69 protein-coding genes and 2 pseudogenes (2 of these 71 cut by a window edge) are annotated in these 57,671 nt (G+C 24.1%); 62 read left to right on the forward strand and 9 right to left on the reverse strand.

Annotation, left to right across the window (positions count from 1 at the left end; translation table 11 throughout):
• The 7 genes from CWO85_RS00630 to CWO85_RS00660 all read right to left on the reverse strand — a co-directional run.
• Positions 1 to 566, reverse strand: partial view of an ABC transporter substrate-binding protein gene (locus tag CWO85_RS00630; RefSeq protein WP_121463777.1) — the 5' portion only. Its footprint begins 1,309 nt before the window's first position; the window shows 566 of its 1,875 coding nt (coding positions 1-566); it begins with the start codon at positions 564 to 566; the stop codon falls past the left edge of the window.
• Positions 567 to 944: 378 nt separating this feature from the next.
• The gene (locus CWO85_RS00635) at positions 945 to 1,760 is read right to left on the reverse strand and encodes an ATP-binding protein (RefSeq protein WP_121463778.1); all 816 of its coding nucleotides are present in this window, start codon (positions 1,758 to 1,760) and stop codon (positions 945 to 947) included.
• Positions 1,761 to 1,775: 15 nt separating this feature from the next.
• Entirely contained in the window at positions 1,776 to 2,966 is a 1,191-nt protein-coding gene (locus tag CWO85_RS00640; protein ID WP_121463779.1) for a DnaD domain protein, read from the reverse strand.
• A 29-nt stretch (positions 2,967 to 2,995) separates the two neighbouring features.
• Positions 2,996 to 3,814, reverse strand: coding sequence for a DNA-formamidopyrimidine glycosylase (gene mutM, locus CWO85_RS00645; RefSeq protein WP_121463780.1), 819 nt, complete (start codon positions 3,812 to 3,814; stop codon positions 2,996 to 2,998).
• Between the two features lie 124 nt (positions 3,815 to 3,938).
• Positions 3,939 to 4,271 carry a hypothetical protein gene (locus CWO85_RS00650; RefSeq protein ID WP_121463781.1) on the reverse strand — a complete coding sequence of 111 codons (333 nt, stop codon included), beginning with the start codon at positions 4,269 to 4,271 and terminating at the stop codon, positions 3,939 to 3,941.
• Between the two features lie 108 nt (positions 4,272 to 4,379).
• Positions 4,380 to 6,074, reverse strand: a complete 1,695-nt coding sequence (locus CWO85_RS00655) for a ribonuclease J (protein ID WP_121463782.1) — start codon at positions 6,072 to 6,074, stop codon at positions 4,380 to 4,382.
• 43 nt (positions 6,075 to 6,117) lie between these two features.
• Positions 6,118 to 7,800 carry a ribonuclease J gene (locus CWO85_RS00660; RefSeq protein WP_121463783.1) on the reverse strand — a complete coding sequence of 561 codons (1,683 nt, stop codon included), beginning with the start codon at positions 7,798 to 7,800 and terminating at the stop codon, positions 6,118 to 6,120.
• A gap of 111 nt (positions 7,801 to 7,911) precedes the next feature.
• Between CWO85_RS00660 and recU the strand changes: the two genes are divergently transcribed.
• Entirely contained in the window at positions 7,912 to 8,457 is a 546-nt protein-coding gene (gene recU / locus CWO85_RS00665; RefSeq protein WP_121463784.1) for a Holliday junction resolvase RecU, read from the forward strand.
• Positions 8,458 to 8,485: 28 nt separating this feature from the next.
• On the opposite strand, the gene CWO85_RS00670 is transcribed toward recU, so the two are convergent.
• Positions 8,486 to 9,121, reverse strand: coding sequence for a hypothetical protein (locus tag CWO85_RS00670; RefSeq protein WP_121463785.1), 636 nt, complete (start codon positions 9,119 to 9,121; stop codon positions 8,486 to 8,488).
• Positions 9,122 to 9,991: 870 nt separating this feature from the next.
• On the opposite strand from CWO85_RS00670, the gene CWO85_RS00675 reads away from it, so the two are divergent.
• From CWO85_RS00675 to CWO85_RS00695, 6 genes are all read left to right on the forward strand, one after another.
• Entirely contained in the window at positions 9,992 to 10,699 is a 708-nt protein-coding gene (locus CWO85_RS00675) for a hypothetical protein (protein WP_121463786.1), read from the forward strand.
• A 211-nt stretch (positions 10,700 to 10,910) separates the two neighbouring features.
• Positions 10,911 to 11,486, forward strand: coding sequence for a hypothetical protein (locus tag CWO85_RS00680; protein WP_121463787.1), 576 nt, complete (start codon positions 10,911 to 10,913; stop codon positions 11,484 to 11,486).
• A gap of 197 nt (positions 11,487 to 11,683) precedes the next feature.
• On the forward strand, positions 11,684 to 12,316 hold the full coding sequence (locus tag CWO85_RS00685; protein ID WP_121463788.1) for a hypothetical protein: 633 nt from the start codon (positions 11,684 to 11,686) through the stop codon (positions 12,314 to 12,316).
• A 102-nt stretch (positions 12,317 to 12,418) separates the two neighbouring features.
• Complete coding sequence (locus tag CWO85_RS00690; protein WP_121463789.1) at positions 12,419 to 13,786, forward strand: AAA family ATPase; 1,368 nt, start codon at positions 12,419 to 12,421, stop codon at positions 13,784 to 13,786.
• 122 nt (positions 13,787 to 13,908) lie between these two features.
• Positions 13,909 to 15,552: a coiled-coil domain-containing protein gene (locus tag CWO85_RS03575; protein ID WP_152031097.1), complete on the forward strand. Its 1,644-nt coding sequence runs from the start codon at positions 13,909 to 13,911 to the stop codon at positions 15,550 to 15,552.
• Positions 15,553 to 15,628: 76 nt separating this feature from the next.
• Positions 15,629 to 16,552 carry a hypothetical protein gene (locus CWO85_RS00695; protein ID WP_121463790.1) on the forward strand — a complete coding sequence of 308 codons (924 nt, stop codon included), beginning with the start codon at positions 15,629 to 15,631 and terminating at the stop codon, positions 16,550 to 16,552.
• A 114-nt stretch (positions 16,553 to 16,666) separates the two neighbouring features.
• Here the strand turns inward: CWO85_RS00695 and CWO85_RS00700 are convergent, their stop codons facing one another.
• Positions 16,667 to 17,635 (reverse strand): IS3 family transposase, encoded by a 969-nt coding sequence (locus tag CWO85_RS00700; protein WP_121463791.1) that lies wholly within the window; start codon positions 17,633 to 17,635, stop codon positions 16,667 to 16,669.
• Positions 17,636 to 18,273: 638 nt separating this feature from the next.
• On the opposite strand from CWO85_RS00700, the gene infC reads away from it, so the two are divergent.
• The 55 genes and pseudogenes from infC to CWO85_RS00960 all read left to right on the forward strand — a co-directional run.
• Entirely contained in the window at positions 18,274 to 18,843 is a 570-nt protein-coding gene (gene infC / locus CWO85_RS00705; protein ID WP_161554966.1) for a translation initiation factor IF-3, read from the forward strand.
• Between the two features lie 55 nt (positions 18,844 to 18,898).
• Positions 18,899 to 19,087, forward strand: coding sequence for a 50S ribosomal protein L35 (gene rpmI, locus CWO85_RS00710; protein ID WP_121463793.1), 189 nt, complete (start codon positions 18,899 to 18,901; stop codon positions 19,085 to 19,087).
• A 35-nt stretch (positions 19,088 to 19,122) separates the two neighbouring features.
• The gene (gene rplT, locus CWO85_RS00715; protein ID WP_121463794.1) at positions 19,123 to 20,136 is read left to right on the forward strand and encodes a 50S ribosomal protein L20; all 1,014 of its coding nucleotides are present in this window, start codon (positions 19,123 to 19,125) and stop codon (positions 20,134 to 20,136) included.
• Positions 20,137 to 20,163: 27 nt separating this feature from the next.
• Positions 20,164 to 20,784: a hypothetical protein gene (locus CWO85_RS00720; RefSeq protein WP_121463795.1), complete on the forward strand. Its 621-nt coding sequence runs from the start codon at positions 20,164 to 20,166 to the stop codon at positions 20,782 to 20,784.
• Between the two features lie 33 nt (positions 20,785 to 20,817).
• Positions 20,818 to 21,879: a M42 family metallopeptidase gene (locus tag CWO85_RS00725; RefSeq protein WP_121463796.1), complete on the forward strand. Its 1,062-nt coding sequence runs from the start codon at positions 20,818 to 20,820 to the stop codon at positions 21,877 to 21,879.
• A 97-nt stretch (positions 21,880 to 21,976) separates the two neighbouring features.
• A complete protein-coding gene (rpmH, locus tag CWO85_RS00730) occupies positions 21,977 to 22,111 on the forward strand; it encodes a 50S ribosomal protein L34 (RefSeq protein WP_121463797.1) in 135 nt (44 codons plus the stop codon).
• Positions 22,112 to 22,389: 278 nt separating this feature from the next.
• Positions 22,390 to 22,725 (forward strand): ribonuclease P protein component, encoded by a 336-nt coding sequence (rnpA, locus tag CWO85_RS00735; protein ID WP_121463798.1) that lies wholly within the window; start codon positions 22,390 to 22,392, stop codon positions 22,723 to 22,725.
• A 21-nt stretch (positions 22,726 to 22,746) separates the two neighbouring features.
• Positions 22,747 to 24,363 (forward strand): YidC/Oxa1 family membrane protein insertase, encoded by a 1,617-nt coding sequence (locus CWO85_RS00740; protein ID WP_121463799.1) that lies wholly within the window; start codon positions 22,747 to 22,749, stop codon positions 24,361 to 24,363.
• Between the two features lie 197 nt (positions 24,364 to 24,560).
• Positions 24,561 to 25,940, forward strand: coding sequence for a 2-hydroxycarboxylate transporter family protein (locus tag CWO85_RS00745; RefSeq protein ID WP_121463800.1), 1,380 nt, complete (start codon positions 24,561 to 24,563; stop codon positions 25,938 to 25,940).
• Positions 25,941 to 26,809: 869 nt separating this feature from the next.
• On the forward strand, positions 26,810 to 27,160 hold the full coding sequence (locus tag CWO85_RS00750; RefSeq protein WP_121463801.1) for a hypothetical protein: 351 nt from the start codon (positions 26,810 to 26,812) through the stop codon (positions 27,158 to 27,160).
• A 167-nt stretch (positions 27,161 to 27,327) separates the two neighbouring features.
• On the forward strand, positions 27,328 to 27,789 hold the full coding sequence (locus CWO85_RS00755; protein WP_121463802.1) for a hypothetical protein: 462 nt from the start codon (positions 27,328 to 27,330) through the stop codon (positions 27,787 to 27,789).
• Between the two features lie 78 nt (positions 27,790 to 27,867).
• Positions 27,868 to 28,026, forward strand: a complete 159-nt coding sequence (locus CWO85_RS03595) for a hypothetical protein (RefSeq protein WP_161554967.1) — start codon at positions 27,868 to 27,870, stop codon at positions 28,024 to 28,026.
• 19 nt (positions 28,027 to 28,045) lie between these two features.
• Positions 28,046 to 28,207, forward strand: a complete 162-nt coding sequence (locus CWO85_RS03600) for a hypothetical protein (RefSeq protein ID WP_161554968.1) — start codon at positions 28,046 to 28,048, stop codon at positions 28,205 to 28,207.
• A 248-nt stretch (positions 28,208 to 28,455) separates the two neighbouring features.
• Positions 28,456 to 29,460 carry an ATP-binding protein gene (locus tag CWO85_RS00760; RefSeq protein ID WP_121463803.1) on the forward strand — a complete coding sequence of 335 codons (1,005 nt, stop codon included), beginning with the start codon at positions 28,456 to 28,458 and terminating at the stop codon, positions 29,458 to 29,460.
• A 75-nt stretch (positions 29,461 to 29,535) separates the two neighbouring features.
• Positions 29,536 to 29,673 (forward strand): hypothetical protein, encoded by a 138-nt coding sequence (locus CWO85_RS03605; protein WP_161554969.1) that lies wholly within the window; start codon positions 29,536 to 29,538, stop codon positions 29,671 to 29,673.
• A 616-nt stretch (positions 29,674 to 30,289) separates the two neighbouring features.
• Entirely contained in the window at positions 30,290 to 30,583 is a 294-nt protein-coding gene (locus CWO85_RS00765; protein ID WP_121463804.1) for a hypothetical protein, read from the forward strand.
• A 68-nt stretch (positions 30,584 to 30,651) separates the two neighbouring features.
• The gene (locus CWO85_RS00770) at positions 30,652 to 31,023 is read left to right on the forward strand and encodes a hypothetical protein (protein WP_121463805.1); all 372 of its coding nucleotides are present in this window, start codon (positions 30,652 to 30,654) and stop codon (positions 31,021 to 31,023) included.
• An 88-nt stretch (positions 31,024 to 31,111) separates the two neighbouring features.
• On the forward strand, positions 31,112 to 31,246 hold the full coding sequence (locus tag CWO85_RS03805; RefSeq protein ID WP_268876788.1) for a hypothetical protein: 135 nt from the start codon (positions 31,112 to 31,114) through the stop codon (positions 31,244 to 31,246).
• Positions 31,230 to 31,427, forward strand: coding sequence for a hypothetical protein (locus tag CWO85_RS00775; protein WP_236628333.1), 198 nt, complete (start codon positions 31,230 to 31,232; stop codon positions 31,425 to 31,427). The genes CWO85_RS03805 and CWO85_RS00775 overlap by 17 nt, the downstream gene beginning before the upstream one ends.
• A gap of 93 nt (positions 31,428 to 31,520) precedes the next feature.
• Positions 31,521 to 32,369: a coiled-coil domain-containing protein gene (locus CWO85_RS00780; RefSeq protein ID WP_121463806.1), complete on the forward strand. Its 849-nt coding sequence runs from the start codon at positions 31,521 to 31,523 to the stop codon at positions 32,367 to 32,369.
• Positions 32,369 to 32,734 (forward strand): SVM family protein, encoded by a 366-nt coding sequence (locus CWO85_RS00785; RefSeq protein WP_121463807.1) that lies wholly within the window; start codon positions 32,369 to 32,371, stop codon positions 32,732 to 32,734. Before CWO85_RS00780 ends, CWO85_RS00785 begins: the two co-directional genes overlap by 1 nt.
• Before the next feature lie 185 nt (positions 32,735 to 32,919).
• Positions 32,920 to 33,306: an SVM family protein gene (locus CWO85_RS00790; protein ID WP_121463808.1), complete on the forward strand. Its 387-nt coding sequence runs from the start codon at positions 32,920 to 32,922 to the stop codon at positions 33,304 to 33,306.
• Between the two features lie 174 nt (positions 33,307 to 33,480).
• The gene (locus tag CWO85_RS00795; protein ID WP_121463809.1) at positions 33,481 to 33,849 is read left to right on the forward strand and encodes an SVM family protein; all 369 of its coding nucleotides are present in this window, start codon (positions 33,481 to 33,483) and stop codon (positions 33,847 to 33,849) included.
• A gap of 231 nt (positions 33,850 to 34,080) precedes the next feature.
• Entirely contained in the window at positions 34,081 to 35,373 is a 1,293-nt protein-coding gene (locus CWO85_RS00800; protein ID WP_121463810.1) for a hypothetical protein, read from the forward strand.
• Between the two features lie 77 nt (positions 35,374 to 35,450).
• Entirely contained in the window at positions 35,451 to 35,657 is a 207-nt protein-coding gene (locus CWO85_RS00805) for a hypothetical protein (protein ID WP_121463811.1), read from the forward strand.
• Positions 35,641 to 35,880, forward strand: a complete 240-nt coding sequence (locus CWO85_RS00810; RefSeq protein WP_121463812.1) for a hypothetical protein — start codon at positions 35,641 to 35,643, stop codon at positions 35,878 to 35,880. Before CWO85_RS00805 ends, CWO85_RS00810 begins: the two co-directional genes overlap by 17 nt.
• 2 nt (positions 35,881 to 35,882) lie before the next feature.
• Entirely contained in the window at positions 35,883 to 36,512 is a 630-nt protein-coding gene (locus tag CWO85_RS00815) for a YqaJ viral recombinase family nuclease (protein ID WP_121463813.1), read from the forward strand.
• Between the two features lie 75 nt (positions 36,513 to 36,587).
• The gene (tmk, locus tag CWO85_RS00820) at positions 36,588 to 37,220 is read left to right on the forward strand and encodes a dTMP kinase (protein ID WP_121463814.1); all 633 of its coding nucleotides are present in this window, start codon (positions 36,588 to 36,590) and stop codon (positions 37,218 to 37,220) included.
• The gene (locus CWO85_RS03695) at positions 37,204 to 37,353 is read left to right on the forward strand and encodes a hypothetical protein (RefSeq protein ID WP_201736601.1); all 150 of its coding nucleotides are present in this window, start codon (positions 37,204 to 37,206) and stop codon (positions 37,351 to 37,353) included. Before tmk (CWO85_RS00820) ends, CWO85_RS03695 begins: the two co-directional genes overlap by 17 nt.
• A gap of 36 nt (positions 37,354 to 37,389) precedes the next feature.
• A complete protein-coding gene (locus CWO85_RS00825; RefSeq protein WP_121463815.1) occupies positions 37,390 to 38,013 on the forward strand; it encodes a hypothetical protein in 624 nt (207 codons plus the stop codon).
• Position 38,014: 1 nt separating this feature from the next.
• Positions 38,015 to 39,007 (forward strand): annotated as a pseudogene (locus CWO85_RS00830) (DnaB-like helicase C-terminal domain-containing protein); the annotation flags it as partial.
• A 42-nt stretch (positions 39,008 to 39,049) separates the two neighbouring features.
• Positions 39,050 to 39,652, forward strand: a complete 603-nt coding sequence (locus CWO85_RS00835; protein ID WP_121463816.1) for a sigma-70 family RNA polymerase sigma factor — start codon at positions 39,050 to 39,052, stop codon at positions 39,650 to 39,652.
• A 232-nt stretch (positions 39,653 to 39,884) separates the two neighbouring features.
• A complete protein-coding gene (locus tag CWO85_RS00840; RefSeq protein ID WP_121463817.1) occupies positions 39,885 to 40,217 on the forward strand; it encodes a single-stranded DNA-binding protein in 333 nt (110 codons plus the stop codon).
• A 273-nt stretch (positions 40,218 to 40,490) separates the two neighbouring features.
• Positions 40,491 to 40,760: a DUF2963 domain-containing protein gene (locus tag CWO85_RS00845; RefSeq protein WP_121463818.1), complete on the forward strand. Its 270-nt coding sequence runs from the start codon at positions 40,491 to 40,493 to the stop codon at positions 40,758 to 40,760.
• Positions 40,744 to 40,992 (forward strand): hypothetical protein, encoded by a 249-nt coding sequence (locus tag CWO85_RS03700; RefSeq protein ID WP_201736622.1) that lies wholly within the window; start codon positions 40,744 to 40,746, stop codon positions 40,990 to 40,992. Before CWO85_RS00845 ends, CWO85_RS03700 begins: the two co-directional genes overlap by 17 nt.
• 198 nt (positions 40,993 to 41,190) lie before the next feature.
• Entirely contained in the window at positions 41,191 to 41,481 is a 291-nt protein-coding gene (locus CWO85_RS00855) for an HU family DNA-binding protein (protein WP_121463819.1), read from the forward strand.
• 32 nt (positions 41,482 to 41,513) lie between these two features.
• Positions 41,514 to 41,792 (forward strand): hypothetical protein, encoded by a 279-nt coding sequence (locus CWO85_RS00860; RefSeq protein WP_121463820.1) that lies wholly within the window; start codon positions 41,514 to 41,516, stop codon positions 41,790 to 41,792.
• 1 nt (position 41,793) lies between these two features.
• The gene (locus CWO85_RS00865) at positions 41,794 to 42,411 is read left to right on the forward strand and encodes a hypothetical protein (protein WP_121463821.1); all 618 of its coding nucleotides are present in this window, start codon (positions 41,794 to 41,796) and stop codon (positions 42,409 to 42,411) included.
• Positions 42,412 to 42,471: 60 nt separating this feature from the next.
• Positions 42,472 to 43,674 (forward strand): AAA family ATPase, encoded by a 1,203-nt coding sequence (locus CWO85_RS00870; protein WP_121463822.1) that lies wholly within the window; start codon positions 42,472 to 42,474, stop codon positions 43,672 to 43,674.
• Positions 43,674 to 45,296 carry a coiled-coil domain-containing protein gene (locus CWO85_RS00875; RefSeq protein WP_121463823.1) on the forward strand — a complete coding sequence of 541 codons (1,623 nt, stop codon included), beginning with the start codon at positions 43,674 to 43,676 and terminating at the stop codon, positions 45,294 to 45,296. The genes CWO85_RS00870 and CWO85_RS00875 overlap by 1 nt, the downstream gene beginning before the upstream one ends.
• Positions 45,297 to 45,418: 122 nt before the next feature.
• Positions 45,419 to 46,252, forward strand: coding sequence for a coiled-coil domain-containing protein (locus tag CWO85_RS00880; RefSeq protein WP_121463824.1), 834 nt, complete (start codon positions 45,419 to 45,421; stop codon positions 46,250 to 46,252).
• 23 nt (positions 46,253 to 46,275) lie between these two features.
• The gene (locus tag CWO85_RS00885) at positions 46,276 to 46,614 is read left to right on the forward strand and encodes an SVM family protein (protein ID WP_121463825.1); all 339 of its coding nucleotides are present in this window, start codon (positions 46,276 to 46,278) and stop codon (positions 46,612 to 46,614) included.
• Positions 46,615 to 47,336: 722 nt separating this feature from the next.
• Positions 47,337 to 48,167: a hypothetical protein gene (locus tag CWO85_RS03835; RefSeq protein ID WP_320410446.1), complete on the forward strand. Its 831-nt coding sequence runs from the start codon at positions 47,337 to 47,339 to the stop codon at positions 48,165 to 48,167.
• Between the two features lie 281 nt (positions 48,168 to 48,448).
• Positions 48,449 to 48,703, forward strand: a complete 255-nt coding sequence (locus CWO85_RS00900) for a hypothetical protein (RefSeq protein WP_121463827.1) — start codon at positions 48,449 to 48,451, stop codon at positions 48,701 to 48,703.
• 2 nt (positions 48,704 to 48,705) lie between these two features.
• Positions 48,706 to 49,347: a YqaJ viral recombinase family nuclease gene (locus tag CWO85_RS00905; RefSeq protein ID WP_121463828.1), complete on the forward strand. Its 642-nt coding sequence runs from the start codon at positions 48,706 to 48,708 to the stop codon at positions 49,345 to 49,347.
• Positions 49,348 to 49,424: 77 nt separating this feature from the next.
• Positions 49,425 to 50,063 carry a dTMP kinase gene (tmk, locus tag CWO85_RS00910; RefSeq protein ID WP_121463829.1) on the forward strand — a complete coding sequence of 213 codons (639 nt, stop codon included), beginning with the start codon at positions 49,425 to 49,427 and terminating at the stop codon, positions 50,061 to 50,063.
• Positions 50,047 to 50,196 (forward strand): hypothetical protein, encoded by a 150-nt coding sequence (locus CWO85_RS03705; RefSeq protein ID WP_201736602.1) that lies wholly within the window; start codon positions 50,047 to 50,049, stop codon positions 50,194 to 50,196. The genes tmk (CWO85_RS00910) and CWO85_RS03705 overlap by 17 nt, the downstream gene beginning before the upstream one ends.
• A 37-nt stretch (positions 50,197 to 50,233) precedes the next feature.
• Positions 50,234 to 50,857 (forward strand): hypothetical protein, encoded by a 624-nt coding sequence (locus tag CWO85_RS00915; protein WP_121463830.1) that lies wholly within the window; start codon positions 50,234 to 50,236, stop codon positions 50,855 to 50,857.
• Position 50,858: 1 nt separating this feature from the next.
• The gene (locus CWO85_RS00920) at positions 50,859 to 52,352 is read left to right on the forward strand and encodes a replicative DNA helicase (protein ID WP_121463831.1); all 1,494 of its coding nucleotides are present in this window, start codon (positions 50,859 to 50,861) and stop codon (positions 52,350 to 52,352) included.
• Positions 52,353 to 52,363: 11 nt separating this feature from the next.
• Complete coding sequence (locus CWO85_RS00925) at positions 52,364 to 53,689, forward strand: toprim domain-containing protein (RefSeq protein WP_121463832.1); 1,326 nt, start codon at positions 52,364 to 52,366, stop codon at positions 53,687 to 53,689.
• Between the two features lie 154 nt (positions 53,690 to 53,843).
• Positions 53,844 to 54,470 carry a phase variable surface lipoprotein gene (locus tag CWO85_RS00930; protein ID WP_121463833.1) on the forward strand — a complete coding sequence of 209 codons (627 nt, stop codon included), beginning with the start codon at positions 53,844 to 53,846 and terminating at the stop codon, positions 54,468 to 54,470.
• Positions 54,471 to 54,886: 416 nt separating this feature from the next.
• Positions 54,887 to 55,825, forward strand: coding sequence for an IS3 family transposase (locus tag CWO85_RS00935; protein WP_121463834.1), 939 nt, complete (start codon positions 54,887 to 54,889; stop codon positions 55,823 to 55,825).
• A 444-nt stretch (positions 55,826 to 56,269) separates the two neighbouring features.
• The gene (locus CWO85_RS00940; protein ID WP_121463835.1) at positions 56,270 to 56,845 is read left to right on the forward strand and encodes a hypothetical protein; all 576 of its coding nucleotides are present in this window, start codon (positions 56,270 to 56,272) and stop codon (positions 56,843 to 56,845) included.
• A gap of 168 nt (positions 56,846 to 57,013) precedes the next feature.
• A pseudogene (locus CWO85_RS00950) lies at positions 57,014 to 57,600 on the forward strand (DNA adenine methylase).
• Positions 57,601 to 57,642: 42 nt separating this feature from the next.
• On the forward strand, positions 57,643 to 57,671 hold the beginning of the coding sequence (locus tag CWO85_RS00960; protein ID WP_121463838.1) for a DNA adenine methylase. The gene runs 151 nt beyond the window's last position; the window shows 29 of its 180 coding nt (coding positions 1-29); it begins with the start codon at positions 57,643 to 57,645; its stop codon lies off the right edge, out of view.

The following is a 57,671-nucleotide window of genomic DNA, read 5'->3' on the forward strand; positions in this document are numbered from 1 at the left end:
TTGGAGTTTATTGGTATTTGGTTTTCAAATTTTGCATTTTCTCGTAATTTAAAAATAAATTTTTTATCTTTTTTGTGAAAAGATTTGTTCCATCCTCCATGGGTACCTATACATTCTGTAAAATCATTAGGTTTTTCGATTTGTTCGACTAAACCAAATTTTAATTTTCTTGGAAGTTCATATGGTTTTTGATGAATAATTTCCTTTTTTTGTTCTTCATTATAATTATTTAATTCGTTTTCATCTACAATTTCTTTAAAAAAAGGACTTCTTAAGCAATTTGATGATAAAAATTCTTGTGTATCAGTATAACATGAATAAGAGCCCATGTCTAAATTAGGGAATAACTGACCTATTTCATTTGGAACAGAATAAATAAAATTAGATGAATTTCTTTCGTTAATTACTTCTTCATTTTTTGTTTTATTTTTATTAGTATCTTTTTGTGTATAATCAAATATTTTTTTTGCAAATAATATCATGATAAACGAAATAATTAATATAAACGAAATAATTAATATTTTTTTATGTTTTTGATAATAATCTCTTAAATCCATTTTTTTCATAAATTAAAATCCTTACTTTTTTTATAGTTTTACATATTATAAATTGTAAATTTTATATATTATATGTAAATTAAACATATTATAAATTAAAAAAAAAACAAGTCATAATATTTCAATAATGTTTTTAATTGAAATTAACTTATTTTTAATTATTTATTAATCATTAAATTGCCTTTTGTAATTTCATTTTGATAATTATTTGACCAAATTTATTTTTTATCTTTGTAAATTTATTGTATATTTTTGATTTTTAGTTATTAAATATTGTTTTATTATAAATTTAAATATAATAATATTTAAATTTATAATAAAACAATATAGAGAAAAAACCCAATCATTAAATGACTGGGTTTTATTATATTAAAAGGATTTTTTCTTTTAATAAGAATCAAAATTATAAAAATCAGTTAATTTTTTAATAATTCTGATTATTTTTAGGGTTTTGATTTCATTATGAAAATCTTTATTATAGTTGAAATAATTTTGTAATTCTTTTTCATCAAAATTACTGCTAAAAAAAATTGGCAAGTTATGTTCATAACGATAATATAAAAGAGGTAAAAAAATATCATCTCTAAAAAAAATATTCATGTTTTCGGAACCAAAATCATCTAAAATTAAACAAGGAATGTTTTTTAAATAATTAAATTTATTTTCTAAAATATCACTATTATTCCAAGTATTTTTAAATTGTCTTGTTAGATCAGGCATAAAAATAAATAATACAGGAATATTTTTTTTAATTAAATTTTTAGCTAAACTTTTAAGAAGAAAAGTTTTTCCTGTACCAAATTTTCCGTGAAAATAACATCCTTTTTTTATATTAGAAAAATTTTTAATTATATTTTTTATTTGCATCAAAGCTTTTTCTTTAGTCGAAGAATTTTGTGTTTCAAAATTTTTTAATTCAATGTTATCTAAATTTAAATTTTGATGAAATAAAATATTTTTTTGGTATAGATTATTTTCTAAATTAATTTGTTTAGATTTGGAAGTTTCTTTGTAAATAATGGAAATATAAGGTTTTGTTTTTAAAATCATTTGATAACCAAAACAATTTTTTTGATCTTTGTTTTTTAAATAGTTATAAACTGCAATAATATCTTCATCATTTATTTTTAGATTTTTAGTTTCGTCATGTTGTTGAACGAATTCTTTAATTTTTTGAAAATCTAATTTTTCGAAAGGACACATGATATTTAAACACCTTTAATCATCCAAACCTAATTCTTTTTCTACTTCATCTAACCATTTAGGACGATTGTGTTTATAGGTTTGTGTATTTTGAAATTTATTATCTTCCATTAAAAAATCATAGGCTGTTTCTGTCGAAATAATTCCTTTTTTAGACCATGAATTTAAAATAGTTTTAAAATAATTAAAAGTAGGAATAAAGTTTTTATTTGTATTTTTTTTTATTTTTAAAACATACATAAGTAAAGCGTTAATAACGCCAATATCTGTATTTGTTTGTTCTATTAATTTGAAAGCTATATCAATTAAATCAGAATAAATATGAGCACTTGTAGCAAAATTTTTTATGATTCTATTTGGCTCTGTGTTTTTTAAGTAAAGAATCATTTCATTTTCTTCATTTATATTAGGGACATTAGTTAATGTTATTTTTTTGAAATATTTTCTAGTTAAAATTATTTTTAAATTATTTAAATCTATATTTTCATTATTTTTATTGATAAAAGTTTCTTTATATAAAGATGCCATTTCTTCAGGTTTTAGTCCATAAACAAAACTTAATTTTGTAATATATTCAATACTTTTCCATTCTAATAAAAAAGGTTTTTTGAAACGTTGTGGTAATTTTTCGATAAAAATTTCATAATTAAAATATTTTTGTAATGAAGAGGAGGATTTGTTATTTTTAAAATGTTGAAAATTATTTATTGTTTTGGGTAGATGTATTTTTTGAAAACGATAAATGTCTGAAAAATTTTTACTTATATTTTCGTAATTTTCTAATATTTTTTGTTCTTCGTTGTTATCAAAAAAATTATGTAATTGTGAATAAAGTTCTTCTCCTATTTCGCTTAATAAATATTGATTTAAAATCGGATCTTGAAAAAAATTAATATAGTTTAAAGGAGATTTTAACAAATAAAGTTTTTCTTTTGTTTTATTTTCGAAAGTTTGTAATAAATTAATTACTTCAAGTTTTTCTTTATATTTGATAAAAGTATCTTCATCAATATTTAATAAATCAAATAAAAATTGGTGATTATAATTAAATTGTGATTTATGATTTTGGTTTAAAAAATAAAAAGTATTGTAAAGACTTAAAGCTCCTAAACCTATCAAAGGTTGATAAAGTAAATGTAAAATTTTTTGTTCTTCATTATTCAAAATATAATTATTTTTGATATTAAATTTTTGTAATGTAAACAAAAAATCACCTCTTTTGATTTATATAGTTGTTAATTATGTTTTTGACATTGAGAACAAAAATAAGAACTTCTTCCTCCTATTTTTATTTTGTGAATTTTATTTTTGCATAGAGAACAATTTTCTTTGTCTTTTTTATAAACTAAGAGTTGGTGTTGATAAGAACCTTTCACTCCCAAAGCCTCAAAACTACTAATAGAAGTGCCGCCATAAGAAATTGCATTTTTTAATATTTTTTTTGCTTTTGAGATAATGATTTCTATTTGTTGTAAAGTTAAAGAATCTGTTTTTGTTTCAGGATGAATTTTAGCCAAAAATAAAATTTCACTAGCATAAATATTACCAATTCCTGATATTACTCTTTGATCTAATAAAATTTTTTTAATTACTGTTTTCTTTTTGTTAATTTTGTTAAAAAGAGTTAAAGCTTTTATTGAAAACGGATCTTGGGCTAATTGATTTAATCCGCTTTCTTCTAAATATGTTTCTTTTTTGTATAAATGAAAACGTCCAAATTTTCTAAAATCATAATATCGGAAAATTTTATGATTATTTAAAAATATTCGAAAATTTTCATATTTGTGGATTGTCTTACATTCTTCTAAAGCGTGAATATATATTTTGCCTTCCATCCGAAAATGTCCTACTAAAACCCAATCAGAGCTTAAAAAAAATAATAAAAATTTACCTTTTCTTTCGATATCTACAAAAGTTTTTTGTTCGAGATTGTTCAAATTATGAATACTTTGTAATGAAGGTTGGTGAAAAACTTCTATTTTGTCTATTCGAGAACCAATTATTTTTTTTCTTAAATTACGAATTGTAATTTCTACTTCTGGTAATTCTGGCATTTTTTTCACTTATCTTCATTAATTTGTTATAATATTAAATTTTTTTAATAAAAAAAGAAAACCATCTATAAATGAGATAGTTTACAATATGAATTAAAAATTAAAGCAGAAAACTAAAGATTTTTTATTTTTCTGCCGCTTGTCGAAATTTATAAACTGTTAAAATATATTTATTTTCAGAATATTCTTCCATTTCTAATTTACTTTTAACAATTTGAATGATTTGTTCTGGTTGTAAAAAAAATTCTGGATTATCTTCGTCAATATGATCAAATTTAATTATTACTTCTAGCAAACAATAATCTTTATTTTCGAAATTAAATTGAAAATTTTCACAAAACCATTCTCTTTTTTTATTTTTATTTTTTTGTGGAATATATCTATTCTTAATTTCGATATTAAAATTATTTAATAAAATAGGTTTTTTTAATTTATTATATATTTCCTTAAAATTCATGATAAAAAATATAAACTCTTTTCATTTTATTTTTCTAAAACATAAATTAATATATTAATATTATATAAAAATATGTAAATTATTGTAAATATAAAATAAAAGTAATTTTTATATTGTTAAAATAATAGGAATTATAATTGGTTTTCTTAAAGTTAAGTCATAAATTTTAGGAGTTATAAAATCCACAATAATCTTTTTTAATTGATTTTTATTGATTTTGTCATTTTTATATAAATAATCTTCTATTATTTTTTTAATTTCGAAAGAGAATTTTTTCATTAATTCTTTGTTGCTTTTCATGTAAATAAAACCACGTGAAAAAATCATTGGGAAATTTAATATTTTTTTATATTTTAAATTAATACTTGTGATAATAGAAAATAACCCTTCTTCGCTTAAAATTTTTCTTTCTTTTAATACGCAATTACTAAGGTCATCTGTTCCTGATTCATCAATGAAAATATTATTTGCTGCTATTTTACTATCTAATTTTTGAACAGATTGTTCATTGATACCAACTACATCTCCGTTATCTAAAATAAAAATATTTTCAGATTTAATACCGCAATCGATAGCTAATTTTTTATGAGCCATTAACATTATATGTGATCCGTGTACAGGAATAAAAAATTTAGGTTTAACTAAATTTAATATTAATTTTAAGTCGTTTTGACTCGCGTGCCCTGAAGCATGAGTATTAACAACGTCTCCGTGAATAACAACATCTACATCCATTTTGAAAAGCAAATCTAAAACTTTATTTATGCTATCTTGATTACCAGGGATTGGAGAAGAAGAGAAAATAACCGTATCTTTTTTAAATAATTTAATTTGTCTATGAATACCATGCGCCATTCTGCTAAGAGCGGCCAGCGGTTCTCCTTGCGATCCAGTACAAATTAAGGTAATATTGTGATATTTTTCTATATTATTTCCATTTACAATTGTGTCTTTTGGAATATTGAGATAACCGTTTTTGATTCCGTTTTCGACAGCTTTTTCCATACTACGTCCGAAAATAGCTATTTTTCTTTTTGTTAAAATACTAGCTTCAATAATTTGTTTGATGCGGTAAAAATTAGAAGCAAAAGTAACGATTATAATTCTTCCTTTAATTTTATAAAATAGTTGATCGATGGTTTTTCTTATTTCGTTTTCTGAAGGAATACTTTCTTTATTTTGTGCATTTGTAGAATCAGACAAAAGACATAAAATATTTTTTTTATTTAATTCCGCGAGTTTATCGTATTCCGCTAAAGGACCAACAGGTGTATTATCGATTTTAAAATCTCCTGTATAAAAAATAATTCTATCTTTATTGTTGAATACTATACCAAAAGTATCAGGGATAGAGTGATTCATTCTTATGAAAGAAATTTCTGTATTTCCGAATTTAAATTTAGAATCATTATTGTATTTTGTCATGATTCTTATATATTTATGTAATTTATGTTCGATTAATTTTGATTCAATTAAATTGAATGCTATACCAGAAACAAATATATTATTAATTTTAATTTTTTTTAATAAAAAAGGAATACCACCAATATGATCTTCGTGGCCATGCGTAACAAAAAGACCAACAATTCTATGTTCGTTTTGTAATAAATATTCATAATTAGGAATAACATAATTAATACCTAAAAAAGAATCTCCAAAAAAAGAAATACCTGAATCAATGATAAATATTTTTTGTTCGATTTCTAGAATATACATATTTTTTCCGACTTCACCTAGACCTCCTAGAGCGTAAAAAAATATATCAAAATTTTTTAATTCAGGATTTTTATTTAATAAATCCATTTGTTTATTTCCTTTATAAATTTTATTAGTTGTGATTTTAAATTTATGAATTAATAGTTATTAAAATAGGTATGATAATTGGTTTTTTTTGTGTTTTTTTAAAAATTAATTTTGATAATTCTTCTTTTAAATAATTTTTAAAATCACTCCATTTGGTTTGTCTATTTTTTGTTAAAAAATCTTCAATTAATTTAGAGAAAACAATTTTTAATTCTGATACTAATGAAGTAATTTTCGTTTTATCTAAAAAACCTTTATTAATTAATTCTATATTATTGCCTACATTTTTTTTAAATTTTAAATCTAAATTACAAGCTATTATAATAACACCATCGTTAGCTAATAATTCACGATCTTTTATAATGCAATCGTTACCTTCTAATACTGGCGTTCCATCAATTAAAAATTCTCCTAATTTGTTAAAGAAATTTTTATTAATATAAGGAGCATTTTTAAAATTATAATTCCAATCATCAGCGTTTTCAAGCATAAAAATTTTATTTTCAGGAAAATCAAAATTTTTAGCAATTTTTTTCATTTGGTATTGGTGACGATATTCTCCTGCAATTGGCAAAAGATATTTAGGTTTCAATAAATGTAAAATTAATTTGAAATTTTCTTCATAATTATAAGAAGCTGTTAATAAATCTTTTACTAATAAGTCAACGACAAAACCATGACGAGCTAAAGCATCTAGAGTTTTAGTTTGAATTTTATCAATTCCAGTTATTTCAATCGATAATAACAAAATTTTATCTTTAGGGTGTAATATCATTAATCGATCTGTTTGTTTACACATTCTTTGTAAGCGATAAAGAGGTTCAAAACGTTTTCCAACTATAATTACTACTAAATTTTTATGTTTTAAATAATCTTGCATGCCTTTTAAATTTACTAAATAACCGTTAGGAATTTTTAAGTATCTTTTTTGAATAGCGATATCTACAATTTTTTCATTTTTTCTACCTAATAAAGCTATTTTTAAATTAAATTCTACTGCGATATCGATAATTAATTGAATTTTTAGTAAATCTGGAATTAAAAAAGAAATAATAATATTATTTTGTATACTTGCAAAATAACTACTTAGAGCATATTCTAAAGCTTCGCTTTTGTGTTTTTTTGCAATATTAAAAGCTCCTTGAGAAGCGATCATTAATGCTAGAACTTTTTTAGAATTTAATTTAGATAAAGCTAAAAAATTAGTTTGAAAATTTTGATTTTTAGATTGTAAAAAGTGCATTTCACTAATATATACTAGATAACCTTCAGATGTTTCAAAAGATAAACCTAAAGTTTCTGGTAAAAAATGAGCCAATCCGAAAAAATTTACTTTTGTATCTATGAAATCAATTTCAGAATTTTCATTTACTGTTTTAAAATCTAATTTAGATATATCTAAATTTTTATGATTTTCTAAATTAGATTTCAGAATATTTATAACAAAATCAGAAGCATAAATAGGAGCTTGTAAATACTCCATTAAATAAGGAAGAGAACCAGAATGAGTTTCGAAAGCAGAAGTTATAAAAATACCTTTAATTTTTTTTTTTATTTTTTCTAAAGCAGTATACTCAGGAATTATAGAATCTATTCCGCGCATAGACATATTAGGATATTTTAATCCTGAGTCTAAAACAAAATAAGAGGAACTGATTCTTAATAAATATAAATTTTTTCCATTTTCGCCTATTCCTCCTAAGACTGATAAACCAATTTCTTGCATATGCGATAAAACTCCTAATAAAAAATTTTTATAATATAAAATATTATTAGTTTGTTATTAATAAAAAACTGACAATATTTTTAAAAATATAGAGAAAGTAAAATAATAAAAATGCTTAAATATCCTTTTCAAAAAAAACACATAAATAAATCTAATTTAGGTATGAATTTAGAACGAGATATTAATTTAACTAATCTATTTTATCAAGATAAAAAAATTGCTTTAATTTATAAAAATGCAATACCGATTCAAGTTGTTAAAGTTGATTATTCTTCTAGGCAAAGAGCTAAAATTATTGAAGCTTATTATCATTCAAAATCTTTACCTGATTATCAAGGTATTTATCGCGGCAGATATTTATGTTTTGATGTTAAAGAAACTAATAATAAAACTAGTTTTTCTTTATCTAATATACCTCCACATCAAATACAAAAATTACAACTTATAGAACAATTTCATGGCATCGCTTTTTTTATTATTAATTTTAAAGCTAAAAATAAATATTTTTATCTTCCGATTAATTTTTTAAATGATTATATGCAAAATTCTAAAATGAAAAGTATTAATTATAAAATTTTTGAAGAAAATTTATATCAAATTCCCGTATCTTATTCGCCTAGGCTTAATTATTTGAAAATAGTAGATAATTTCATATAATAATTTACAAATTAATAAAATTTTTAGATTAAAATAAAAAAATTTCATTTTCTTTAACAAATTTTTTTATAAAAAAGATACAAATACTAATAATTAAATTAGTTATTATAATTGAAAAAAAGAAATATAAAAAAATAACTATATTACCCCCGTCATCATGATCATGGAAAATATGTTTTAAAATATGATTAGAATTTGTCTTGGGGTAAAATATAAAACTAAATATAGCATAAGAAATAATTTGAATAACTGTAATCAATAACAAACTATTTACTATATCTTTATTTTTACATAAATTATTAGAATGACTTGACCGAAACAAACCTGTCAAAGAACAAGCAATATAAGGAATTATAAATAAAAATAATAAAATACTTATTATTAGTGTTTTATCATGATTTATTTCTTTTAATAAATTATGTCCATGAAAAATATGCGAACTTTCTAAAATAATATGTATAAGAACAAATAGCAAATTAGATAAAATACTATATTTAAAACCAAAAAAAAACCCTATTAATAAAAGTGGTAATAATTCTAATTTTATTAAAGAGTTTTGACAATTAGCACCAAAAATTGGTTTAGTTAATATAAACTCCATAATTAAAGACATGGATATAAGAAAGGAAATTATAATTATTTTTCTTAATGAAATTTTATTCATTTTTTGAATTATTTTCTTTCTAAAATGTATAAAGTACGGATTAATATTTTGATTACAGTTTAAAAAATTCAAACTTATACTATTTTTTTATGTTATTTTTTTCTAAAAAATTAAAATAATTTCATAAATTTTTTTAAAAAAATTCTATTTTATAAGATGAATTATATTTTTCAATTTCTTAAATATTATAACAAATATATCGGTAAATATAAAATAAATTCGTTAATTTATTTATTTTTTACGAATAATGAATTAAATTTTAAAAGTTTTTATTTTTGAATTTATTTGTGAATATAATAATTTATTATTCGTTTTATCTCTCATTACCATAGGTAATCAAACAGTTTTTATTTATTAGAGTTCAACTTAAAAGTTAAACTCTATTTTTTTTAGCTAAAGTAAGTAGTTATTTATATATGGTATTAACATATAGTTAATAAACAACAATTTAACTAATCGCCAATTTTAAAACAAAATTAGTAATAACAAGGAACTAAAAAAAGAGCAAGCACGGAATAAAACGTTCTTTTTTAAATTGATATGTTTTATTTTGTTTAATTTCTAAATATTTTTCTAATAAATTGTTTTCTTTTAAAATATAAATATCCTTTAGGACAACTTGTTTTTTCATTTGTATTTAATAACATAAATAAAATGTCTCCTTAATTTAGGTAAAAAAAATAAATTTTAACTTTAAAATCAAAATTCTTAAAAATCCAAATTCTTTAAATTAATTATGGCATTTTTTATTGCATCCTATATTTTAAACATTTTTTCTTTTTATTATTTAAAGAAAAAATTATTTATTATAATTTTTTTTATTATTTTTTATCGTCAAGGATAAATAAAAATAAGATAAGGAAATTATATATGGTGAAATATATTAAAAATTATTTAGAAATAGAAAATGAAATTAATCAATTATTTGAAATTTATTCAAAAGAAAATTATAAAAATAATTTTATTCGTGAAAAAATATTTTTATTATTTTATGAATATGTAATTTTAAATATCATTTATAAAATCAAATATTATCCTAGAATTTTAGAAATAAAAGATTTGGTAAACGAAGGGACTTTGGTTATTGATAGTGCATTAATTAATTATATTCATAAAGAATATAAATGTGATTTTGTCACTTTTGCTAAAGGAAAAATTAGGCAAGAAATTGATAAATTAATTCGTTTGAGTTATTCTCCTTCGATTCCTATAAGAATTTATAATGATAATAAGAAAAATAGAAAATTAAATAAAAATATTGAAATTTTATCATCTCAATATATCGAAAAAGAGATTATTATACAAAATGATTATAATCCCTATTTTCCTAAAATTTTAGATCCTCATCAAATATATATAAAAAAACTTAATCATGAAATATTTTTAAATAAAATAAAAAAAATATTAAATTCGTTTGAATATCAAGTGTTGATATATAGTTATGGAATTTCAAAAGAAAATGATTCTTATCAGTATGTTTTAGATGATAAAGAAATATCATCAAAATTAAATATAACAAAAAAACAAATTTATAAATATAGAGAAAAAGCTATTTCTAAAATTAAATTTCATAAATAAAAATATATCAATTTTAATTTTTAATTTAATAAAATTTTTTTATTAAATTAAATTTGATTTTTATAAGTAAAAAATAAATATTATGACCTGAGCATGTCTTAAAACTACTTATATTTATTTCAATTTATTAAAAAAATAATTTTAATAAATTGAATTTTTTTTCTTTATTTTTTAATTTTTTTAAATAATTAATTAAAAAAGGGGATAAAAAATGGAGCAAAGAGAAAATCAAGAAAAAGAAAGCAGATTTAAAAACTTAAGTGTATTTGGGCAACAGTTAAATTCGATTTTAATGCAAATTGTTGTTGTTTGTTTGGTATTAAATATTTATAAAGAATGGGATTCGGAAAAAATTAAAAAATTTAATATTTCTCTTTTGTTTTTTCTCAAAAATTTTATGGCTTTTCATTTCCAAATAATTTTATTAAATAAATTTTGGAATCGTTTAAATTTTACTAAAAAACACAATGACCTTGTTCCACCAGATATTAGTTTGTTACATGATAGAGCCAAAAATAAAGTATTGACAGATGAAGAATATCAAGATAAATTATTAAATGAGTTAGAACAAGATTATCAAAAAATATTCAAAGAAGACACTAATAAACTTATTTCTGATTTTATTTCGCAAACAATTTTAAATAATTTAAATGAGGTTAATGATAATAAAGATAGAGATATTATATCTAATAATGAAGATTCTGACAACAATAAATCTAATACCAAAGATTTGATCGAAAATCAATCTAATAACGCAAATTCTAATAATAATGAACCCAATGAATAATTTTTTGAAATAAAAAAATATTTTACATTTTTAAAAAAATTTGAAATAAATATTGAAAGAAACTAAATTTATTAGTTTCTTTATTTTTTTATATTTTATTTTTCAAAATTTTATTATTAATTTGAATATGGAAATTCTTATTTAATAAATTTATTTATATATAAGTTTTGTAAATCTAAAGAAAAGGTTTTATATTAATGAAAATAAATCAAAATCAAGTAAATACAAATAAATTAAAAATTTTTATTGTTTTTTTTATTTTAACAATTATATTTTCGGTAATAGCGGTTTCTATTTATTTTAGTCAAAAAAGAAAAGACGAAATTAAATTAGAAAGTAATTTTCCTATTTTCAAGGTAGAACTTTTAGGCGGTAATAATCAAAATAAATATCTTATACCGTTTTCGATTCCTAATTTAAATAAAGATAAATATGAACATTTAATAAATATTGAACATAGTGTTATTTTAAGTTCGCAAAGCATGGAAATTAAAGACCCTTTGTTTTTAAAAATTGAAATATTTTTCGATACTCAAAATACCTTTCAAAATCCAGAAAAATATTTTGATTATCAAATTATTACGACTAAAGATAAAGAAGAAGCTAAAATTTATTCTCCCGAAGCTAAACCTCAGTATTCAGCGATGCATCCAAACGAAACACAAACTATCAAAATTAATACTCAAATTCAACAAAAAGATCTTATTTTGGCTAAAAATCCCAAACTTTTTTTAGTTTATGATTATGAATTAGTAGATAAACAAGGGAAAATAATTACTGGTGGTTCGAATATTGTTTCAAATAAAACATCTAATATTGTGCATAATTAATTTTAAATTTTTGTCTGATAATTAAAATGATATTTTTATTTTTTCAAAACAAACGAAATTTTAAGAATTGTTAAAAATTGAAAAAAAGAAGGTTTTGATTATATGTTCGAAGAACAAGATATTAATAATATTAAAACACAAAAAAAATATTTTTTATTTTTTTGTGTTTTTTTATTTATTGTGCTTTTGATTTCTTTTGTATTAATTATTTATGTTTTAATTCACCATCAGGCGATTACTACGAACGAAAATAAAATTGAAAAAATACATAAAAATATTTTAAATTTAGAAAAATCAAATACTTCTATAAGTAGTAATTTAAAAAAACTCGAACAAGAAATAAAAGAAAAACAAGATAATAAAGATAAATTAATTACTGAAAGTGGATTATCGCAAAAGAGTATTAATAATAAAAATAAAGATATTTTATTTGAAAGTGATAATTTTAAAGTTCAAGATTATAAAAAATTTCCAAATTTACAACAATTAGCAGGTTTGAACGAAGCTAAATCTGTAGCTAAAGGTTTTGTTAATTTTTTTCAAAATAAAAAAGCTTATGAAGATAGAGGTAAAGTAGTTATCCCCACAGGTTTAATGATGTATGGTACGCCAGGATGTGGTAAAACTATTTTTGCGGCTTCAATAGCAAGAGAAACAGAGTTACCTTTTATTGAAGTATCGTGTTCTATTTTCGCTCAAGAATTTGTAGGCAGAGCTCCGAAAATGGTGGCTGAATTATTTGATTTAGCTAGAGAAGTGGCTGTCAAAAACGGTAAAGGAGTTATTATTTTTTTAGATGAATGTGAAAATATTTTTTTAAATATTGATAGTTTAAAACCTGGTTCTGAAATTGCCAATGTTGTTAATGAATTTAAAATCCAATTAGAACCTCGAGAAGAAGATCGTCTAGAACAACCTATTTTTGTTATTGGAGCTACTAACCATATTGATGGTATAGAACCTGCTATTTTATCACGTTTTACTCATCGTATTGAATTGAAACCAGGAGATGAGGCGGAACGCCAAACTCAATTGAATGATATTTTACAACGTAATCAATTTCCTATTACTCAAGAAGCTAAAAAATATTTATTAGAGGTAATTAATAAAGCATTAGATCATTTGCCGCCGCAATATGAAAAAACAATGAATGGTCTTTTAGTAGAAAGTCCTACTCAAAATAATTACAAAAAAGCTTATCGTGTTTTAGAAAGTTTTGTTAAAGAAGCAAGTTTAAAATCTATTGATCGTGAAATTATGGCTACAAGAGAGCAAAAAGAATGTTCTAATCCGAAACACAAGGAACATTTTAAGAATAATATAATTTTTGCTGAAAATAATCAAAAAAAACAAAAAACAGATTCTATTATTTTAGAAAATTGCTGCGAATGTAAAGCGATTAATGTTGAAGATTTGCAAAAAGCTTATCAAATAATAATTGATGATACCGGTCAATCTTTAAAAAAGTAATATCTTAATAAAAATGCAGACATTTCACTTATAAAAATATAATATTGAATATTCTCTTAAGAATGATAAATTTATAAATATGACTTTATATTATGAAAATAAATAAAAAGGAGAATTAACTGATGTTATCACCTTTTAATTTTATGAATATTTTTGGAAATTTAAAAATGTATTTAACATTTTTTATAGTCGGAATAATTATTTTTTTTATCATTTCGTTAATTAATAAATTTCGCGGAAAAAAATCTTCTATGAAAGAAAATTTAATTTATCTTTCGATTATAATAGGTATTTTGTTTTTGATTTGGTTTTTTTTATTCAAAAAAGAATCTATAACAAAGAATTATGATAAATTAATTCACGAAGTGCATGAAGGTATCGATAAATATGATAATATTTGTAATAAATATCAAGGTTTAGCTTCTAATTGGGAAAAAGAACTCCAAGAAGCTGAAATAGAACTTAAAAGACTTTATGAGCTTCAAGAAATTAATGAAAAAGATAAAGAAAAAATTCAATCCATTATGACTCAAAATGAAGAAAATATTTCAAATATTAAAACACAATTAATTAATATTCATGGCGAAATTTCTATTGAAAAAGGCAAATTAAGAGATTTGGAGAAAGAAAAAGAAAAAATAGAAAAAGAAATTAAAGAAAAAGAAAAAGAATTACTAAAAGAAACCAATGAACAAAAAAAAGACAAATTATATAAAGAAATTAATATTTTGAGAGAAAAACATATCAACATAGTAGAAGAAATAACAGATACTAAAATAAAAATTAAAAAATTAGAAACAACAGAAGCATCTTTAATTAAACAGTTAAAAATAGTAGAAGATTTTAAACAACATCTAATCAAATCTATGAATGAATTAAATATAGAATTGAAAAAATTAGCATCTTATATTGTTACGGTAGAAGATAAAAAAAAAGAAATACAAAAGAATATTGATGAAGTGAAAGCTAAATTAGAGCAAATAAAAACAGAGCAAACAGCTTATAAAACTGTTAAATCTATTTTATTGACGTTAAGACAAAATGCTGATAATTGGGAAAAATCTAATGAATTTTCATGGGGGAATATAACAAGAACTTTTTTTAAAGCTTTCGATCGAGTAACTGATGTACTTACTGTTAGAACCAATTTTAATATATTATCTGATGGAAGCTTAAATTTTAAAAAAGATTCTTCTACTCAAATAAATACATCTTCAATAAATTTACCAAAAGACCATCCTATATATATCATGATAGAAAATTTGATCCAAAAAACAGGGGAAGAACCTAAAATGATAAGCACGGAAATATTAAAAATTTATATCGAAGATATCAATAAAGAATTAATGAAATTAGATACAGAATATAAGTTATACGAAGATGAATATAAAAATTATAAATTACAAAATGACAATAATAAAATTATTAAAGAAATTCGTGAATTCAAAGTAAAAACAATGAAAGAAAATAATGAAATAATAGGCGATTATAGTCGATGGATAGAAGAATACGAGATAATAACAAAAGAATTAAATAAAAAACAAGATGAAATGTTAGAAAAAGAAAATCATTTTAATAAGATAGATAATTTAGAAAAACAAAAAGATAAAATTGAAGAAAATATCGAAAATAAAGAAATAGAATATACAGAATTGCAACAACAAAATCCTAATTATGCTAAAATTCAACAAATAATTGTTGATAAAAAAAATAAAAAAATTGGTATACAATCTCCTTTATTTGAAAGAAGAAGAACAGGTAATTAATGTAAAATTATTAACATAATATTGAGAATATAATATTAATAATTGTTTATAAAAAATATATAAAGGGTATAAACAAATGTTTCTTAATAAAACTAAATTTTTTTTTATAATTTTATTATATTTAATTATTATAATTTGTTTTAAATCTATTTGGGCATGGAGTTATTTTCATATTCGTTTTGGCGAAAATATTTCGGAATCAAAAATTAATTCGTCTCAATGTCAAATTAAATTAGCTAATATTGATGAACTAATAGCAGAATGGATAAAAAATGAACCTAATATTCAAATATATGATGTAAATATTCAAGATGTATATAGTGTAAAAATTTTTTTACAAGATTATAGATATATAAATACTCAATTGGATAATCATATACCTGGTTATAATGGTTTTGGTAAATTCAATTTAAATTTTATATCTTTGAAAGACCCTCCTAAAGGATTATTAGGAGTTTATATTGTTCCTAGAGAAAATCCTTTTCAAATTAAATATTCTGAACAACAATATTCAAATACTTTAAAGGATTTATTAGACAACAACACGACCATCAAAGAAGTTTATTGTTTTTGGAATGTCAAAGAAAGAACTTTAAACCCAGATGTGAAAATTATTCATATTGTTCAACATAATGTTGCTGACGATAAAATTGCTGATTATATAAATCAATATTTAGATTCAAGAGGAATTTACAGAGAAAATAGATATATTCGAAAAGGATGTTATAATATGTCTAAACGAACAGGAATTAGTATTCCTTTGCCCAAAGGAAAATTTAATTATACAGATGTAGTTAATATTTATTTTGATGACGGAGAACGTTTTATGTGGCAGGATGACAGAGGAGAAATAGAAACTCTTTTGAATATGCCTAATGGAGCTAAAAATATTTATATTTTCAGTTTAGATAATTTAGATTATAGGCCGCCTAGACCTATGCATATACCAATGCATAAAGATATTAAGCGAGGTCAGAATTTTGGAATTTCTTTTGATTAGATTTGAATCAAATTTAAAAGTTAAACAAATTATTAAAATTATTTATTTAATTTATTAATTTATATTATGTTTTAATATTTTTGAATAATATACTACTTTATAAAATTTATCAAATTATTTTTTAAAATTTTTAAATTTTAAATATTGGAGAGGGGATTTATAATTGAATTTGGCTAATAACCAATGTTTATTATAATAACAAATAAAATTTTTTATTTTTTGTTTTAATGTTGAGAAATTTTCTTGATATAAAGAGGGTGTATTTGTTTTTAAATATCCTTTTAAGGTCCCAAAGTAAGATTCTATCATTGCATTGTCATTCGGAACGGCTTTTCTCGAAAAACTAATAAGAAAACCTTTCTTTTTTAAATAATTTTGAAATTTAACGTTTTGATAAATACTTCCTTGATCCGAATGCATAATACAAGGGGCTTTTAATTTTGGTAATTTTTGAAAAGTTTTTTTGACTAGTTCTAAATTAGGATGTTGACTCATTTCATATGCTAAAATTTGATTATTAAAACCATCCATTATAACTGATAACCAAAATTTTCCGTATTTAGTTGCAAAACAAGTTAAATCAGTATATATTTTTTCTAAAGGTTTTTTTGATTTAAAGTTCAAATTAATTAAATTATAATTTGATTCTATTTTTTTATAAAAATGTTTTTTATGATAGGGTTTTCTATATGTCATTAACCACTTATTTATACGCATGATTTGTAAAACTTTTTTGTTGTTAACTATTTCTTTGTAAGTTTGTAAATAAAGAGTTGTAATTTTGCGGTAACCAAAAGAATATTGATTTTTTTTGCATAATTTGCCTATTCTTTGTGTAATTTTATTATAATCAGTTTCTTTTTTTTCTTTTTGTGGTTTTGTTTTTTTCCAATAATAATAAGAATTTCTATTAATGTTTAATAATTTTAAAATATCTTTAGTTTTAAGATATTTTTTATAGAATTTAATTAAAATAAAAATAAATTCTCTAAAATTAGGTTTTTGATAATTAATTACTAGTTGTAATAATTCAATTTCTTTTTGTTTTATTATTTCTTTTTTTTGAATTTTTGATTTTTTCATATTTAATTTTTTCCTATTTTCGAATAAACTTTTATAAAAAAAGAAAAAAATTATAAAAATAATTTAATGTTTTTCAAATGTTTTTATATAATAAATAAGAATAAATTATTAATTTAAAAATTTATTTTTAATAGGTTTTATTCATATTTTAAAATATATTAAATTTTTTTGGGTATTTTGTTATTTTTGTTTGCATATATATAGTGAAGAAGAATATTTTACTTTATTATATAATCTATTATATTTTATTTTTAGTTTACAAAATTCAAAAAAATATATTTTTTGATGCGATGAATAAGATATATTAAAATTATTTTTTATTATTTGTATTTTATTTTTTTTAATTATTCGGATGCAGTTCGGTAGGTTAAATTAATATAAAATGTAAAAAATAATTTTTTAATGTATAATAATTTATGTATTAGAAAAAATAAAATTTCGAAAATGTGAAAAGAAGAGTTACTTTCCTCTGCCTGATATATCAAATTTTAATTTGTTTTTAGGCCATCAAGCACATGATAATATAATTATAAAAAGATATATTTTTAATAAAAATTTATCTTGATATTTATTATGATTATATTTGATAGTAAGAGAGTACTTTTGATAAGTATTTTTTTTTTATAAAATTTATTTTTTTGAAAAAGGAGTTATTTAATATTAAATACAACAAAACTAATAAAAAAGATATAAAACTTAATGTTTTGTATAACGAAAGAATACCGCAAGGAGAATATTTCGTAATTGATGAAAACGGTGATACATTAGGTGTTTTAGAAAAAGATAAAATATTTAAAATATCTGAAGAAAAAGATATAGATGTAGTAATGATTAATCCCAATTCTGATCCTAAAGTTGTTCGTTTGATGGATTATTCACAATTTCGTTATAAGCATCAAAAAAAATTAAAAGAAATCAAAAAAAAACAATCTATAGTAGATGTAAAAGAGATTCGTATGAGTCCAACTATTGATGATAATGATTTGAATATTAAAATTAAAAAAGCTTATAATTTTTTAAAACAAGGTGATAAAGTTAAGATTATTATGCGTTTTAAAGGAAGAATGATAACACAAAGTAATTTTTTAGGTAAAGGTATTTTTGATAAAATTATATCTAATTTAAAAGATGTAGGCAGTTGCGATATAGTTCCGAAAATGGTTTCTAATCAAATGTTTACTTTTTTATCACCTAAAAAAGTTAAATAAAAAAATATTGATTATAATATTTCTTATAGAATAAGAAGGGCATCAAACAGTGATTATGATAAAGAAAAAAAATCACAAAGGTTTAAAAAAAAGAATTAAAATTACTGGTACTGGTAAATTTTTAAGAAGATATGCTTATAAAAATCATTTAGCTGGTTCAAAAACAACAAAACAAAATAGACAATTAAGAGGTATTACGAAAGTAGATATTTCTGATGTAAGAAGAATTAAATATCTTATTTAATTTTCTAAATTAAATTAAAAAAGGCAAATATAAAGATGGTTAAAGTAAATTTCGTTACAACAAGACATAAAAGACGTAAAAAAGTATTAAAATTAGCAAAAGGTTATTTTGGTTCCAAAAGTGTTCTTTATAAAACAGCTAACGAACAAGTTATGCGTTCTTTACAATATGCTTATAGAGACAGAAGACAAAAAAAGAGAAATTTCAGAAAATTATGGATTACAAGAATCAGCGCGGGCTGTTTAAATAATGATATTCGTTATTCTCAATTTATGCATGGGCTTTTATTATCTAAAGTAGAAGTTAATCGTAAAATGTTAGCTGATATGGTTCATAATGAACCTCAAATGTTTTCGAATTATGTTGATTTATCCAAAAAAGCTTTAGAAAATAAAAAAAATATTCAAAAACTAGAATTACAAAAACAAGAAGAAAAAAATAAACAAGAAGAATTAAAAAAACTAGAATTACAAAAACAAGAAGAAAAAAATAAACAAGAAGAATTAAAAAAACTAGAATTACAAAAACAAGAAGAAAAAAATAAACAAGAAGAATTAAAAAAACTAGAATTACAAAAACAAGAAGAAAAAAATAAACAAGAAGAATTAAAAAAACTAGAATTACAAAAACAAGAAGAAAAAAATAAACAAGAAGAATTAAAAAAACTAGAATTACAAAAACAAGAAGAAAAAAATAAACAAGAAGAATTAAAAAAACTAGAATTACAAAAACAAGAAGAAAAAAATAAACAAGAAGAATTAAAAAAACTAGAATTACAAAAACAAGAAGAAAAAAATAAACAAGAAGAATTAAAAAAACTAGAATTACAAAAACAAGAAGAAAAAAATAAACAAGAAGATCCGAAAGAAACTGAATCTGAAAATAAAAAAAATGTCGATCAAGAAAAACAGACAAAAGATATAGATTTGAATAGTAAATTATTACCCGAATTAAGAACATTAGCAAAAAAACACCAAATTACAAATGTTTCTAAATTAAAAAAAGCAGATTTAATTAATCTATTACAAGATATAATTAATAAAAAATAAAATTTGTAGGGAGTTTAAATATAAAGAATGATAAAAGAAGAAGTTACAAAAAAAGACATTTTTTCGACTTTAGCAAAAGGTTTATTTTTTTTAATAGTTGCTATTGCATTTTGGTTACATGATAAATTTACAATTACAATTAGTAGTTATGACATTAATATTTATAAGATTTTGTTAGGTTGTTTAATCATTTGTATAACTTATTTATTAGTTTTACCTAGTTTTAAAAAAAACACAGGTTTTGTTAAGTTTTTATTTTTAATTGAGGCTTTTATATTTGTTTTAGTTTCTTTAGGTCTTATATTTCATTTTCTTATAGATACAGAACAAAAATTTTTGAAAAATATTACGGAATTACATTTTATATTTTATTATATTTTTATAATTCATAGTATTATTAAATTATATATTGGTTTCAAATTAAGTGATAAAAAAGATATCTTTGCTTCTTTTAAATTTGTTATATATATAGCAACATTAAGTACAAGTTTTTTTCTTATGGGAAAAGAAGTTGATGTAACAGAATATATTATGATTATGTTATCTATTTTATTTTTATTATTTTTTGTATATTATTTATATTTAGCATCAAAAAAAATTAGTATTTTTAATAATAAAGAAAAAAGTATTATTGAAACAGAAGAATAATTTAAAATTTCAAAAAGGGAATTAAATTTTATAATGTCTGATTTATTAAAAAATTTAAAAGATTTAACTATGTTAAATGGTATATCTGGTCAAGAAAAAAAAATTAACAATTATATTAAAGAAAATATTCAAGGAATAGTTGACAAAATTGAACATGATAATTTAGGAACTTTAATCGCTTATAAAGGTATTCAAGGACCTAAAATTATGTTAGCTGGTCATGTAGATGAAATCGGTTTAATGGTGACTGATATCACCAAAGAAGGATTTGTTAAATTTCAACCTATAGGGGGTTGGTTAACTAGTGTTATGTTAGCTCAAAAATGGGATATTAACACTGATAAGGGGGTTGTAAAAGCAATTACTGGCGCAAGACCGCCTCATGTGTTATCTTATGCAGACAGATGTAAAAATCCTGATATGAAAAATTTATTTTTAGATCTTGGTGTTTATAATAAAGAAGAAGTAGAACGTTTAGGTGTTAAAATTGGAGATATGGTTACTCCTCGAGGTGATTTTGAGGTTTTAGCTAATGAAGATTTTATAGTCGCTAAAGCTCTTGATAATCGTGTAGGTGCTTTAGTAGTTATGAAAGTACTTGAAGCTTTAAAAAACAATCCTAATCAATGCGTAGGCGCTTTCACAGTTCAAGAAGAAGTAGGTTTAAGAGGAGCTCAAACAAGTACAAATAAAGTTAAACCTGTTATAGCTGTTGCCGTTGATACTGGCATTGCTGATGATGTTCCAGGTGATGTTAATGCTAGTGCACAAGTTTTAGGAAAAGGTCCGCAAATTAGTTGTTATGATGGTGGTTTAATTCCTCATAAAGCTTTAAGAGAATTAATTATTAAAACAGCTCGTGATAATAATATTCCTTTCCAAGAGCCTAAACCAACAGGTGGCGAAACTGATGGTTCAGCAATACACTTACGCAACGAAGGGGCCGCTACTATTGTTATTGGTGTTCCGACTCGTTATCTTCATTCTCATACTTCTGTTGTTAATAAAAAAGATATCGAAAGCACAGTTAAACTTTTAGTTTTATTAGTTCAACAATTAGACGATAAAAAAGTTCAAGAAATTTTATTTAATTAATAATAATTTCAATTAATAAAAATAGACTATAATTATTAAAAAGGATTTATTTTATTTTTATAGCTATTTTTAAACAAATCGAAGAGGTTTTATTTTTATGAAAAGAACATATCAACCTAGTAAAATAAAAAGAATTAGGACACATGGTTTCAGAACTAGAATGTCTACTCCTGAAGGACGTCGTGTGCTTTCTAATAGAAGAAGAAAAGGTCGTATTAGATTAACTGTTTAGTAATTCGAATATTTTAAAAGATTATATTCATTTTTTTAATTTTTTAAATTAATACAAAATTAATATTTTTAAAGAACGTAATAAGTTATAGTTTATTGTCTTTTTGAAATAGTCAATTTCTTGTTTTATATATTTTTATTAAAAGATTATAACTATAATGATACGTTTTTTATTTTTATTGATGAAAAATTTTTAAAAAATACATTTAAATTTAAATATTTTCTTTTTAAAATAAGTTTTGATAAAATTTAAGGAATTATATATATAAATTTTTAGATATGAAAAAAAAATTTATTTTAAAAAAAAAAAGCGAAATAGATTTGATTTTTAAATTTAAAAAAAATGTAAAAAATTATTTTTTTATATTATATTACATTAAAAATGAAAATTTAGAAAATTTTAAATTTGCTTTAAGTATTAACAAAAAATATGGGAAAGCATACGAAAGAAATTTAATAAAAAGACGTTTAAGAATGATTATCCATAATAATATATCTTTGATAGATAAGCATATGTCTTTTGTTCTTGTTATTAAATTTGCGGCCAAAGAGTTAAATTTTTATAATTTAGAAAAAAAATTTTTAATTTTATTAAAAAAGTCCTCTTTGAATTAATACAAAACAAGGTAGTTGATTGTGAATAATATTCCAAATAAAAAAATGAAATTATTTCAAAATTTTTTTATTGTTTTAATTTTATCTTTAATTTTGCTTTTTGTTATAAGAAGCTTCGGGCCTAAACAAATTGATTATAAAAAATTAAAAAATCAAGATATTCAAATTATTTTTAATAAAGATATATTTGAATCTATTAAAGATTACGAATTTGAAAAAAATATAAAAAGTAAAATCGATCTGGAGTTTGCTTTTGAAAAAAAATATATTAGTATATTTGTTTTTGGTTTCGATCCAAAATCTAAAAATATTATTTTAGAAAAATTAGAAAAAATCCCTTCAGATAGCGATCCATCAGCAAAAGAAATAATAGTAAAAATAGAACAACAAATCCAAGATAAAATAAAAGATGAAAATAATGTTTTTTATTTTGAAGAAAAATTATCATCTAAAGAAGAAACATCTCAAATTCAAGATTTTTTCACTATTAAAACAGGAACGAATCTGGAATATTTTAATAAAAAATATGAAGACTTAAGTAATTCAAAATTAAAAATTGGAAAATTAAATATTAAGCAATACAATGATCTCCAAATTATAAAATCCAAATTTTTAGGTATTTTCGACAAAGATAAAAAGTTTCTTACACAAAACAATGAATCTTATTATAATGAAATAATTAAAACAAAAATAAATAAAAATAATAAAAATGAAATAAATTATTTTAATTTAAAATATGACGAAACAGACAAAAACGAACAATATACAAAGATTCTTGTAGATGATAAAGGTACTTTACCTATTCAATGGCCTAATAAAATAGAATGGTACTTTTTTTTAGGTTGGGGTTATATTTGGAATGTTTTAGTTGTTTTTATTGGTTATTTTTTGCATTTGTTCTCGTTTATGTGTATCGGAGAAGGATGGTTTTTTGGAAATTTAGGATTAGGTATTGTTTTAACTACTTTATTAATAAGAACTTTATCATGGCCTATTTATACAAAATCTAGTACTTTTAGTATGAATATGAGTTTGGCTCAACCAGAAATTAATAAAATACAAGAAAAATACGCTTTAAAAAAAGATAGAGAATCTATGCAGAAAATGCAAATGGAAATTTTTAAAGCATATCAAAAACATAATTTTAGTATTTTTAGTATTTTTATATCTTTTTTGCAAATGCCTATTTTGATAGCAATGTTTCGAACTTTAAATCGTTTTCGTAATCCTGGTGGCATTTTCCCTGTTATTGAAAATAAATCTCCATTTTTAGGATGCATAAATTTAAACCAAGAAACCTCTAATACTAATGGGTTTATTTTTGCAAAAATTGTTTTATCTTTAATAGTTGGAATCAGTATGTATTTTTTAAATAAAATTAATTTAAAAAAACCTTCTTATTTAAAAACAAATACCAAAATTTTAAATAATGAACAAAAAAATAAACAAAAAAATCAAGAAATGACTATGAAAATAGTTAATTATGTTATGATTGTGTTTATGGTTATTAATGCTTTTAATGATTCAGCTTTATCTTTATATTGGATAACTGGAAATCTTTATACTATTTTCCAAATAACAATAAATCGTAAAAAGATGGAAAAAAAATATCATATATTAAAAAATAAAAGTTTTTGATAAAATTTTAATTTTTTAATAATAATTAATTTAATTTAAGAAAATTTCAAATATTTTGGAATTGAATATAAGAATAAAAATCAAATTGTTTTCAAAAATATTTTGAAATAAAACAGTTTGATTTTTATTTTTTTAGATATTTTTTATAATAAATTAAGTTTCAAAAATGAAAGGTTTTTATATATAATTATTTTATTATGCCGAATGTAAAGAAGAAAATAAAAATTTTTGGTTTATATCCTATTATATTTTTGATATTATTTTTTATTCTTATTTGTAATATTTATTATATTCAATCTTGTCCTGATCTAGAAAGAATAGATATAACTAAACAGTTATGGAATTCTTGTTTAACTTCTTTGTTTTTTATAATGATATTTGGAATTGGCTTGAATTTTATTGGTGACAAAATCCCTTTTTTTAATAAATTAGGTTTAGGTTTTTTACTTTGTATTTTGGTTCCTTCTTTTTTAGTATATAAAAAGATTATATGCAAGGATATACATGATCAATTAAAGTTTTTTATTTTTGAAAAAAAAGGAATTAATTTTGCTAAAATTTTTATTGTTTTCGTTGTGATAGGCAGTATTCTAAATATAGAACGTAATTTATTAAAAAGAGTGATTATAAAATTTATTCCTTTATCTTTGTTAACTGTTTTAGTTTCTTTTCTTATGACAGGGTTGTTAGGTTATCTATTAAACTATAAACCTGACAGTTCAATAACCAAATCTCGTGGGCCTTTTATAGATTCTATTTTTTTTATTTCTGTTCCTTTAACTAATGGAGGGACTAATTTAGGCATTAATAGTTTAGCAGAACCCTCTTATGAAAAATGTTTCGGTATAGGTAAAGAAAAACTTAAAAGTATTTTTTTAGCTCCTCTTATTTTAGCTAGATGTGTAAGTATTTTTTTAGCTGGCGTACTATATTTATTTTTTAATAAAACTAAATATAGTGGTCAAGGTCAGTTAGAAAAACAGAAAACAAATCATATAGTACATAATATTTCTAAAGATGTTTTAGATTATAAAAATATTGGATCTGGGTTATTAATTATTTTAGGGATGTATTCTTTATGTAATATGATTAATCAAATGTTATCTTTTAATAAAACATTTGGTTTAGATACTATGGTATATATTATTTTTTTATCTTTAATAATAAAAATTTTTAATTTGATTTCTGATGAATATCAAAAGTATATAGTGCAAATTGGAAAATTTATGAGCGTTAATTTTACAGCTCCTGCGTTAGTCGCTTTAGGTTTAGATACTGATTTTAATATTTTATTATTAGGTATAACCAATTATCGCATTATATGTATGGTTTTCGTTTCTTTGATGATTGCTATTACTGTTTCTTTTTATTTAGCTTTATTATTGAATTTTAATCCTTTAGAGTCTTCTTTAATATTGGGTATTTCTTCTCATAGTATCGGAAGCACTGGAAATCTCGGAGTTATGTCTATTAGTAATAGAATGTATTTATTACCTTTCGCAATGATAATTACTAGAATTACAGGAATTTTTGTTTTTATTTTTTCTTCTTTTTGTTTTATTAAAATTTATCAATAAAAATAAAAAGATATTTAAATAAATATAATTTTGAATTTAAAAAAATATTTTTTTGTTGTAGTTCAAAAAAATAAAAATTTTATTAATTTAAAAATTTAAAAAACTAACTTATTTATGTTTTTTAATTCTTAATGTATAATGAATTTAATTTTTATTTCTTTTTATTATTGTATTTTCTTAATATATTTTTTCTTCTTTATTTTCTTTTGGTTATTCATTCGTATCGTTATAGGTAAATTAAATAATTTTGATTTTTAAGAGTTTAACTTTTAAAGTTAAGCTCTATTTTTTTACCTAAATTAAGGATATTTTTTATATATGGCACTAAATAAAAAAAATTCGTTTAAAAGGGCGATTATATTTTAGAAGAAAAAAATTTATTAGAACAACATTTAGATCTTAAACAACATAACCCTATTAATTTTTGAAAAACGAACTTATGATTCTGAATGTTTTATTTTTTTGTTTTAAGCTTTTTTATTACTGAATTTTATTTTTAAAATTTATTTCAAATTCTAAAAATATTTAAAAAAATAAGATTTATTCGTGTCAAAAAATTATTCTCAAATTTTTAATTTTTTAATAATACATATAAATAAAAAACTAATTTTTGGTTTTTATAATAAAATAAATTATTAAACTAAAAATATAATTTTTTTTAAGTTTTTAATGAAACTTATTTTTTCATTTTTAATAAAATAAAGGAATTAAGTTAAAAAACTAATTTTTTCATTTGTTTCCCCCTAGCCCAAAATAAACGTAATAATCAAAATTACCACCTAAAATCAAACTCAAAAACTAAAATTTGAGTTTGATTTTTTTTATTGTCAAAACTCGGAAATAAAGGAGAAGAAAAATAAATTGTTAAAATGCAAACACAAAAATTTATATTAAAGGAATGTTTTAAATTATTAAAAACATTTTCAATTTTCAAAATGATATTACATAAACAAGCTAACAACAATTTTAATTTTGAAAATAATACATTTTATCTCAGTTATGATTCCATTTCTGAATGTTATGAACTCTTAGAAGAAATGAAAAAAACAAAAGAAAATTTGCCTTTTGAAATTAAATTCACAGAAAAATTAGAAAGTAAATATGATTATAGATTTAATATGAAAACAAAAAAATTATTATTAAATCAAAATTTGTTCTTAGATATTTACGAAAAATTACAAAAGAAACAAAAATTTTTATCATCTCTTAAAAAATGGTGATATATAAAAAAAGAGTTTTAAAAATAATAGATTATAAATGAACTAGTCATTTTTTATTATTTAAAAAAAAGGAGTTAATAAGTAAATGACTAAAAAAATAATATATAAAGCCGACGGCAAAACAAAGGAGTTAATAAATAAAAAAAATATAGAAAAGAGATTTTAGCATGCTAAATCCATTATCAATTCATAACATTTTAGGAAGTATTATAGGCGTTTTAGTTTTTGCAATTATTTCCCGATTAATAATTTTAATGAAAAATAAAAAAGAAAAAACAAGTTTAAGCGCTTTTCAAGATAACAAAAAGAAAATTAAAAATCACAATTCAGAGATAATTAAAAAAAAAGAAGAAATTCAAATATTAATTAAAAATATTACTTCATTAAATGAAGCCAATAAAGACATCAAAACAAAAATTCTGGAAGAGTTCAACAACAGAGATAACCAAGATATAAAAGAAATCGTAACTAAATATGCAAAAATTACGAATACATCAAAACCTCAAGAAAACAAAGGTAATATAGAATCAAAAGACAATATAGCAAAAGCACAGATTGAAAGCAAAAAAGATTTAACCAATAAAGGCTCTTTAATAGAAAAAATACAAGAAGCACAAAAAAAAGCTTGATACATATTTTAAATATAATAATGAATCCAATAAAGCTAAATATTATTTAGTTTTATTGGATATCGAATGAGGCATTTTATGAAAAACAATAACCAAAAACAAAAAAAATATTTTTATGTAGATTTTGAAGTGACGACAGGCCAATATTTAACATTAAGAATTCCAAAAGACGGGGACGGGAATCAAAATGGGTCGAACAACGATCGAGCAAACAAAAAAACGAATATTAAAAAATAAGATAAATATTACGGCGGATATGTTATTAAAATTGGAATCGTTTATTAAGCAATTAACACCCAACGAGGAAAATGGCGAAATTATAAGAACAGCCACAAAAACCTTATTAGCTATGCAAAAGACGAATATGGCAAAAATTCAAACATCTCATACAATAACAAACAAACGAACTAATTATTAATTCTTTAAAGAAATAAAAATTGGTTATATATTTTAAACCCTCTTAAAGATAGTTAAAAGAGGAAGCAAATCATAATTAAATAATTAAGCCAAGTGAATAATTATTTAATTATTTTTAGGGGTTAATGGTTTTTAGTTAACAATTTAGCTATTAATTCAAACTTCCTCTTATCTTCTTCCATATATGGTTTGCTTTTTGTTTTAACTATCTTTAAAGGGTTAATTTAAAAAAGGATAATAAATTAATTTATGAATAATTACCAAACATTAAAATGTAAAACTGGTGAAGATAATAAACTAGAAACATTAAAATTTAAAATTGGCCAAGATAAAAAACTAGAAAAAATAACTGTTAATAATAAAGAAACCACTGACGCATTAACCAAAAATATCAATCGATACCCACAAGTTGACACGAACGATTTATTTAATAAAATGAAAACAATTGTCAATGAAGACCCAGAAATTAAAGCGTTAAATATCAATATTCCAGATTTTGAAATAATGAAAGTTTATAACTATTTATCAAATAGAAACAAAATTATAGATGGTTGTTATAAACAAATTTTACAAACCAAGCCTTTTATTTCTATTGTTTATAAACAATTTGAAGGAGTTTGGGAAAAACAAGAATTCATAAACTACATTCAAAAAATATATCAATTATTTACACAAAATAATATTTTTTGTTCTCATTTCAGTTTTAATGGTTTTCAATCAAAAATCAAAGACCATGAAAGAGCTGTTACAGAAGCTAAAAATTATTTAATCCATAAAACTAGTAATGCTGATAATCAAAAAAGGCATAAAGGTTTTTATATTCTCGGCGATACACAAACCGGCAAAACTCTATTTTTAAAAAGTTTTACTGATGAATGTTTAAGAAAACAAATATCATGTTTAATGTTAAACATGCAAGACGTCGTAAGACAATTTAAAAATACAGGAGATTCCGAATTATTAAGAATATACGAAAAGAAAATAGAAACATTGAAAACAATCGACGTTTTATTGTTGGATGATTTCGGTTTTCAAATGTCCCCCCTGTTTCGTGATGATGTTTTAATGCTTGTTTTAAATTATCGTTTAGAAAATAATTTATTAACAGGTTTTGCTAGTTCAATGAATTTAGGAGAAATTGCAGAGTTTTTATTTAGTTTTAAAGATTCTGGTAATTTTCCAGCTAAGATTAACAAAATAACAAAACAAATACAAGCGTTAACGCATTCATATTATTTCGGCCCCAAGAAGTAATATTTAAATAAATCTTCTAAGGAGGATAACAAATGAAAACAAAAACAACAAAACAAAAAAAAGGAATTATTAAATATGAGTCAATTAGTATTTAGCGTTAATTTAGGAGTAACTGGTGGCATCGGAGGGCGTTCATGGGAAAATCTCAAATTAGATTATTATATTAAGGAGTTATTCTTTATGTTGTGCCAAAAATCCCAACCTCTACCATAAACATTAATAACTACCTTAAAAACTGTGTTTGATGATTTTAATACGAAGGGACGTAATATGAGTGATTGGTGGAAACCTATTCCTTTTAAATATAATTTGCCCTCGATAACTGCTGTTTTTATTTCAATCCTCTTACACATGAGTTTAGAAAATACATCACGGACACTGTCTATGAATGTTATCGAGAAATGATACACCTTAATAGCACAAGAAAAACGTTCTATTTTGAAGAGGCTAACAGCTTAAATAATTAAAATATATTAATACATGGACCTAGGCACGTCCATTCAAAAACTGTTATAAGAGAGGGATTTAAACTGAAAAACTTTTTAACTAATTTTTTAATATCAGCGCCCATTATGAATCACTTAATGGAGTATATTTCGTTTGTTTTTAGCTTAACAATAACTATTATTTTGTTAGTTATGGGAATGATAGTGGTTTTTTTCAGTTTTGTTATTTGTTTGTATATTATAGGTTTTTTTATAATAGCATCACTCAAATTAACAAAAAAAATATTTCAACATGTTAAAAACATAACCAAAAAACATAAGAATAAGTAAGAAGAACCGTCAGAGGTTAAAATTTTAAAATAAAAAAATAAGGAGGCTTACTAATGGCTACATCGCTTAAAAATATTAAATTTATAACAGTATTTCATGTTTTTCTGTATACAATTATTGTCGTTTTTCTTTTCACTTATACAAAAAACGAAATTCTTACAAAAAAGAATTACCCTTGGACAACAGAAACGCAATTACACAAAAATAATACAGTTGCATATTTAAACATTCAACGTAATATCGCTGATGCAAACTTAAAAATTGCTACTACTGATGCAGATAAAGCAGCTATTCAAAAATCAATAGACGTCATCACTAAACAAATAGACACTCTAATTGACAAATAAAAACATCTAAATAGATGTTTTTATTTACATGTTTTTTTAAAAAAGAAAAGAATAGGAGGAAGTAATGAATGTTAACAGAAGTTATTATTAAATCAAGAAGAAATAGAATGACTTTAATAAAAAAATTTTTACAAGAAAATTGCGATTATGACGGCCAAGTTATTTTATATAAACCAAGTTATAATCATAGACCAGATGGTAATTTAAGATGGACTATCAAAGATGCACCTAAAAACGTTTATGCAGTATATATAACAACTGGCGAACGTATAGGGAACGATGATATGTATACATTGGATCAATTAAAAAATGATAGTAAAGATACAGAAGGTTTTGTTTTTATATCTAAACCGACGTCTCATAAATCATCTTCAAATAAAAAAATAAAAAAACCGAGAAAAAAAGCAAAACCAAAGAAAAAAACTTTTGGTTTCTTTTAAGCAAAATAAAAAAAATAAGAAGATGTAAAAAAATAAATTATTCATTTGTTTTTTTAATTTTCTTATTTTTTTTAGAAAAGGAAAATATATGAATACTTTTAATATTATTTTAGGACCTAACGCAACTCCAAAAGATGTAGAAACTTATTTATTCAACAAATTTGGCATAACTAAAAAAGTTGTTTTAGGTTGTTATAACAGCTCTTATGCCGATTTTAGATAATGACGGATTATATAATAAAAAAAGCGATTTAGAAGAAGAATTAGAAACTAAAACAGAAAACGTGAATGAATTAAAACACCAATTAAAACAAAAAAATCCAAGTTATGCTCGCGCTCAACAACGCATTCAAGCTAGACGAGTTGGTAAAATCCCTGAAATGGTTATGATTCCAAATAATTAAAATTTATTTTTTTAAAACATTTAAAAAATAAAGTTGTATAATAGTGATAAGCGATATATTTTTATCACTATTATCAGGAAAGGTAAATAAGTTATGAAACAACCCAACTTTTTTCAAAAACATTTAGTAACTATTATTATCATTTTACTTTTTGGAATAGCAATTATCATAGGCATTCACCAAGGATTTAATGATTATCAAAACAAAAAAAATTCTTTTTCTCCTTTAGGACAAACTCCAGAAAAAGATTCCTTAGAACCTGAAACCACCCCAACTCCTTCCAGATCTAAACGCTCTACGGAAAAACCACCCCAACCGAAAATTAAAACCACTGCTGCTCGTTTAGAACAAATTAAAACTTATCTTTTTACCGAACCTACTGACACTTCTAAATTACCATCAGATCTATCAGCAAGAGAACAAGAAGAAATCAATAAACTAAAAAATAGTTGGCAATTATCATTGAATTTATTAAAAGAAGAAAAAGATGCCATTAGCAAAGAACAAAAAACATGTGACGAACACCAATCTCACTTAAATTCTATTCAACTTCAAATAGAAAATTTAAAACAACCACAACAACAACTAGAACACCAACGCGACGAAAAAAACCAAGAACTTAATAGATTAAAAATTAATAGAAAACAAAACGAAGCTGAAATCAAAAAACTTCAAGATGAAGTGCAAGAAATAGTTGAAAAAATCGGCAAAATAAAAGTTAACATTAATAAATTAAAAGCAAGGCAAAAATATTATCAAGATATGTTATCTAGCGCTGAAAACTACAAAAGAATTTTAGAAGAAAGATATGAAGATGCAGAAACAGTATATAGAAATTCAATCTTACAATCCCTCAACTCTCTCTATGAAATCACCTCAACTGATCTCTCTATGAAATCACCTCAACTGAGGGATAAAAAAATTAAAGGAGTTATAAATTAATGTTTAAATTAAAAAAACAATTATACTTATTTAAAATAGTTTTATTCATTTGTTTAGGATTATTATTTGTTATTAACAACAATAATAATCAAGTTATGGCGATGGAAAATAGTAAAACTATACAAGAACAAAAGGAAGAAAGAATAAGAAAAAATCACGAATTAGTTCAAAATAAAATCATTATTATAAACGAAAATCTTGAAAAAAGAGAACAATTAGAAAAACAAATAGAAGAATTAAAATCACAACCAAAAAACAAAAAAACAAATAAAGAAATAGCCAATTTGGAGAAAGAGATTATAAATTGTACACACTTTATTGGTTTTCATAGAAATCAAATTAAAATGATAAGAAGATATGGTTGATTATAAGCTAATTTAATAGAAAATAAACTTGAAGGTACCCGAAGGGTTAAAAACAAGGTTTATTTGAAGGATTGAATAGAGATTATTTACAAGAAACCAAATCAACCCCCTTATTATCCTCCCTCAACTCCCTCTATGAAATCACACCAATTGAGGGATAAAAAAATTAAAGGAGTTATAAATTAATGTTTAAATTAAAAAAACAATTATACTTATTTAAAATAGTTTTATTCGTTTTTTTAGGATTTTTATTTGTTATAAATAACAATAATTATCAAATTATGGCGATGGATGATAATAGTTCTTCATCACAAAATAATAATTACATTTTAAATAATTCTTGTGATTTTTTTTTAGAAACGCAATCAGTTTTTATTAATGAACGAAATTGGCAACTCGCTGGAGAATGGAAAAAAGTAGTTTTAGAGATGCAAAATATGAATAAAAATATCAATCCAGAATTATATCAAAAGTTATTTGCCTTATCGATGAAATTGGGTTCATTAATTCAAATTACAGAACAACAAGGAAAATTAATTTATGAATTAAAAGAAATTAGAAAAAAATTATAACCTCAATAAACATGAGACAAAATCCACAAGATTTATTAAAACAAGAAGAAGAAAAACACGTTAAATTCCATGACTTAGATAAACAATTTTTTTCAATTAAATAAATATTATAAATAATAATTTTGCAAAAAAAAGCAATTAGAAGAATAAATAAATAAGGAGTTATAAGTTAAAATGATGCAAATAAAAAATAAATTACATCTTTTACCATTATTTTTAATGAGTTTTTTAGGATTATTCGCTTTCATCAATATTAATCCAGTTATGGCAACGGATCCAAAACTTCCAGAAACTAGTAGCAGGCAACCTGTTAATCAGAACTTTACTATTGAAGAAAACATAATTAATTTAAAACAGAAAATTTATGATAATGCAACCAAAATAACAAACATAGATAAAGAATTACAAGGAAGTATCACTGATAATCAAAAAGAAAATCTCTTAAAATTAAAAGAAAATTACAAACAATTAATTGATAATCAAAAAGAACAATTAAAAACTTATAAAAACCTTTTAAACAATTTAAATGATGAAAATAACTAAAAATATTATCAACATAAAAATTATCTTTTTTATAAAAAAACCCCTTTCCAAAAGGGGTTTTTTTATTTAACCATACTTACTCATCCAAATAACAAGACTTCTTTAAACAAGAGTCTTTTTTTTATCCCTTTTTACCATTTGTCAGGCAAAAAAAAATTAAAAAAGAATTAGGAGGTTATTAAATAATGTCTAAAGTAATTAAAATTCCCTGTATCTAAAAAATTAATAATTATGTTATTAATTATTAATTTCAATTTTGTCCTTTCCATCAATGCTCATTCTTCTTTTTTTCATAATCAAAACGAAACCAAAATTAAATTAGCGGATTACCAAACCCTCCAACAAGAATGGTTAACCTTCCAACCTAAAATGAAAAGGTATGATATCAGCGTTTTATCCAAAGAAAGTATCCCTGAAATCCTAAAATATTTCAACATTGAATTTGATGAACGTGATTTACCAGAACCTGCCTACAATGATTATGCCGAAGGTTACTTCTGGTGGTTCCTAAAAGATCCTCCTTCAGGACTATTGGGTGTCTATTTTAAACCCCGCTCTAATCCCTTTAATATTAAATATCCTGCTGCAGACAAAAAACACACCTTAGAAGACCTTTTAAAATACGAAATCGCTATCGAAGAAGCTTTCGTATTTTGGGATGCTCAACAAAAAACTCAGGAAGAAAAGTGCAATGTGCAATTAATCAACATCAATCTCTTTGTTGATCAAAGTAAAGAAGAAGCGATTAATAATTACTTAATCCAACAGAAAATCATCCAAAAACCCAAACTAATTAAATTAGGTTGTTATAACCCCACTCCTAACACTGGTTTGGTTGTTCCTTTCCCTTTAGGTGGATTTCTAAGTTTTGAATTTGAGGCTATTTATTTCGATGATGGAATTCGCCTCCTCCCCCAACTAACTTATACCATTGAAGATTTGCTGAAATTATCAAATGGTGCTAAAAATGTTTATCTTTTCACTTTTAGCACCCAAAAAAGAATTAAAAGCATCGAATTACCTGATGCTATTGATCCTTACCAAGCCATTCGAACATGGAAAAGAGATAATAATTTATTTGATTATGAAGGTGAATTTATACGCCAAACTGATAGCATGAAAGTGGTATTGTCAGCATCTCCAAATAGAAAAGAGACTATATCGTGTGAACTTCTCCAACTTAAAAATATTTTTGAAACCGAAAAGGAAAAATTTATTATTTCTTGTAAAGATGAAAAAGTAAAATTGCGTATTTTCAATAATTATAGTTCTGAATATATTAATTGGTTAAGGCAATGTTATATTAAACCTGGCATTTATTATACAGGCGACGAAGTCCGAGATAAATTTGGACGTTTTTGCAAAACCATTTATGATGAAAATGGTAACACCCATTATTATCAATATGTTTCGGGATTTTTCTTTGATAATTGGTATATTGACGGCAATGAATGCGCTCGCACATATTACCATTTTTTAGATACTACACCACCACCCAAAAAACCAGATATCCTCGATTCTTAATTAAAATATCATCCAAAGACCCTTCACAAGGATCTTTTTTATTACCCAATACTTAAAAAAGAAAGGAACCATTAAATATGTTCATTAAAAAAATATTACCATCTTTATCCATTAACATCATTATCTCTATTTTATTAACACCTTTAATTTTTATTAATTATTTAATCAAATTCTATCTTTTTACTTACCAATTAAGCATCCAAAGATTAAAGAAAGGTATCGTAGTTAGATTTTATCAATATCTAACCACTATTAAAACTAATAATCATGTGGAACCGCATTAATACTTGGTTAACAAAATTAAATAATTGGTTTGTTGCTATAAGTAATTGTTTTTTTAATAATCAAAACCAATGGCTTAATTTAGTTTTATTAACCATTATTTTATTATTTTTACCTCATCTCTTATGTTTAATTGATTTTCTTTTTAAATTTTTACATTATATAATTAAATTTATTTATTATTTAGGCCAATATATCATCTCATTATTTAAGAAAGAAAAATAACCATGCAAATCACATTATCCCAACGCACCAAAGAATGGTACCAACATCGAAAAAAATATATTAACGCTTCCGAAATCGGCAGTATCACAGGTAATGATAAATTCCGTTCTTTAGAACAATTAGTCCATGACAAACTCTTTGACACTACTTTCACAAGCAACAAATACACCGAACACGGAAATAAAACCGAACCAATCGCTCGCGCTTTCTTTGAAAAAACAACTCAATTAACTTATCCTGATACCATCTTTACGGATGACAAAGAAAAAATTTTTTCTGCCTCACTTGATGATTATAATGCTAAAACCAACACTCTCTTAGAAATTAAATGTCCTTATGTGGATGAAAACAATAACATCTCCTCCACTTGGAATGGCTTCTTTTTCCACCAAGAAGTCCCTATTAACTACTGGGCTCAAGTTCAATGTCAATTATATTGCAGTCAAACTAAATTTGCTTATTTTTTAGTTTATTTTAATGATAATGATTATCATGTAGTTAGAATTTACTTAGATAATAATTTTATTACCAAAATGATTCAAGATAGCAAACGATATTTAGAACTTTTATCAAAAACTAAACAAGAATTATCACAAACAACTTATTTAAAACGATTAAGTAAATTTAAATAATAATTAAAAAACCCTAAGACCTTCAAATCGAAGGTCTTTTTTTATACCCAAAATCTAAATTAAAAGGAGAAAAAAATGAAATTAATAGTTTTTGAAGGCTTAGATGGCAGTGGTAAAACAACTTTAATTCAAAAAATTAGAAAACAATTAGAAAAACAAGGTCAAGAAGTAATTACTCTACAAGGGTTAGGAAGTTCCTCCATCGGCCAACCTCTTCGTGATATCTTTTTAACTAATGCCCAATTAAAACCATTAACTCGCTATTTATTGAGTTTTGCTAATATGCAACAAATCCAAGAAGAGGAAATAAAACCACATTTAGAAACTAATAAAATCATTTTAATAGATAGATGGTTAGGTTCTAACTTTGCCTATCAAGCTTATCCTCGCAACATTGATAAAAATTATCAGCTTTTTAATTTACTTAATAAACAATTTATTAAACCAGATATGACTGTTTATCTCAAAATCAAACCACAATTAGGTTTAGAACGCAAACAAAACCAAAAAGATCATAAATTAGACGTCATAGAAACTCATCCTTTATCATACTTTCGCCAAGTAAGCCAAGGATATGAATTATTCTTAGAAATAAAAAACCTCGGCCACAAATTAATCTTAAAAGAGATGAATAGCAAAACAACATTAACTAACCAAAATCAAATAATCAAACAAATAGGAGCACTATCAAATGGCGATCATAACTAAAAAAATCTGCCAAAATGGCAATACTTACATCTATTTTTCTAATGGAAAAATCAAAACCATTCATAAAGATGGCATCATTACCTGGAAAACAAAAAGAATTTTTAAAACTAAAAAAACCAACAAAAGACCTTAATTTAAAGGTTTTTTTATTTAAAGAAAGGAATATCAAATGTTAAATAACCAAGATTTTTTTAATATTCAACAATTTAATACTAATATCCAAACTGTGGAAATCTTAAAATGTTTTTTTAAAAAAACTACCTTTAATCTTTCTGTTGACAAGTATATGAAAACCAATTACCAACAATTAAACCATTATTTTAACCAAAATAACATCAACTCTCAAAGTCAAAAAGTCATTTGTGGTAAAATCAATGAATATTTAATTTTATTATACTTAAACAATAAAGGAATCACTAATTTATACCCTCAAGTAAATTTATTTTTTATCCCTGACATTAAATTTGATTTAGTTTTATTTACTAAAAAGAAAAGAATCATCGCTTTTAATTTTAAAACATGTCTTCGTGAACGCTATAAACAAGCCATGATAGAGGCCCAACAACTCAAAAAATTAGATACTCGTTTTGAGTTTTATTTATTAATCAACAACGAACCAGAAACTCAAAGACTAAACAATAAAATCAACCAAGGAAAAATCCAAGGCATTAATCAAGTAATTAACTTATTTTCCAATTCAGCCAACAATTTCTTACAAAACTTAATTACCCGTCAATTCATCCCTTTTTCTAACATCAACATCATTAAAAAAATAAAAAAGGAGTTAATATAAAATGTTAACCAACGAACAAAAAGCGTTAAAACAAATCATTTCCTATATGAACCAAAATAAAGCTGAACAATTAAGTTTTTATTTTCAGCTCATTGATCCACAATCTTTTTTAGATAAACAACATACAAAAATCTTTCAGGCCTTAAAATATTTAACTTTAGGAAAAATAACTAATCATCCCTTTGATAAAATAAAGTCTCAAAATGAGATAATCGAAGAATTACTCACCTATCTTCAAACCTATTTCCCCCAAGATAACTTTACTAAAGAATCATTATCTTTTTTAAGTGATGATTTTAGTAAGGAAAATAACCTTAATTTCTTAGATAACTTAAAACATACCTATACCCAAGAAAAACTGTTCCGACAACTCTTAAAAATTATTAGTCCTTCTTTTGAAAATAAAGATCCTTATCATAAGGATCTATACTATCAAGAAATCTTTGAAAAATTAAGAAAATTTATGTCCTTTATACCTCATTCCTCCGATAAGACTTTGTTAACTTTAAATCAAATGGTCTCTTATCATCCTGAATTTTTTGAAACTGATAATCAATCAAAACAAAAAATTCAAGAAGAATATTACCGTTTATCAGAAACTTTCCGAGGTTTAAATCAAGCCACAAAAGGATTTAAAAAAGGCCAAATTATCACCATTGGGGGCTATACAGGTTTAGGAAAAACCACTTTTGTTTACAACCTTCTTTTAGATATCACTAAAACCAAACACCAAGAAACTCATCATCATCCTCATCTCTTAGTTTTTTCTTATGAAATGACCTTAGAAGAAAATTTAAGTCGATTATTAGCCCACCAAACTCAAATTCCTCTAGATGTTATTTTAGATAAAAATTTGAAAGATTTAAACATCACACTACTCAAATACACGGAAAGGATTGAACTGTTCCAAAACTTTAGACACTTTTTATTTTTTAAAAATTCTTTAAGGCTAACTATTAAGTTAGTCTTTTTTTCTTTTCAAAGACTAAAAAATAATTTCCTATCTTTTCTAAAAATATTTTTAGAAAGGAATTAAATGTTAAGAGAAAAATTATTTAAAGATTTTTTAAAAAGTAAAAAGAATTTAGAAATGCGTAATCAATTAATCGATTTACATTTGCCCTTAGTAAAAAAACTAGTTTCTAAATTTAAATATTACCCATGCGTACTTCAAAAAGATGATTTATACCAAGAAGGGGTTTTAGGATTAATCAAGGCTTTAGATAATTATGTAGATTTAGGTTATGACTTTATCGCTTATGCGACACCAACTATCAAATCAGAAATCAGAGAATTAATAAGAAAAAGTCATTCACCTTCCGTTCCTCAAAAGATTCATAAAACCAATAACCCTTCTTTTCAAGAAGAAAAACATATATGGCATTATCAAATCCTTAACCCTCATCAATTATGGTTAAAACAAATTCATCATGAAATTTTTTTAAAGAAGCTAAAAACCAAATTAAGTAAAAAGGATTTTAACGTCATTAGATTAAATTTTGGAATTCCTTTAGGAAATATCAACGAAGATTATCAACCTAGTTATTCTAATCACGAAATATCCCAAATACTAAATTTAACCTTAAGACAAGTAGAAAATATTAAAAACATTGCTATCAAAAAATTAAAAAAACGTTAACCTTTCTCGTCCGTAATGACTTTAAACTAGTTATTCAAAACAATAAAAAAATAAAAACCAGATTACTTTCAAAGTAATCTTTTTTTGTATCAAAGCCCAACATAAAATTTTTGAAACAACAGTAATAAACGATTCCAACATCAACAAATCAGATAGTCTTAAATACATTTGTTTTCAAAAATTTTATCTATAAATAAATAAAAAATATATCAAAAAGAAGGAAAAATAAAATATGTTAAATAAAGTTCAATTAATTGGTCGTATCACTCATGATCTTGACAAACAATATCTTAAGGTTAACAATGAACAAGTCCCTAAAATAGATTTTCAATTAGCGGTTAACCAAAACAAAGACAAAGTACAATATATTCCTTGTGTGGTTTTTAGAACCCAAGCTGACAACATGAAAAAATACTTACATAAAGGATCTAAAATTTATCTAGAAGGGACATTATCTGTCCAAAAATACACCAACAACGAAGGTCAAAAGAAAACAAATACAAAAGTAATCGTACATAATGTCATCTTTTTAGACAATAAACCTCAAGAAACTTTACCTTTTTAAAACAATAAATTCATAAAACTCAATAATAATCAAATAAACTTAATAAAGACCTGAGCGTTAACTCAGGTCTTTTATTTTAAATCATTTAATTATTTTTAGTCAAAAAAATCTAAAAAATAATTAATGCAATTTAAAATTAAAATTAAAAAATTTATGATTTTTGATATATTAATAATTTATACATTTAACAAAAACCATCCAGTTCAAAAGTAATAGGTGATAAAAGAAAAAAATTTTTTTTATTATTTAAAAAAAAGGAGTTAATAAGGTCAAATGACTAAAAAAATAACATATCTAGCCGACGGCAAATATATTCATCATTATATTCACGAATTTAATGACAAAGGTCAAAAAATTAAAGAAATAACATATCAACCCGACGGCGAAACTATTCATTATATTTCCGAATTTAATGACAAAGGTCAAATGATTAAAGAAATATTTTATTGTATCGACGGCGAAACTATTGATTGTATTGAAGAATTTAATGACAAAGGTCGAATAATTAAAAAAATAATATATCGATATGAAAACAAAAATTAATTATTTTGATAATATCATTTGTTTATTGATGGGGATGATAATCGCCATTTTCGTATATATTCAATTTATAGAAAAAACACCTGCTAATTCTAATATAGAAAATATACCTTCAAATTCTAATTTCCAAGAACCGATTACTATTTTCAAAGATAAAATTATTGAAAAAGAGATTATTAAAGAAATTGAAAAACCTGTTATTCAAGACCAAGACATTAAAAGGTTCAAATTTTAGAAAAACTATAAAAAAATAAAAACAACAACTACCCATAATCTCACCAATAAAAACATCAATCAAGAAATCATTATTAAAAATTATGAGTAGAATTAAAATTTTTACCATCGTTTCACATCATTAAATTTTAAGCGAAACTCTATTTTAATTTAAATAACAATAATTTTCAAAAAAAATCAAAAAAGGAGAAACCCAAAAATGACTAAAAAAGAATTAATTAAAAAAATCGCTTTATCCAACAAAACTTCTGCAACTAAAACAGAAGAATTTTATAACTCATTTGAGAACGCTCTAATTGAAGCTATCACATCCAACGAAGAAGTAATTTTATCCCCTCAAATTGGTAAATTCAAATTAAAAGCAAGAAAAGCATATGTAGGTAAAAACCCCAAAACAGGAAAAAAACTAGAAATACCTGCGAAAACCGTTGTCTCTTTCAAATTATCTAAAACCATTAAAGATAAAGTAAAAGATTTAACATTAGAATAAACCCATATCAACCAACAAAGGAGAAATTAAATATGAATAAAATCATTAAGAAAAAAACAAAACCCAATAATCACGAAACAAACCAAAACCAAGAAATAAAAACAATGACTAACCCCAAACAAGAAAATATAACTATTATCCCAATAAAAAAACGCAATTTATTAAAAAAAATAGCTTACATAACGATCATTTTACATTTTATTTTACAAGTCATTATTATTTACTACGATAATAAAATTCCCTGGTTAACAACAGGAATTAATAATTCTCTTGAATTGATTAAATCTCTCATCCTAGGAGGAACTAAATAATATGAATAAAAACATAAAAAACAAAAATAAAATATTAACTATTATCACAATTATTATCGCTATCTTTTTCACTACCGCATCCATTTTCGCTTTAACTAATTACTTTTCTAAACAAAGAAAAGAAAAAATTCAATTAATGAACAATCTTCCTTTTTTCACTATTGAACGAACTAAAGGAAATAACGAGGATAAAATTCTTATACCTCTTCCTATACCAAACTTCAAACCAAGCAAATATCAACATTTAATCGAAATGGAACATAAAGCTGTACTTAACACAAATGGAATAGAAATTGACGGTCCTTTATATTTAAAAATAACTTCTTCATATGATACTAAAACAACTTTTGAAAATCCGACAAATTTTTTTAATTTATCAATGAAAGTTAATAATAATGAATATGATGAATCTCAACGTCCTTTAATGGCTTTAAAAGAAGGAAATGGAACTATAACAATCCAAATCGGTATCGAACAAAAAGAAATTATTAAAGAAACTATCGATGGAAAAAAACCTGAATTAGACTTAATTTTTGATTACGAATTAGTTGATTCTAAAGGCAATTCTTTCAGTGGCGGCAATCAAACTATTAAAACCTCAATTGTTCAAACAGCTTAATTGATTAATAAAGACCAAGTTTTTCTTGGTCTTTTTTTTATGAGAAAGGAAAATAACCGAATGAAAAAGCAAATCGAACAAAAACCACTTTCAAAACATTTAATGATAACCATCATTATCTTATTTTTTTGTTTTTCTCTAGGAACTTATGTTTGGATTCATCACCAAACTTTAATCGAAACAGAAAAACAAATAACAGAGCATCAACAAGTAATCAAAACACTTCAAAAGCAAAATGTAGATGTAACCAAAAAAATAGAACAACAAAATGTAGATATAACCAAAAAAATAGAACAACAAAATAAGCAAGAATCACAAACTTTATTAGAAAACCGATCCTCTGCAATATCAAACTTTGAAGAAGATAAAAATCAATTCCAACCTACTAATCCCCAAAAATTTCCAACTTTTGATAAATTAATTGGGTTTAAACAAGAATTAAAAGCAGTCAAAGGTTTTATTGATTATCTTAAAAATCAAGAAAACTATCAAGGTATTGGTGACGTGGAACCTCCATTAGGTATCTTGTTATACGGAGTTCCAGGAACAGGAAAAACAACTTTAGCAAGAGCCTTAGCCAAAGAAACCAAACTCCCATTCTTTGAAGTAAGTAGCTCTTTATTTTCACAAAAATATAAAGGCTTAGCTCCGCAAATGGTTAAAGATTTATTTGAAGCAGCTAGACGCGAAGTAGACAAAAACAATGGCGCCATTATCTTTTTAGATGAATGCGAAACTATTTTTACAGATTTAGGTACCTTAGAAGCAGGGTCTGAAATTGCCAATGTGGTTAACCAATTCAAAACTGAAATGACATCATTTGAAAACAACCCTGAAAAACCTATTTTCATTATCGGCGCGACCAACCACGAGGACCAAATCGATGAAGCCATCAAATCAAGATTCACTTACAACATCGAAGTAAAACCTGGTAACAAAGCTGAACGTCAACAATTTTTAGAATTCTTAATCAAAAGAAGAAAAAACCCTTATAGCGACGAAGCTAAAAAATACTTATTTGAAGTGATTAATGAAGCTTTAGAAAGATTACCACATCATCAACAATTCTTAAAAGCTAATCGTACTTTAGAAAATATTTTAAAAACAACAGTAATCGTCTTCGCTCAAAATAGAGGAACTGGCGAAAATAAAAGAAATGAAATCAATCAAGAAGATTTAAAACAAGCTTATCAAATGATCGTTTCCCAAAACACCGAAATATTAGATCAAATCGAAAATCAAAAGAAAGGCGAAACTAAATAATGTTATCACCACTAGATTTATTTAAAGGTTTTATTAACTTTAGAGCCTATTATACTTGGGCCATTACGGCCATCTCTATTTTTAGTATTTTCTTTTTCTTCAAAAGAAAATACGACAACACACATAACAACTACAGCACTACTTGGAAAGGCTATTTAGTTTATTTTTTAATTATTTTATTTCTTTTTAGTTTTATTTATTTATCTTTTTTCAAAACACCACCATCATCTAAATATGTCGGTCAATTAATTGGTGAAATTGATAAAGCAATTGACAAATACGATGAAACCATTAATAACTACAAAGGCCTTAAATCCGAATGGGAAGGTGAATTAAAAAAATGTGAAGATGAATTAAAAGAATTATATAAAGCCAAAGAAATAACCCAAGAACAAAAAGAAAAAATAAAAGAAATCTTAGGTAAAAACGAAGGAAAAATTAAAGAACTAAAAGAACAATTAAAAGATAATACAGGTAATATCGCTATCCTAAAAGGTAAACTTTTACAATTAGAACAAGACAAAGAAGCCAAAGAAAAAGAAATTAAACAAAAACAAGAAGAAGAAAAATTAGCATCCCCCGATGACAAAATAAGATTACAAGCCAAAATCTCTAAATTACAAGACGAACGAAATGAAATAATGGAACAAATAGCACAAGTTTCAACCCAAATCGGCAAATTAGAAGCCGCCCAAAAAAAGTATGAAAATATGCTATCTAACGCTATCAAACTAAAAGAGTCAATACAACGCGATTTTAATGAATTAACATCAGGCGAACAACAACTTTTCACTAAAATCAAAAACGAGGAGGATCGTAGAGCTGAAATTCAAAAAAACATTGATGAAATCGATGTCAAAACAGCAACTATCGAAATAGAAAGAAAACAATTAGAAATTTTACGACAAGGCGCAGACGCATCCAAAATCGCTCTTGATGACTGGGATAAAAAACACGAATTTAGTTTTGGTAACCTTCGAGACGCCCTTTTCCAAGGTGCCGAATTATATATGGATGCTTTTGGTGGGCGCGGTTTCTTAAAAGCAGTAGCAGGCGGAGTTACTAAAAAAGTCGCTGGAACTATTGCCAAAGCGGGTTTAGTGGTCCATGAAACTCATCGAGTAATTAATTTAGCCAAAGATATATTTGTGAATAAAGATGGAACACCTAAAATGATGTCAAAAGAAACTTATGACTCTATTTGTTCTCGTATTGACCGCGAAACAGACAAACTTGATGCCGATTACAAAGACTATAAAAAGAAAAAAGAAGAATATGAAACTCGTCAAGAAACTGTAAATTTAAAGAAAGAAATACAAACAGAGAAAAACCAATTAACTGAATTTAAACAACAAGACGAATCTGTAATCAAAGAATACGAAACCATAACCGAAGATTTAACAAACAAACTAAAAGAAGTTTCAGGAGAAAACGTACAAAAATTAAGACTAAAAGAAAATGATCTCCGCGAACTTTGCAAAACCAAAAACGAAGAAATTGTAAACACAAAAGAAGAACTAAAACAAAAAAATCCTAGTTACGCTCGCGCTCAAAAACGCTACGAAGAAAAACAAAAAGAAAAAAAATATGCTAAATTTTTTCAACCAATTACTAATAAATAATCATTAAATTTAACCTAATAACCTTTTTATTGGATATTTAAAAAATAAAGTTGTATAATAGTGATATATTCATATTTCAATATTTGATAATAATCACTATTATCGGAAAGGAAATGAAATTTATGAATAATAATTTTTTTAAAAAATGTTTAGTAACTATCGCGATTATTTCACTTCTTGGATTGTTATTATTAATTTGTTTTTACCAAGGAACTAATGATATTAAAAAAGAACGAGAATTAGGTAAATCACCATCATTAAAACATGAATTTAATCAATCAACACCTTCAAGATCCAAGCGCGAAACCGAACCTCCAAAACTTAAATTTCAAACAACTCAATCTCATTTCGATCAAGTTAAAGCTTATGTTCTTTCAGAAACTGATGACAAATCTTTATTACCAAATAATCTTTCCCAAGAAGAAAAAATAGAAATTGATAAAATTAGAAAATCTTGGGAACAAATTTTAGGATTTATAAAACAAGATCAAAAAAACATCGATGAATACCAACAAAAATGTGATAATTATAATCACGAAATTAAAGAAATTAAAGATAAATTTCCTTCATTAAAAACTCAACAAACTAATTTACAAAAAAAACACGATGACAAAGTACAAGAAATCAATCAAGTAAAATCACAATTACAAAATAAAAAATCACAACTACAAACTCAAGGAATATCAATTTATAATAATCCTGAAATTGATAAATTACAAGCTGAAATATCTAAATTACAAGACGAACGAAATGAAATAATGGAACAAATAGCACAAGTTTCAACCCAAATCGGCAAATTAGAAGCCGCCCAAAAAAAGTATGAAAATATGCTATCTAACGCTATAAAACTAAGAGATTCATTACAACGAGATTATGATAAATCTCAAAAAGATGATCAAAAACAAACCATCTCCTCCCTTAAATCCCTCTACAACATCACCTCAGACGAGGGATAAAAAAATTAAAGGAGATTTAATTAATGGTTAAATTACAAAATCAATTTAAAATAATAAGTATTTGTTTATTTACTTTTTTAGGATTATTCTTAATTACTAATAATGTTCATCAAATAATGGCTGCACCTAAAAAAAATCATGGAAAAGATATAATTTCATCAAAAGAAGAATCTAAAAAAGATGTAAAAAATTTTTATGAATTACATAATACTCTTGAAAATTATTCAGAAGAAGACAGAAATAAAATTATTCAAATGTTATCAAACCCAGAAATAACAAAAATATTAGAAAAAAAAGCTAAAGAAACCAAAACTCAAGAAAAAGGTTCTTCTTCAAAAAAACCCAATAAGAAACAAAAATAATTTATATAAAATTTTATTATTTATAAAGACCCTTCAGGTCTTTTTTTATTTAACAAATATATATAACTGGTAAGGTAACCAAATAAAACTAGATAATATGTTTCATTAAAATTTTAAATATAACTGTCTCTTAGAAACTATTTCAAAAACCACATTTTTAGGAGGTAATCAATATATGCCAAAATTAACTAAAATACCCTTTATTTAAAAATTCCATAATTATTTTAATTATCATTCTTTTTCATTTATCTTCTCATTCCGTCTCCGCTCATTCTTATTTTCATCGTCAAACTAAATCAAATATAAAACTAGCTGATTGTGAAACTCTTCAACAAGAATGGTTAACATTTCAACCAAAAACAAAAAGATATGATATTAACATTTTTAAAAGTACTGATTCTATAGAAAATAAAAAAAATATTAATTCCTATTTAGCATATTTTAACTGTAATATTGAAATTTTACTTTCTACTCCATCATTTAATAGTTATCAAAATAAGATTTTAATAAACGATTTTAAAAATCCTCCTCAAGGACTTTTAGGCGTCTATTTCAAACCAAGAATAAACCCTTTTAAAAAAGGATATCCTGATGAAAGTTACAAATACACCTTAGAAGACCTCTTAGAATACGAAATTGCTATCGAAGAAGCTTTTGTTTTTTGGGATGTCAATCAAAAACCGCAAGAAGAAAATGTAAATAAAGAATTAATAATAATTAACATGTTTGCAGACCAAAATCAAGAAGAAGCGATTAATCAATATTTAATTGAAAATAACATTATTAAAAAACCAAAAATCATTAAATTAGGTTGTTATAATGCTACTACTAATACTGGTTTGGTTTTGCCATTACCCACCGAAACTTTGAATAGTTTAAAAATTGAAGCTATTTATTTTGATGATGGGATTAGAATTATTGATTCAAATAAACATAATTTAAATGATTTATTAAAACTTTCAAATGGAGCCAAAAACATTTATCTTTTTGCCTTTAATATTCAAAAAAGAAAAGTAGTAATTGAATTACATGACTCTTTAGATCCTTATCAAGCCATTCGTAATTGGAAACGCGAAAATAATCTTTATACTTCCCTTACTTTAATTAAAGAAGGAGAATACGATAAGGAAATAAAAGAAGTTGAAATTGGTTTTGAAGTATCCGCTCCTATAGGTAGTAAAAAATTTAATATTCCTTTTAAAGTTAAAATCGTTTCCCATCTTTTTGAAACTGATAATAATATTTATTTACTTCTTTGTAACGATAGCTCTTTCAAAATTAAATTAGCTAAACAATATCAAACTAATTATATAAATTGGCTAAATCAATGTTACATCAAATACGGTTTTTATTATTCGGGCGATGAAGTCCGTGCTAAATTCGGCCGTAGTAGTAGAATTATTTATGATGAAAACGGCAATCAACATTATTATAAATATATAACTGGTTTTATTTTTGATGATTGGTATATCGATGGTAACGAATGCTCTAAAAGATATTATCAATTTTTAGATACCACATCGCCCCCTACAAAACCACAAGAATTAGATTAAATTTTTAATCACAAACCAAGACCCTCATCAGGGTCTTTTTTTGTTTAACAACGTAAAACCTTGGAAAGGAAAAAAAACTATGTTAATAAAAAAACTCTTTCAATCTTTACCCAGTAATCTCATCTTTTTAATCATTACCTTATTTTCACTTATTCCATTGATAACCATTTATTATGTCATTAAATTCTATCTTTGCACTGTCAAACTAAGTATTCGCCAACTAAAACAAGGAATAGTGGTGCAATTTTATCAATATTTAACCACGAAGAATTCAAATTATCATGTTGAATCTATTTAATACTTGGTTAACTAAGTTAAATAATATTCTTCATAAAATAAGTAGTTATTTTCTTATTTATCAAAATCAATGGTTAAACTTGGGTTTATTAATAATTATTTTATTATTTATCCCTCATTTATTATATTTAATTGATTTTATCATTAAAACTATTTATTACCTTTTCCGTTTATTTTATTATTTAGGTAAATATTTGATATTATTAATTAAAAAAATATTCAAGAAAGAAGAAAAATAAAAATGCAAATTAGTAATTTAAACCAAAGGACGAGAGCGTGGTACCAACACCGCAAAAAATACATCAACGCCTCCGAAATCGCCTCCATTACGGGATTAGATCCCTTTCGTTCCATGGAACAATTAGTCCATGATAAACTCTTTGGCACGACTTTTACTTCCAATCAATATACTCTTCATGGACAAAAAATGGAGCCAATCGCACGTCAATTTTTTATTAACAAGACTAATCTAATTTTTGAAGATACTATTTTTACTGACGATCAGGTTAATCTTTTTTCTGCTTCTTTGGATGGTTACAACGAACAAAACAAAATCGTTTTAGAAATAAAATGTCCTTTTGTGAACGAAAACCAAGCAATATCATCCACTTGGACTCAGTTTTTAACTCATCCTCAACTCGAACATATCCCTCAATACTACTGGGCCCAAGTACAATGCCAACTTTATTGTTCCCAAGCAACATTTGCCTACTTTTTAGTTTATTTTAATGATAATGATTATCATGTAGTCAGAATTTACTTAGACAATAATTTTATTACCAAAATGATTCAAGATAGTCAAAAATACTTAACTCTTTTAACCAAAGCCAAAAACGAATTAGAAAAAACCACTTATTTAAAACAATTAAGCAAAATCAAATAATTAATTCATACTTTTAGACCTTCAAATTGAAGGTCTTTTTTTTATACCCAAATTGAAAATTAAAGGAGAAATCAATCATGAAATTAATCGTTTTCGAAGGACTTGACGGGAGTGGAAAAACTTCTCTTATTCACGCCCTTCAACCCCAATTAAAAACCCCTCATCAACTGTATCAAGGTTTAGGGAGTAGTTCACTTGGGAAGGAAATTAGAGATTTATTTTTAAATTTTCAACAAGTAGATTATATCACTCGTTTTTATTTAAGTCTGGCTAATATGTCTCAAATCCAAGCGGAATTAATTGTTCCTCAATTAAAAAATAACCAATTAATTATCTTAGACCGTTGGTTACCATCTACTTATGCTTATCAATTATTTCCCTTTTCTAAGGAAAAGAAACAACTTTTACCTTTAAAAAAGATCTTTAAGATAAATCATGAAACTATCTTAAAAAAACCTGATTTATTAATTTATTTAGACATTGACCCTCTTATCGGAAGAACCAGAAAGAAAAATCAAAAAAACCATCAAAGAGATCTCATTGAAAGACAATCATTAACTTATTTTCAAAATGTTCGCCAAGGATATGATCATTATATCACTCATTATACTAGTGGAGTTAATAAATTAATTTTAAACGGAAGTGATTCTATCAAATCTAATGTCAAACAAATTATTAAACAAATAGGAGTACTATCAAATGGCGATCATAACTAAAAAGACCTGCCAAAATGGCAATACTTACATCTATTTTTCTAATGGAAAAATCAAAACCATTCATAAAGATGGCATCATTACCTGGAAAACAAAAAGAATTTTTAAAACTAAAAAAACCAACAAAAGACCTTAATTTAAAGGTTTTTTTTATTTAAAGAAAGGAATATCAAATGTTAAATAACCAAGATTTTTTTAATATTCAACAATTTAATACTAATATCCAAACTGTGGAAATCTTAAAATGTTTTTTTAAAAAAACTACCTTTAATCTTTCTGTTGACAAGTATATGAAAACCAATTACCAACAATTAAACCATTATTTTAACCAAAATAACATCAACTCTCAAAGTCAAAAAGTCATTTGTGGTAAAATCAATGAATATTTAATTTTATTATACTTAAACAATAAAGGAATCACTAATTTATACCCTCAAGTAAATTTATTTTTTATCCCTGACATTAAATTTGATTTAGTTTTATTTACTAAAAAGAAAAGAATCATCGCTTTTAATTTTAAAACATGTCTTCGTGAACGCTATAAACAAGCCATGATAGAGGCCCAACAACTCAAAAAATTAGATACTCGTTTTGAGTTTTATTTATTAATCAACAACGAACCAGAAACTCAAAGACTAAACAATAAAATCAACCAAGGAAAAATCCAAGGCATTAATCAAGTAATTAACTTATTTTCCAATTCAGCCAACAATTTCTTACAAAACTTAATTACCCGTCAATTCATCCCTTTTTCTAACATCAACATCATTAAAAAAATAAAAAAGGATTTAATATAAAATGTTAACCAACGAACAAAAAGCGTTAAAACAAATCATTTCCTATATGAACCAAAATAAAGCTGAACAATTAAGTTTTTATTTTCAGCTCATTGATCCACAATCTTTTTTAGATAAACAACATACAAAAATCTTTCAGGCCTTAAAATATTTAACTTTAGGAAAAATAACTAATCATCCCTTTGATAAAATAAAGTCTCAAAATGAGATAATCGAAGAATTACTCACCTATCTTCAAACCTATTTCCCCCAAGATAACTTTACTAAAGAATCATTATCTTTTTTAAGTGATGATTTTAGTAAGGAAAATAACCTTAATTTCTTAGATAACTTAAAACATACCTATACCCAAGAAAAACTGTTCCGACAACTCTTAAAATTTATTAGTCCTTCTTTTGAAAATCAAGATCCTTACACTAAAAACTTATATTACCAAGAAATCTTTGATAAATTAAGAAAATTTATGACTTTGATTCCTCACAAATCAGACCAAACCTTATTAACTTTAAATCAAATGTCCTCTTGTCATCCTGAGTTTTTTAAAACCGATCAACAATCCAAACAAAAAATCCAAGAAGAATATTACCGCTTATCAAAAACTTTCCGAGGCTTAAATCAAGCCACAAAAGGATTTAAAAAAAGTCAAATCATCACCATTGGGGGCTATACTGGATTAGGTAAAACCACTTTTGTCTACAATCTTCTTTTAGATATCGCCAAAACCAAACATCAAGAAACTAAACATTATCCCCATATGTTAGTTTTTTCTTATGAAATGACCTTAGAAGAAAATTTAAGTCGATTATTAGCCCACCAAACTCAAATTCCTCTAGATGTTATTTTAGATAAAAATTTGAAAGATTTAAACATCACACTACTCAAATACACGGAAAGGATGAAACAAGCCAAACAATTTTTTGTTAACATTAATTTATCGTTTAGTTATGACAAAAGTAAAAACATTGATTATATCATTGATTTAGTTTATCGCCTTCATTTAGAAAAAAAAGTTGAAATGATTGTCATCGATCATCTTCAAATTACAAAAGCCACAAATCATTTAGAAAATGACCGTCTAGCCATTGACGAAATTATGACTAAACTCAAACAATTAGCCATGGAATTAAACATCGTTATTATCATTCTCTCACAATTTTCGAGAGATACTTATAGCCATTACCAAGGAAAATCCCCTGAAATCACCGCTTTAAAAGGAAGTGGTGGTATCGAAACCAACTCCGACATCGTCTTAATGATGTCTGAATTCCAACCCAAACTATCCAAAGACCAAGAAAAACCTTTGAATATCTATAATCAAAATTGTAATCAATTATATTTAGCATCAAAAAACAATGAATCTCAAAAAATCATTGAATTATCTATTAAAAAGAATCGAAGTGGTACTAAAAAAAACTTAGTTTATCACTTTGAAATGACCACCCAAACCTTTCAAGAAATAGGTTATATCTTACCTTATCTATTAGAAAATTATTAAGGAATTTATCAATGAATTATCAAGAAAAAATAAAACACATCCAAATTCATTTCCCCATGTCAGTTTTATTAAAAAAATTAAATATCATACCACCAAACTTCAACCCCAAATATCGTTTCCCTTGTCCCATTCATCAAGGAAACAATCCTACTTGTTGTCATTTCACTTCTACTAACAAAATTCATTGTTGGAAATGTGGTCGAGATTACGATCTGATTGATGTTTATATGACTATCCGTCAAATTAAATCTTTTTCTAAAGCGATTCAAAGAATAGAAGGATTTATGAATTCTTTCGAATTTAAAACCTTAATCCAACAAGAAAAAGAAACAACGCAAACAACTACTAACCCTTTTCAACAACCATATCATCCAATTAAACCAAAACAACCAGTTGACGAACAGGAAATTAATATCAAAAAGAAACAATTATTTAAAAAAATCTCACCCTTATTCAACCAAATTAGAGATTATTATCATTATTTATTAACCATTAATCGCAACAACGAAAGCCAACCAGGAATAGAATATTTAACTCAAAAAAGAAAACTCACTGTAGAAACTATTAAAGAATTTAAACTAGGCTATGCCCCATTATCTGATAAACCTTTATCTTTTCGGTTAGTAAATTACTGTCAAAAGAAAAATATTAATATCGATAAATTATTAGAATATGGTTTTATCAAAGAAAAAACTAATCAACAAAGAAAAAAATATTATCATGATACTTTCCATGGTTCAATTATTATCCCCATTGAAAATGGTTATCATCAAACTTTTCATTTTTATCAAAACCATTTTCGCGAAGTTTCTTATTTCCAACCTAAATATAAATCCCTCAATAATTTTAGTCAAACACCTACTTTTCATTTCAGTTATCGTTTTTTTGAAGCATTACCTTTTATTAAACAAACGAAAACCATCATTATTCATGAAGGTTTTTTCGATGTCATTAGTTGTTGGCAAAACAATATTAAAAACGTTGTCGGTCTCATTTGTGTCACTCAACTACTTTCTAAATCACAAATAGAAATTCTAAAAAAAGAAAATATCAAAGTAATTATTGCCTTAGATAATGACGAAACAGGCCGAAAACGAAGCGAAGCCTTAGGAGAACAACTAACCTTACAAGAAATCCCTTATGAAATTAGAAGAATTCTACCCCCTTATGATCAAACTTGTAAAGATGTCGATGATTTAATCGGTCAATACGGAAAAGAAGCATATCAAAAATGTTTTTTAGCTCCATATATTACTTATGAAGAGGCCAAAAAGAAAATCATCGTCGATTTAGCGGTTCATTTCTTTGGCGAAGACAAAGTTGAAGTAATTAATTAAATTATTTTTTTACACCAAAATATATAACATCTACACATATAAATATATCAACATACCCCAAAATAAGCGCATATACCCTAAATTTTGCGATTTTATTTTTCGCAAATTCGGGGTTTTTTATTTTTATAACAAACCAAACAAAAGGAGAAAAGAAATGAAAAACGACACTAGTCAAGAAATTAGAATCGGGGGCTGGAACACAAAAACCACCCCTAATGATTTAACCCAAATTAAAAAATTTTTAAAAATATTAAAAGAAGATTTAATTAATCTCACTATTATTGCTCATTCCAAAAAGAAAAATACTTACCAAGAAGCTAATTACCGTCCCAAAAACCAAACTCTCTTCGTCGATCCTCAAATCTTAGAAGAAATGAAACAAACAAAAATCACCTTAATTAATGATAATTTTTCTTCTAGTAATAGCAAACTATTACTTTCTGATTTAACCCCGCTTAAAAGACAAAATAACTCCCTTAAATACCTATTTAATATCTTCCAAATCAATTATAAAAATGAATCTAAAAATATCATCAAAAAATTAATTGGCAAAATCAATCTTCATAAACTAGAAAACTTACAATTATACCAACTAGACCCTCAAAAACTGGATAAATATCATAAACCCATAAAAACAAACTATAAGAAAGGGTTAAACATCATCTATTATCGCCAAGAAGATTTAAAATACATTCAATCTTTTTTAACAAAAGATAAACAAGGTTATCGGGTTAAAAAGCTACATCCCAAATATAAATATATACCTAAACAACAAGAATGACACTTTTATGACACTTCATTGACGCTTTTATGACACTTTATTGACGCTTTTATGACACTTCACTGACACTTTTATGACAATTTGACTTTGAAAATAATCTATATAAAGATTAACTCATTGAAGGAGTGATATTTGATATTTTATATCGATAATGATAATGATACTCGATATTTGATATTATCGCATTATCATTTTTTATATCATTATTATTTATCGATATCATAAAAACCTCTTTTTAGTAATTTTATTTTTTTAATTTATTTCAATCATTAAATCAACTTTAATTTTTAAATTAATTGCCTTCCCAAGTATTGATTATTATCTATGAAACAAAAAGATGCACGCGCTGAAGCGCTTATTTAGAGTTATAATAGTTGATATATTTAAAATAATTTATAAAGATAATTGGTATTAAGATGCAAAAATTAAAACAAAAAATTAAATTATTACAAAAAATGATTGAAAAAATTAAAAAAATTGATAAAAAAATGGTTTTTCATTTAGTTAAGCAATTCAATCAAACCCTGAATTTAACCACCATTTTAAAAACAATTCAAATTAAAAGAAGTACTTATTATTATTGGTTGAAAATAAAAGCTAAACTAAAAGAAAAAGAAGAAAAATACCTGTTACAACAAAAACGGATTAAAGCTTTATGTTTCCATTATCAATATTTTTACGGTCATCGGAAAATCACTGATTTATACCAAAAAATCTTTAACGAATTCATCACCAAGAAAAAAGTTTATCTCATCATGAAAAAAAACGACATTAGTTGTCGTTTAAGAATCAAAAAAAATTTTACTTACCATAATTTAAAAAATAATCTCCAAATAATTCCTAATTTAATCAATCAAGATTTTATGGCCACCAAACCCCTCCAAAAACTCTTTACTGACATCACTTATTTCAAAACGAATCAAGGTTTTCTCTATTTTTCTTGTATTATCGACTCTTTTAACAACCAAATAATTGCTTCACATGTTTCAAACCAACAAAATAAAGATTTAGTTTTAAATACTATTAAAAAACTTCCAAAATTAAAAGAACCTTGTATCATTCACTCCGATCAAGGAAAAGTTTATCAATCGCTCAAAATTCAACAAACTTTAACAAAAAAAGGTTTTTTAATCAGCATGTCAAGAAAAGCTACCCCTCGTGATAACGCCATCATTGAAAACTTTTTCGGCCAAATGAAAACAATTTTACAACATCAAAATCCTTTTTTATTTCAAAAATCTCCTGATAAAATGAAAAAATTAATTAATCATTTTCCTAAATTTTGGAATAATAAGTGGATTTTAAGTAAATTAAACCATTCAACTCCATCTCAATATATTCAAAAACTAAGATAAATTTTTAGTTGAATGAACATAAAATAATATAACCTTGAAAAAGGTTACTTTAGTGCGCTTTTTTTACCTAAAAATAGTAAAATTTAAAAAAAATATCATTTTCTTTCATTTTGTTGACGAGTTTTTAACTTTTTTTACCTAACTATATAGTGAAGGGTTAAAATATTAAAAAAATATCTTTTGAAACTAAAGAATTATCAAAAAAAGTTTAGACACTTTTTAATTCAACAAAATATTTCCTTAGTTTGAAAAGATAGGAAATTATCTATTAATTTTTAGTCTTAAAGAGTCATTTTAAAAATTAAATTTGTTTAAAAAAAGGAAACAGCTCAGAGACAACCAGGACCACAACAAGGACAAAAACAACAAGATATTCAACCCAAAGAAACAATAAAAGAGGTTGAGGTAATTAAAACAATTGTAAACGATATTAAAATAAAAGAATTGACAGATGCAAATACAGCCTTACAACAACAATTAAGCACCAAACCCAAAGAAACAATAAAAGAGGTTGAGGTAATTAAAACAATTGTAGACGATACTAAAATAAAAGAATTGACAGATGCAAATACAACCTTACAACAACAATTAAGCACCAAACCCAAAGAAACAATAAAAGAGGTTGAGGTAATTAAAACAATTGTAGACGATACTAAAATAAAAGAATTGACAGATGCAAATACAGCCTTACAACAACAATTAAGCACCAAACCCAAAGAAACAATCAAAGAGGTTAAAGTTGTTGATAATACGAAAATAAACGAGTTAGAAACAAAAATAACTCAGCTACAAGACGAATTAACAACTGAGAAAAATAAAGGACCTGTTTATATTAATGTTCCAGGCCCTGAAACAATCAAAGAAACTGAGAAAATAATTTACGTAGATAAACCAGTTGTAACAATTAAAGAAATCGAAAAACCAGTTACTGTTTACGTAGATAAACCAGTTGAAAAAATCATTTATATAAATAAACCTGTTAATTTAAATGAAATAAAAAAACAATCTTTTAAACGCTAGTAGATTTACATGGATATATAAAACTGATATTATAAAATTTTTTGATAATTTATAGAAAAAATAATTAATTTAAGCATATAAACATTAAAGGAATAACAACAAATGATGATTAAAAAAAATATAGAACCGATTAATTTTTCTTTAAATCGGATAGGTGGCAAAACAAAAATGCTACCTTTGTTAAGGACTTTTATACCTACATATTTTAAAGCCTATTACGAGCCCTTTTTAGGAGGCGGTGCGTTGTATTTAGATTTAAGACCGACCACAAGGCCTATCTCAGCGACAATGAACCTCATTTAATGAATATATGGAACGAAATAATAGCTAATCCGAGCCTCTTTTATCAAAAGGCGCTCCAATATGAGGACTTTATTTTTGATAACGAGATCCCACAACAAATACCAACCAATAAAAAAATCAATTCTTATCATAGTGAAAATTTTAACAAATTATTACAAAAATATAATAACAAAAACGAGGGCGCTTTATTTTATACTTTATTCAAACATAGCTTTCGTGGTTTTTTTAACTTCAAAGTTAATGGTGATATAAAAATGAGTTTCGGATTTGAAAAAAAGAAAATTTTACGTGATTTTAATTCTTTTAATTTAGAAAAATTGAAACAAATAGAATTATTATTTAAACCCTAATCTTGTTTATTAAATAGTGATTTCGAAATTTTAATTAATCAAGCTCAAAAAGACGACTTTTTATTTTGCGACCCTCCTTACGCTCCTTATAATAATTTATAAAACACAGAATATAATGTTTATAAGAACGCGGAGTGGTATGACATGGATTTTGATTTAGGAAGTCAAAAGAG

Origin of the sequence: Candidatus Phytoplasma ziziphi (genome assembly GCF_003640545.1) — a bacterium.
GTDB classification, from domain to species: Bacteria; Bacillota_I; Bacilli_A; order Acholeplasmatales; family Acholeplasmataceae; genus Phytoplasma; species Phytoplasma ziziphi.

Excerpts from the sequence above, each read along its gene's own strand:
- CWO85_RS00770 (WP_121463805.1), top strand. The coding sequence starts at position 30,652 with ATGTTAACAGAAGTTATTATTAAATCAAGAAGAAATAGAATGACTTTA.
- CWO85_RS03695 (WP_201736601.1), top strand. The coding sequence starts at position 37,204 with ATGGCGATCATAACTAAAAAAATCTGCCAAAATGGCAATACTTACATC.
- CWO85_RS00670 (WP_121463785.1), bottom strand. The coding sequence starts at position 9,121 with ATGAATAAAATTTCATTAAGAAAAATAATTATAATTTCCTTTCTTATA.
- CWO85_RS00900 (WP_121463827.1), top strand. The coding sequence starts at position 48,449 with ATGTTGAATCTATTTAATACTTGGTTAACTAAGTTAAATAATATTCTT.
- CWO85_RS00725 (WP_121463796.1), top strand. The coding sequence starts at position 20,818 with ATGTCTGATTTATTAAAAAATTTAAAAGATTTAACTATGTTAAATGGT.
- CWO85_RS00695 (WP_121463790.1), top strand. The coding sequence starts at position 15,629 with ATGTTTCTTAATAAAACTAAATTTTTTTTTATAATTTTATTATATTTA.
- CWO85_RS03700 (WP_201736622.1), top strand. The coding sequence starts at position 40,744 with ATGAAAACAAAAATTAATTATTTTGATAATATCATTTGTTTATTGATG.
- CWO85_RS00755 (WP_121463802.1), top strand. The coding sequence starts at position 27,328 with ATGCTAAATCCATTATCAATTCATAACATTTTAGGAAGTATTATAGGC.
- CWO85_RS00700 (WP_121463791.1), bottom strand. The coding sequence starts at position 17,635 with ATGAAAAAATCAAAAATTCAAAAAAAAGAAATAATAAAACAAAAAGAA.
- CWO85_RS00880 (WP_121463824.1), top strand. The coding sequence starts at position 45,419 with ATGAATAATAATTTTTTTAAAAAATGTTTAGTAACTATCGCGATTATT.
- CWO85_RS00920 (WP_121463831.1), top strand. The coding sequence starts at position 50,859 with ATGTTAACCAACGAACAAAAAGCGTTAAAACAAATCATTTCCTATATG.
- CWO85_RS00720 (WP_121463795.1), top strand. The coding sequence starts at position 20,164 with ATGATAAAAGAAGAAGTTACAAAAAAAGACATTTTTTCGACTTTAGCA.
- rplT (WP_121463794.1), top strand. The coding sequence starts at position 19,123 with ATGGTTAAAGTAAATTTCGTTACAACAAGACATAAAAGACGTAAAAAA.
- CWO85_RS00680 (WP_121463787.1), top strand. The coding sequence starts at position 10,911 with ATGGAGCAAAGAGAAAATCAAGAAAAAGAAAGCAGATTTAAAAACTTA.
- CWO85_RS00845 (WP_121463818.1), top strand. The coding sequence starts at position 40,491 with ATGACTAAAAAAATAACATATCTAGCCGACGGCAAATATATTCATCAT.
- CWO85_RS00635 (WP_121463778.1), bottom strand. The coding sequence starts at position 1,760 with ATGTGTCCTTTCGAAAAATTAGATTTTCAAAAAATTAAAGAATTCGTT.
- CWO85_RS00870 (WP_121463822.1), top strand. The coding sequence starts at position 42,472 with ATGAAAAAGCAAATCGAACAAAAACCACTTTCAAAACATTTAATGATA.
- CWO85_RS00860 (WP_121463820.1), top strand. The coding sequence starts at position 41,514 with ATGAATAAAATCATTAAGAAAAAAACAAAACCCAATAATCACGAAACA.
- CWO85_RS00650 (WP_121463781.1), bottom strand. The coding sequence starts at position 4,271 with ATGAATTTTAAGGAAATATATAATAAATTAAAAAAACCTATTTTATTA.
- CWO85_RS00905 (WP_121463828.1), top strand. The coding sequence starts at position 48,706 with ATGCAAATTAGTAATTTAAACCAAAGGACGAGAGCGTGGTACCAACAC.
- CWO85_RS03705 (WP_201736602.1), top strand. The coding sequence starts at position 50,047 with ATGGCGATCATAACTAAAAAGACCTGCCAAAATGGCAATACTTACATC.
- CWO85_RS00925 (WP_121463832.1), top strand. The coding sequence starts at position 52,364 with ATGAATTATCAAGAAAAAATAAAACACATCCAAATTCATTTCCCCATG.
- CWO85_RS03605 (WP_161554969.1), top strand. The coding sequence starts at position 29,536 with ATGAGTCAATTAGTATTTAGCGTTAATTTAGGAGTAACTGGTGGCATC.
- CWO85_RS00745 (WP_121463800.1), top strand. The coding sequence starts at position 24,561 with ATGCCGAATGTAAAGAAGAAAATAAAAATTTTTGGTTTATATCCTATT.
- CWO85_RS00810 (WP_121463812.1), top strand. The coding sequence starts at position 35,641 with ATGTGGAACCGCATTAATACTTGGTTAACAAAATTAAATAATTGGTTT.
- CWO85_RS00935 (WP_121463834.1), top strand. The coding sequence starts at position 54,887 with ATGCAAAAATTAAAACAAAAAATTAAATTATTACAAAAAATGATTGAA.
- CWO85_RS00825 (WP_121463815.1), top strand. The coding sequence starts at position 37,390 with ATGTTAAATAACCAAGATTTTTTTAATATTCAACAATTTAATACTAAT.
- CWO85_RS00765 (WP_121463804.1), top strand. The coding sequence starts at position 30,290 with ATGGCTACATCGCTTAAAAATATTAAATTTATAACAGTATTTCATGTT.
- CWO85_RS00815 (WP_121463813.1), top strand. The coding sequence starts at position 35,883 with ATGCAAATCACATTATCCCAACGCACCAAAGAATGGTACCAACATCGA.
- CWO85_RS00685 (WP_121463788.1), top strand. The coding sequence starts at position 11,684 with ATGAAAATAAATCAAAATCAAGTAAATACAAATAAATTAAAAATTTTT.
- CWO85_RS00690 (WP_121463789.1), top strand. The coding sequence starts at position 12,419 with ATGTTCGAAGAACAAGATATTAATAATATTAAAACACAAAAAAAATAT.
- CWO85_RS00865 (WP_121463821.1), top strand. The coding sequence starts at position 41,794 with ATGAATAAAAACATAAAAAACAAAAATAAAATATTAACTATTATCACA.
- CWO85_RS00915 (WP_121463830.1), top strand. The coding sequence starts at position 50,234 with ATGTTAAATAACCAAGATTTTTTTAATATTCAACAATTTAATACTAAT.
- CWO85_RS00885 (WP_121463825.1), top strand. The coding sequence starts at position 46,276 with ATGGTTAAATTACAAAATCAATTTAAAATAATAAGTATTTGTTTATTT.
- recU (WP_121463784.1), top strand. The coding sequence starts at position 7,912 with ATGCTTAAATATCCTTTTCAAAAAAAACACATAAATAAATCTAATTTA.
- CWO85_RS00785 (WP_121463807.1), top strand. The coding sequence starts at position 32,369 with ATGTTTAAATTAAAAAAACAATTATACTTATTTAAAATAGTTTTATTC.
- CWO85_RS03595 (WP_161554967.1), top strand. The coding sequence starts at position 27,868 with ATGAAAAACAATAACCAAAAACAAAAAAAATATTTTTATGTAGATTTT.
- CWO85_RS00660 (WP_121463783.1), bottom strand. The coding sequence starts at position 7,800 with ATGCAAGAAATTGGTTTATCAGTCTTAGGAGGAATAGGCGAAAATGGA.
- CWO85_RS00760 (WP_121463803.1), top strand. The coding sequence starts at position 28,456 with ATGAATAATTACCAAACATTAAAATGTAAAACTGGTGAAGATAATAAA.
- CWO85_RS00750 (WP_121463801.1), top strand. The coding sequence starts at position 26,810 with ATGCAAACACAAAAATTTATATTAAAGGAATGTTTTAAATTATTAAAA.
- CWO85_RS00835 (WP_121463816.1), top strand. The coding sequence starts at position 39,050 with ATGTTAAGAGAAAAATTATTTAAAGATTTTTTAAAAAGTAAAAAGAAT.
- CWO85_RS00855 (WP_121463819.1), top strand. The coding sequence starts at position 41,191 with ATGACTAAAAAAGAATTAATTAAAAAAATCGCTTTATCCAACAAAACT.
- CWO85_RS00930 (WP_121463833.1), top strand. The coding sequence starts at position 53,844 with ATGAAAAACGACACTAGTCAAGAAATTAGAATCGGGGGCTGGAACACA.
- CWO85_RS03805 (WP_268876788.1), top strand. The coding sequence starts at position 31,112 with ATGAATACTTTTAATATTATTTTAGGACCTAACGCAACTCCAAAAGAT.
- rpmI (WP_121463793.1), top strand. The coding sequence starts at position 18,899 with ATGATAAAGAAAAAAAATCACAAAGGTTTAAAAAAAAGAATTAAAATT.
- CWO85_RS00655 (WP_121463782.1), bottom strand. The coding sequence starts at position 6,074 with ATGGATTTATTAAATAAAAATCCTGAATTAAAAAATTTTGATATATTT.
- mutM (WP_121463780.1), bottom strand. The coding sequence starts at position 3,814 with ATGCCAGAATTACCAGAAGTAGAAATTACAATTCGTAATTTAAGAAAA.
- CWO85_RS00780 (WP_121463806.1), top strand. The coding sequence starts at position 31,521 with ATGAAACAACCCAACTTTTTTCAAAAACATTTAGTAACTATTATTATC.
- CWO85_RS00675 (WP_121463786.1), top strand. The coding sequence starts at position 9,992 with ATGGTGAAATATATTAAAAATTATTTAGAAATAGAAAATGAAATTAAT.
- CWO85_RS00875 (WP_121463823.1), top strand. The coding sequence starts at position 43,674 with ATGTTATCACCACTAGATTTATTTAAAGGTTTTATTAACTTTAGAGCC.
- tmk (WP_121463814.1), top strand. The coding sequence starts at position 36,588 with ATGAAATTAATAGTTTTTGAAGGCTTAGATGGCAGTGGTAAAACAACT.
- rnpA (WP_121463798.1), top strand. The coding sequence starts at position 22,390 with ATGAAAAAAAAATTTATTTTAAAAAAAAAAAGCGAAATAGATTTGATT.
- CWO85_RS00805 (WP_121463811.1), top strand. The coding sequence starts at position 35,451 with ATGTTCATTAAAAAAATATTACCATCTTTATCCATTAACATCATTATC.
- CWO85_RS00775 (WP_236628333.1), top strand. The coding sequence starts at position 31,230 with ATGCCGATTTTAGATAATGACGGATTATATAATAAAAAAAGCGATTTA.
- CWO85_RS03600 (WP_161554968.1), top strand. The coding sequence starts at position 28,046 with ATGTTATTAAAATTGGAATCGTTTATTAAGCAATTAACACCCAACGAG.
- CWO85_RS00795 (WP_121463809.1), top strand. The coding sequence starts at position 33,481 with ATGATGCAAATAAAAAATAAATTACATCTTTTACCATTATTTTTAATG.
- tmk (WP_121463829.1), top strand. The coding sequence starts at position 49,425 with ATGAAATTAATCGTTTTCGAAGGACTTGACGGGAGTGGAAAAACTTCT.
- CWO85_RS03835 (WP_320410446.1), top strand. The coding sequence starts at position 47,337 with ATGTTTGCAGACCAAAATCAAGAAGAAGCGATTAATCAATATTTAATT.
- CWO85_RS00840 (WP_121463817.1), top strand. The coding sequence starts at position 39,885 with ATGTTAAATAAAGTTCAATTAATTGGTCGTATCACTCATGATCTTGAC.
- rpmH (WP_121463797.1), top strand. The coding sequence starts at position 21,977 with ATGAAAAGAACATATCAACCTAGTAAAATAAAAAGAATTAGGACACAT.
- CWO85_RS00790 (WP_121463808.1), top strand. The coding sequence starts at position 32,920 with ATGTTTAAATTAAAAAAACAATTATACTTATTTAAAATAGTTTTATTC.
- CWO85_RS03575 (WP_152031097.1), top strand. The coding sequence starts at position 13,909 with ATGTTATCACCTTTTAATTTTATGAATATTTTTGGAAATTTAAAAATG.
- CWO85_RS00800 (WP_121463810.1), top strand. The coding sequence starts at position 34,081 with ATGTTATTAATTATTAATTTCAATTTTGTCCTTTCCATCAATGCTCAT.